Origin of the sequence: Mycobacterium sp. URHB0044, assembly GCF_000620625.1 — a bacterium.
Taxonomy (GTDB): domain Bacteria; phylum Actinomycetota; class Actinomycetes; order Mycobacteriales; family Mycobacteriaceae; genus Mycobacterium.
This window is the reverse complement of sequence record NZ_JIAW01000031.1, coordinates 1-56,112: the sequence shown is the minus strand read 5'-3', so window position 1 is coordinate 56,112 and position 56,112 is coordinate 1. Positions and strand designations below refer to the sequence as shown.

General features: G+C 67.2%; 59 protein-coding genes, 1 tRNA gene and 1 pseudogene (1 of these 61 only partly in view). 38 read left to right on the top strand and 23 right to left on the bottom strand.

Going from position 1 to position 56,112, the window contains the following annotated elements; genetic code table 11:
- Positions 1–840 carry the 3' portion of a NarK/NasA family nitrate transporter gene (locus tag N536_RS0134890; protein WP_029117851.1) on the top strand. The gene continues 579 nt to the left of window position 1, outside the view, so 840 of the gene's 1,419 nt are visible here — the last part of the coding sequence; its start codon lies beyond the left edge, outside the window; it ends in the stop codon at positions 838–840.
- Between the two features lie 40 nt (positions 841–880).
- Entirely contained in the window at positions 881–4,855 is a 3,975-nt protein-coding gene (locus N536_RS0134885; RefSeq protein WP_036438711.1) for a bifunctional nitrate reductase/sulfite reductase flavoprotein subunit alpha, read from the top strand.
- Positions 4,856–4,868: 13 nt separating this feature from the next.
- Here the strand turns inward: N536_RS0134885 and N536_RS0134880 are convergent, their stop codons facing one another.
- The 3 genes from N536_RS0134880 to N536_RS0134870 all read right to left on the bottom strand — a co-directional run bounded on the left by N536_RS0134880 (position 4,869) and on the right by N536_RS0134870 (position 5,623).
- Positions 4,869–5,249: a type II toxin-antitoxin system VapC family toxin gene (locus N536_RS0134880; protein ID WP_029117849.1), complete on the bottom strand. Its 381-nt coding sequence runs from the start codon at positions 5,247–5,249 to the stop codon at positions 4,869–4,871.
- Complete coding sequence (locus N536_RS0134875; RefSeq protein ID WP_029117848.1) at positions 5,246–5,488, bottom strand: AbrB/MazE/SpoVT family DNA-binding domain-containing protein; 243 nt, start codon at positions 5,486–5,488, stop codon at positions 5,246–5,248. The genes N536_RS0134880 and N536_RS0134875 overlap by 4 nt, the downstream gene beginning before the upstream one ends.
- A 49-nt stretch (positions 5,489–5,537) precedes the next feature.
- Positions 5,538–5,623: transfer RNA gene (locus tag N536_RS0134870), tRNA-Leu, on the bottom strand.
- Between the two features lie 75 nt (positions 5,624–5,698).
- Between N536_RS0134870 and N536_RS0134865 the strand changes: the two genes are divergently transcribed.
- Both N536_RS0134865 and N536_RS0134860 read left to right on the top strand, forming a co-directional pair.
- Positions 5,699–7,030 (top strand): M20/M25/M40 family metallo-hydrolase, encoded by a 1,332-nt coding sequence (locus N536_RS0134865; protein WP_197040304.1) that lies wholly within the window; start codon positions 5,699–5,701, stop codon positions 7,028–7,030.
- Between the two features lie 20 nt (positions 7,031–7,050).
- Positions 7,051–7,587 carry a YbhB/YbcL family Raf kinase inhibitor-like protein gene (locus N536_RS0134860; RefSeq protein WP_029117846.1) on the top strand — a complete coding sequence of 179 codons (537 nt, stop codon included), beginning with the start codon at positions 7,051–7,053 and terminating at the stop codon, positions 7,585–7,587.
- On the opposite strand, the gene N536_RS40370 is transcribed toward N536_RS0134860, so the two are convergent.
- Positions 7,559–8,341: a GntR family transcriptional regulator gene (locus N536_RS40370; RefSeq protein ID WP_051574988.1), complete on the bottom strand. Its 783-nt coding sequence runs from the start codon at positions 8,339–8,341 to the stop codon at positions 7,559–7,561. The genes N536_RS0134860 and N536_RS40370 overlap by 29 nt on opposite strands.
- Before the next feature lie 145 nt (positions 8,342–8,486).
- Between N536_RS40370 and N536_RS0134850 the strand changes: the two genes are divergently transcribed.
- The 7 genes from N536_RS0134850 to N536_RS0134820 are packed head-to-tail and all read left to right on the top strand — an operon-like array spanning position 8,487 to position 15,633.
- Positions 8,487–9,281, top strand: a complete 795-nt coding sequence (locus tag N536_RS0134850) for an inositol monophosphatase family protein (protein WP_197040303.1) — start codon at positions 8,487–8,489, stop codon at positions 9,279–9,281.
- On the top strand, positions 9,278–9,556 hold the full coding sequence (locus N536_RS40365) for a hypothetical protein (protein WP_051574986.1): 279 nt from the start codon (positions 9,278–9,280) through the stop codon (positions 9,554–9,556). The genes N536_RS0134850 and N536_RS40365 overlap by 4 nt, the downstream gene beginning before the upstream one ends.
- Position 9,557: 1 nt before the next feature.
- Positions 9,558–11,084, top strand: a complete 1,527-nt coding sequence (locus N536_RS40360; protein WP_036438708.1) for a sodium:solute symporter — start codon at positions 9,558–9,560, stop codon at positions 11,082–11,084.
- Positions 11,044–12,321: a M20 family metallo-hydrolase gene (locus N536_RS0134835; RefSeq protein WP_369798501.1), complete on the top strand. Its 1,278-nt coding sequence runs from the start codon at positions 11,044–11,046 to the stop codon at positions 12,319–12,321. Before N536_RS40360 ends, N536_RS0134835 begins: the two co-directional genes overlap by 41 nt.
- Entirely contained in the window at positions 12,318–13,733 is a 1,416-nt protein-coding gene (locus N536_RS0134830; RefSeq protein ID WP_051574985.1) for an amidase, read from the top strand. The genes N536_RS0134835 and N536_RS0134830 overlap by 4 nt, the downstream gene beginning before the upstream one ends.
- A complete protein-coding gene (locus tag N536_RS40355) occupies positions 13,730–14,677 on the top strand; it encodes a phosphotransferase (protein WP_051574984.1) in 948 nt (315 codons plus the stop codon). The genes N536_RS0134830 and N536_RS40355 overlap by 4 nt, the downstream gene beginning before the upstream one ends.
- 2 nt (positions 14,678–14,679) lie before the next feature.
- Entirely contained in the window at positions 14,680–15,633 is a 954-nt protein-coding gene (locus N536_RS0134820) for a choline/ethanolamine kinase family protein (protein ID WP_029117841.1), read from the top strand.
- A 2-nt stretch (positions 15,634–15,635) separates the two neighbouring features.
- Here the strand turns inward: N536_RS0134820 and N536_RS40350 are convergent, their stop codons facing one another.
- From N536_RS40350 to N536_RS0134805, 3 genes are read right to left on the bottom strand one after another with little or no spacing between them, the layout of a single operon-like run.
- A complete protein-coding gene (locus N536_RS40350) occupies positions 15,636–16,733 on the bottom strand; it encodes a quinone-dependent dihydroorotate dehydrogenase (protein ID WP_197040306.1) in 1,098 nt (365 codons plus the stop codon).
- A 16-nt stretch (positions 16,734–16,749) separates the two neighbouring features.
- Entirely contained in the window at positions 16,750–17,004 is a 255-nt protein-coding gene (locus tag N536_RS0134810) for a DUF5703 family protein (RefSeq protein WP_029117840.1), read from the bottom strand.
- Between the two features lie 28 nt (positions 17,005–17,032).
- On the bottom strand, positions 17,033–17,989 hold the full coding sequence (locus tag N536_RS0134805) for a YncE family protein (protein WP_197040305.1): 957 nt from the start codon (positions 17,987–17,989) through the stop codon (positions 17,033–17,035).
- A 177-nt stretch (positions 17,990–18,166) separates the two neighbouring features.
- On the opposite strand from N536_RS0134805, the gene N536_RS0134800 reads away from it, so the two are divergent.
- The 10 genes from N536_RS0134800 to N536_RS0134755 all read left to right on the top strand — a co-directional run bounded on the left by N536_RS0134800 (position 18,167) and on the right by N536_RS0134755 (position 26,873).
- On the top strand, positions 18,167–18,478 hold the full coding sequence (locus N536_RS0134800; protein WP_029117838.1) for a hypothetical protein: 312 nt from the start codon (positions 18,167–18,169) through the stop codon (positions 18,476–18,478).
- Positions 18,479–18,522: 44 nt separating this feature from the next.
- Positions 18,523–19,353, top strand: a complete 831-nt coding sequence (locus tag N536_RS0134795; protein ID WP_029117837.1) for an undecaprenyl-diphosphate phosphatase — start codon at positions 18,523–18,525, stop codon at positions 19,351–19,353.
- A 54-nt stretch (positions 19,354–19,407) separates the two neighbouring features.
- A complete protein-coding gene (locus N536_RS0134790) occupies positions 19,408–20,085 on the top strand; it encodes a histidine phosphatase family protein (RefSeq protein WP_029117836.1) in 678 nt (225 codons plus the stop codon).
- A gap of 57 nt (positions 20,086–20,142) precedes the next feature.
- Complete coding sequence (locus N536_RS0134785) at positions 20,143–20,730, top strand: DUF3090 domain-containing protein (protein WP_029117835.1); 588 nt, start codon at positions 20,143–20,145, stop codon at positions 20,728–20,730.
- Positions 20,714–21,544, top strand: coding sequence for an SCO1664 family protein (locus tag N536_RS0134780; RefSeq protein ID WP_029117834.1), 831 nt, complete (start codon positions 20,714–20,716; stop codon positions 21,542–21,544). Before N536_RS0134785 ends, N536_RS0134780 begins: the two co-directional genes overlap by 17 nt.
- A 61-nt stretch (positions 21,545–21,605) precedes the next feature.
- Positions 21,606–22,271 carry a GNAT family N-acetyltransferase gene (locus N536_RS0134775; protein ID WP_029117833.1) on the top strand — a complete coding sequence of 222 codons (666 nt, stop codon included), beginning with the start codon at positions 21,606–21,608 and terminating at the stop codon, positions 22,269–22,271.
- Positions 22,272–22,283: 12 nt separating this feature from the next.
- Entirely contained in the window at positions 22,284–23,039 is a 756-nt protein-coding gene (locus tag N536_RS0134770) for a 3'(2'),5'-bisphosphate nucleotidase CysQ (protein WP_029117832.1), read from the top strand.
- 94 nt (positions 23,040–23,133) lie between these two features.
- Positions 23,134–24,372 (top strand): cysteine--1-D-myo-inosityl 2-amino-2-deoxy-alpha-D-glucopyranoside ligase, encoded by a 1,239-nt coding sequence (gene mshC, locus N536_RS0134765; RefSeq protein WP_029117831.1) that lies wholly within the window; start codon positions 23,134–23,136, stop codon positions 24,370–24,372.
- Between the two features lie 34 nt (positions 24,373–24,406).
- The gene (locus N536_RS0134760; RefSeq protein WP_029117830.1) at positions 24,407–25,840 is read left to right on the top strand and encodes a DUF1254 domain-containing protein; all 1,434 of its coding nucleotides are present in this window, start codon (positions 24,407–24,409) and stop codon (positions 25,838–25,840) included.
- A gap of 52 nt (positions 25,841–25,892) precedes the next feature.
- Positions 25,893–26,873 carry an acyl-ACP desaturase gene (locus tag N536_RS0134755; RefSeq protein WP_029117829.1) on the top strand — a complete coding sequence of 327 codons (981 nt, stop codon included), beginning with the start codon at positions 25,893–25,895 and terminating at the stop codon, positions 26,871–26,873.
- Here the strand turns inward: N536_RS0134755 and N536_RS0134750 are convergent.
- Positions 26,863–27,726, bottom strand: a complete 864-nt coding sequence (locus N536_RS0134750; RefSeq protein ID WP_036438716.1) for a PAC2 family protein — start codon at positions 27,724–27,726, stop codon at positions 26,863–26,865. The two genes, N536_RS0134755 and N536_RS0134750, sit on opposite strands and share 11 nt — an antisense overlap.
- A gap of 291 nt (positions 27,727–28,017) precedes the next feature.
- Between N536_RS0134750 and metH the strand changes: the two genes are divergently transcribed.
- On the top strand, positions 28,018–31,767 hold the full coding sequence (gene metH / locus N536_RS0134745; RefSeq protein ID WP_029117827.1) for a methionine synthase: 3,750 nt from the start codon (positions 28,018–28,020) through the stop codon (positions 31,765–31,767).
- 50 nt (positions 31,768–31,817) lie between these two features.
- Here the strand turns inward: metH and N536_RS0134740 are convergent, their stop codons facing one another.
- On the bottom strand, positions 31,818–32,621 hold the full coding sequence (locus N536_RS0134740; RefSeq protein ID WP_029117826.1) for an NAD(P)H-binding protein: 804 nt from the start codon (positions 32,619–32,621) through the stop codon (positions 31,818–31,820).
- 74 nt (positions 32,622–32,695) lie between these two features.
- Between N536_RS0134740 and N536_RS0134735 the strand changes: the two genes are divergently transcribed.
- From N536_RS0134735 to N536_RS0134710, 6 genes are all read left to right on the top strand, one after another.
- Positions 32,696–33,379, top strand: a complete 684-nt coding sequence (locus tag N536_RS0134735) for an HAD family phosphatase (protein ID WP_029117825.1) — start codon at positions 32,696–32,698, stop codon at positions 33,377–33,379.
- Positions 33,380–33,479: 100 nt separating this feature from the next.
- Positions 33,480–34,979, top strand: a complete 1,500-nt coding sequence (locus N536_RS0134730) for a sugar porter family MFS transporter (protein ID WP_029117824.1) — start codon at positions 33,480–33,482, stop codon at positions 34,977–34,979.
- A gap of 43 nt (positions 34,980–35,022) precedes the next feature.
- On the top strand, positions 35,023–35,304 hold the full coding sequence (locus N536_RS0134725) for a phosphoribosyl-ATP diphosphatase (RefSeq protein WP_029117823.1): 282 nt from the start codon (positions 35,023–35,025) through the stop codon (positions 35,302–35,304).
- 11 nt (positions 35,305–35,315) lie between these two features.
- The gene (gene hisG / locus N536_RS0134720) at positions 35,316–36,167 is read left to right on the top strand and encodes an ATP phosphoribosyltransferase (RefSeq protein ID WP_029117822.1); all 852 of its coding nucleotides are present in this window, start codon (positions 35,316–35,318) and stop codon (positions 36,165–36,167) included.
- Positions 36,168–36,192: 25 nt separating this feature from the next.
- Positions 36,193–36,672: a DUF4126 family protein gene (locus N536_RS0134715; protein WP_029117821.1), complete on the top strand. Its 480-nt coding sequence runs from the start codon at positions 36,193–36,195 to the stop codon at positions 36,670–36,672.
- A gap of 10 nt (positions 36,673–36,682) precedes the next feature.
- Positions 36,683–38,065, top strand: coding sequence for an FAD-containing oxidoreductase (locus N536_RS0134710; RefSeq protein ID WP_029117820.1), 1,383 nt, complete (start codon positions 36,683–36,685; stop codon positions 38,063–38,065).
- On the opposite strand, the gene N536_RS0134705 is transcribed toward N536_RS0134710, so the two are convergent.
- The 6 genes from N536_RS0134705 to N536_RS0134680 are packed head-to-tail and all read right to left on the bottom strand — an operon-like array spanning position 38,016 to position 41,639.
- Positions 38,016–38,645, bottom strand: coding sequence for a flavodoxin family protein (locus N536_RS0134705; protein WP_029117819.1), 630 nt, complete (start codon positions 38,643–38,645; stop codon positions 38,016–38,018). The two genes, N536_RS0134710 and N536_RS0134705, sit on opposite strands and share 50 nt — an antisense overlap.
- Positions 38,642–39,145, bottom strand: coding sequence for an SRPBCC family protein (locus N536_RS0134700; RefSeq protein WP_029117818.1), 504 nt, complete (start codon positions 39,143–39,145; stop codon positions 38,642–38,644). The genes N536_RS0134705 and N536_RS0134700 overlap by 4 nt, the downstream gene beginning before the upstream one ends.
- Complete coding sequence (locus N536_RS0134695) at positions 39,142–39,459, bottom strand: helix-turn-helix transcriptional regulator (RefSeq protein ID WP_029117817.1); 318 nt, start codon at positions 39,457–39,459, stop codon at positions 39,142–39,144. The genes N536_RS0134700 and N536_RS0134695 overlap by 4 nt, the downstream gene beginning before the upstream one ends.
- Positions 39,460–39,496: 37 nt before the next feature.
- The gene (locus N536_RS0134690) at positions 39,497–40,018 is read right to left on the bottom strand and encodes a DinB family protein (protein ID WP_029117816.1); all 522 of its coding nucleotides are present in this window, start codon (positions 40,016–40,018) and stop codon (positions 39,497–39,499) included.
- Positions 40,015–40,812 (bottom strand): thioesterase family protein, encoded by a 798-nt coding sequence (locus N536_RS0134685; protein ID WP_029117815.1) that lies wholly within the window; start codon positions 40,810–40,812, stop codon positions 40,015–40,017. The genes N536_RS0134690 and N536_RS0134685 overlap by 4 nt, the downstream gene beginning before the upstream one ends.
- On the bottom strand, positions 40,809–41,639 hold the full coding sequence (locus N536_RS0134680) for a RecB family exonuclease (RefSeq protein ID WP_155948870.1): 831 nt from the start codon (positions 41,637–41,639) through the stop codon (positions 40,809–40,811). Before N536_RS0134680 ends, N536_RS0134685 begins: the two co-directional genes overlap by 4 nt.
- A 95-nt stretch (positions 41,640–41,734) precedes the next feature.
- Here N536_RS0134680 and N536_RS0134675 point away from each other — a divergent pair, with 95 nt between their 5' ends.
- Positions 41,735–42,562, top strand: a complete 828-nt coding sequence (locus tag N536_RS0134675) for a tRNA (adenine-N1)-methyltransferase (protein ID WP_029117813.1) — start codon at positions 41,735–41,737, stop codon at positions 42,560–42,562.
- Between the two features lie 2 nt (positions 42,563–42,564).
- On the opposite strand, the gene N536_RS0134670 is transcribed toward N536_RS0134675, so the two are convergent.
- The 3 genes from N536_RS0134670 to N536_RS0134660 are packed head-to-tail and all read right to left on the bottom strand — an operon-like array spanning position 42,565 to position 43,876.
- Positions 42,565–42,861 carry a DUF503 domain-containing protein gene (locus N536_RS0134670; protein ID WP_029117812.1) on the bottom strand — a complete coding sequence of 99 codons (297 nt, stop codon included), beginning with the start codon at positions 42,859–42,861 and terminating at the stop codon, positions 42,565–42,567.
- Positions 42,862–42,867: 6 nt separating this feature from the next.
- Entirely contained in the window at positions 42,868–43,335 is a 468-nt protein-coding gene (locus tag N536_RS0134665) for a hypothetical protein (RefSeq protein ID WP_051574982.1), read from the bottom strand.
- 49 nt (positions 43,336–43,384) lie between these two features.
- Entirely contained in the window at positions 43,385–43,876 is a 492-nt protein-coding gene (locus tag N536_RS0134660) for a hypothetical protein (RefSeq protein WP_029117810.1), read from the bottom strand.
- 143 nt (positions 43,877–44,019) lie between these two features.
- Here N536_RS0134660 and arc point away from each other — a divergent pair, with 143 nt between their 5' ends.
- A complete protein-coding gene (gene arc / locus N536_RS0134655; protein WP_029117809.1) occupies positions 44,020–45,843 on the top strand; it encodes a proteasome ATPase in 1,824 nt (607 codons plus the stop codon).
- On the opposite strand, the gene N536_RS0134650 is transcribed toward arc, so the two are convergent.
- The gene (locus N536_RS0134650; protein ID WP_029117808.1) at positions 45,840–46,469 is read right to left on the bottom strand and encodes a hypothetical protein; all 630 of its coding nucleotides are present in this window, start codon (positions 46,467–46,469) and stop codon (positions 45,840–45,842) included. The two genes, arc and N536_RS0134650, sit on opposite strands and share 4 nt — an antisense overlap.
- A 24-nt stretch (positions 46,470–46,493) precedes the next feature.
- Positions 46,494–47,660 (bottom strand): hypothetical protein, encoded by a 1,167-nt coding sequence (locus N536_RS0134645; protein WP_029117807.1) that lies wholly within the window; start codon positions 47,658–47,660, stop codon positions 46,494–46,496.
- A 20-nt stretch (positions 47,661–47,680) separates the two neighbouring features.
- Here N536_RS0134645 and N536_RS0134640 point away from each other — a divergent pair, with 20 nt between their 5' ends.
- A complete protein-coding gene (locus N536_RS0134640) occupies positions 47,681–49,063 on the top strand; it encodes a cell wall metabolism sensor histidine kinase WalK (RefSeq protein WP_029117806.1) in 1,383 nt (460 codons plus the stop codon).
- Here the strand turns inward: N536_RS0134640 and N536_RS0134635 are convergent.
- Positions 49,024–49,713, bottom strand: a complete 690-nt coding sequence (locus tag N536_RS0134635) for a response regulator transcription factor (protein ID WP_029117805.1) — start codon at positions 49,711–49,713, stop codon at positions 49,024–49,026. The genes N536_RS0134640 and N536_RS0134635 overlap by 40 nt on opposite strands.
- A gap of 43 nt (positions 49,714–49,756) precedes the next feature.
- Positions 49,757–50,392 (bottom strand): MspA family porin, encoded by a 636-nt coding sequence (locus N536_RS0134630; protein WP_029117804.1) that lies wholly within the window; start codon positions 50,390–50,392, stop codon positions 49,757–49,759.
- 173 nt (positions 50,393–50,565) lie between these two features.
- Here N536_RS0134630 and dop point away from each other — a divergent pair, with 173 nt between their 5' ends.
- From dop to N536_RS0134595, 7 genes are all read left to right on the top strand, one after another.
- Complete coding sequence (dop, locus tag N536_RS0134625; RefSeq protein WP_029117803.1) at positions 50,566–52,062, top strand: depupylase/deamidase Dop; 1,497 nt, start codon at positions 50,566–50,568, stop codon at positions 52,060–52,062.
- A 94-nt stretch (positions 52,063–52,156) separates the two neighbouring features.
- Positions 52,157–52,351, top strand: coding sequence for a ubiquitin-like protein Pup (locus tag N536_RS0134620; RefSeq protein WP_029117802.1), 195 nt, complete (start codon positions 52,157–52,159; stop codon positions 52,349–52,351).
- Positions 52,348–53,235 carry a proteasome subunit beta gene (gene prcB, locus N536_RS0134615; protein WP_029117801.1) on the top strand — a complete coding sequence of 296 codons (888 nt, stop codon included), beginning with the start codon at positions 52,348–52,350 and terminating at the stop codon, positions 53,233–53,235. The genes N536_RS0134620 and prcB overlap by 4 nt, the downstream gene beginning before the upstream one ends.
- Positions 53,232–53,960: a proteasome subunit alpha gene (prcA, locus tag N536_RS0134610; protein WP_029117800.1), complete on the top strand. Its 729-nt coding sequence runs from the start codon at positions 53,232–53,234 to the stop codon at positions 53,958–53,960. Before prcB ends, prcA begins: the two co-directional genes overlap by 4 nt.
- Positions 53,961–54,040: 80 nt before the next feature.
- A complete protein-coding gene (locus N536_RS0134605; RefSeq protein ID WP_029117799.1) occupies positions 54,041–54,622 on the top strand; it encodes a TetR/AcrR family transcriptional regulator in 582 nt (193 codons plus the stop codon).
- A 49-nt stretch (positions 54,623–54,671) separates the two neighbouring features.
- A complete protein-coding gene (locus N536_RS0134600) occupies positions 54,672–55,250 on the top strand; it encodes a DUF308 domain-containing protein (protein WP_051574981.1) in 579 nt (192 codons plus the stop codon).
- Between the two features lie 8 nt (positions 55,251–55,258).
- On the top strand, positions 55,259–55,669 hold the full coding sequence (locus N536_RS0134595) for a nitroreductase family deazaflavin-dependent oxidoreductase (protein WP_051574991.1): 411 nt from the start codon (positions 55,259–55,261) through the stop codon (positions 55,667–55,669).
- Between the two features lie 53 nt (positions 55,670–55,722).
- Here the strand turns inward: N536_RS0134595 and N536_RS42725 are convergent.
- A pseudogene (locus tag N536_RS42725) lies at positions 55,723–56,112 on the bottom strand (HNH endonuclease); the annotation flags it as partial.

The window sequence follows — 56,112 nt, the reverse complement described above, 5'->3', positions numbered from 1 at the left end:
GTGTGCGCCATCTACTTGGTGATGGTCGCGCTGGCCGCGGTGGGTGCCGCGCTGTTCATGGACAATCTCAACAACCAGAAGTCCAACCTCGGCGCGCTCGCGGAAGCGTTGCGCTACAAGCACTCCTGGGTGATGAGCTTCCTCTACATCGGTACCTTCGGATCGTTCATCGGGTTCTCGTTCGCCTTCGGTCAGGTACTGCAGATCAACTACCTTGCAGGCGGTGACAACGCCGCGCAGGCCGCCCTGCACGCCGCCCAGATCAGCTTCCTGGGACCGCTTCTCGGCTCCATCTCGCGGCCGTTCGGCGGCAAGCTCGCCGACCGCATCGGTGGCGGCAAGATCACGCTCTACACGTTCGTGGCGATGATCTTCGCCGCGGGAGTTCTGGTCGCCGCGGGCATCATGGACGACGGCATGGCGGGCGCCCCCACCGGCACCCAGATGATCGCCTACGTGGCCGGATTCATCGTGCTGTTCGTCCTCTCGGGCATCGGCAACGGCTCGACGTACAAGATGATTCCGTCGATCTTCGAAGCCAAGGCGCAGAATCACGACGACTGGACCCCCGACGAGAAGGCAGCCTGGTCGCGCCGCATGTCCGGAGCGCTGATCGGGTTCGCCGGTGCCGTCGGCGCGCTGGGAGGCGTGTTCATCAACGTGGCACTGCGGATTTCGTACACCGGCGCGGCGAAGTCGGCGACCAACGCCTTCTGGGTGTTCCTGGCCTTCTACGTGGTGTGCGCCATCGTCACCTGGTTCGTCTTCCTGCGGATGCAGTCGGCCGGAACGGTGAAGGACGAGCACATGGGCGCGGCGGAGCCCGTCGCAGCAGGCTGACAGAGGTTGATTGAAGAGGGGGATTGAGGAAGCGATTCAGGTGACCCAGACGACGACGCGGACAGCGTGCTCGTACTGCGGGGTCGGCTGCGGGATCTCGGTGGAGACCCGCGCCGACCCCGACACCGGTCTGCCCGTCATCGCTCGGGTGTCGGGAGACCGGCTGCACCCCACCAACTTCGGCCGACTATGCACCAAGGGAGCCACCCACGCCGAGCTGATGCGCGCCGACGACGGGCGCCTGTCCACCGCGCTGGTGCGGCCGTCGCGTGACGGTGAGCTGGCGCCGGTGGACGTCGACGATGCCGTCGCCGAGGCGGGCCGTCGGCTGCGGGGCATCCTCGACGAGCACGGCCCCGACGCCATCGCGCTCTACGTATCGGGTCAGATGTCGATCGAGGCGCAATATCTGGCCACCAAGCTGGCCAAGGGCTTCGTCCGCACCATGCACATCGAATCCAATTCACGGCTGTGCATGGCCAGTGCCGGGACGGGTTTCAAACAGTCCCTCGGCGCGGACGGTCCACCCGGCTCCTACACCGACTTCGACGCCACAGACCTGTTCTTCGTCATCGGCTCGAACATGGCCGATTGTCACCCGATCCTGTTCCTGCGCATGGCGGACCGGCTCAAGGCGGGCGCCAAGCTGATCGTGGTCGACCCGCGCCGCACCACGACCGCGGAGAGGGCCGACCTGTACCTACCCATCAAGCCGGGCACGGATCTGGCGCTGCTCAACGGGATACTGCACCTGTTGGTCGAGAGCGGCGCCATCGACGAGGACTTCATCGCCGAGTACACCGAGGGCTGGGACGCGATGCCCGCGTTCCTGGCCGACTATCCGCCCGACGTCGTCGCGGCGATCACCGGCCTGGACGAGGCCGACATCCGCACCGCCGCGGCGATGATCGCCGAGGCGGGCGAGTGGATGTCGTGCTGGACCATGGGGCTCAACCAGAGCACGCACGGCACGTGGAACACCAACGCGATCTGCAACCTGCACCTCGCCACCGGCGCGATCTGCAGGCCGGGCAGCGGGCCGATGTCGCTCACCGGGCAGCCCAACGCCATGGGCGGGCGCGAGATGGGGTACATGGGCCCGGGTCTGCCCGGCCAGCGCGCCGTCACGTCCGCCGAGGATCGGACGTTCGTCGAAACCCAGTGGGGCCTGCCGGACGGGACCATCCGCACCGACGTCGGACCAGGGACCATCGAGATGTTCACCCAGCTCGGTACGGGTGACATCAAGGCGTGCTGGATAATCTGCACCAATCCCGTTGCCACGGTGGCCAATCGGAGCGCGGTGATCACCGGACTCGAGAAGGCCGAGCTGGTCATAACCCAGGACGCGTACCGCGACACCGCGACCAACCGATATGCCGACATCGTGCTGCCAGCCGCCATGTGGGCGGAGTCGGACGCCGTGATGGTGAACTCCGAACGCAACCTGACGTTGATGCCGCAGGCGATACCGCCCGTCGGTCAGGCCAGACCGGACTGGGAACTCATTTGCCAGGTCGCCCAGCACATGGGTTTCGGAGCCGACTTCGACTACAAGTCGAGCGAGGACATCTTCGACGAGATCCGCCAGTTCTCCAACCTCCGAACGGGTTACGACCTGCGCGGTGCCAGTTACGACCGATTGCGGGAGACGCCGCTGCAATGGCCGGTGGCCCCGGTCGGTGCGCCGGACCGCAACCCGATCCGCTATCTCAACGACGGCGTCAGCCAAGACGTCTACGTCGACGCGGATGGTAGGCAACCACGACTGGCGTTCCCCACACCGTCGCGGCGGGCGGTCTTCCACCCCCGCCCGCACATGGATGCCCACGAGCTTCCCGACGACGAGTACCCGGTGGTGCTGAACACCGGGCGGCTGCAGCACCAATGGCACACCATGACCAAGACCGGCCGGGTCGACAAGCTGAACAAGCTGAACAGCGGTCCGTTCGTCGAGATACATCCCGATGACGCAGTGACGTTCGGCGTCGTCGACGGCAGCCGGGTCGAACTCGCCTCGCGCCGCGGCACGGCGGTGCTGCCCGCCGTCGTCACCGACCGGGTCCTGCCCGGCACCTGTTTCGTGCCGTTCCACTGGAACGACGAACACGGTCCGGACCTCGCCATCAACGCGCTCACCAGTGACGCCGTCGACCCGTTCTCGCTGCAGCCGGAGTTCAAGGCGTGCGCCGTCCGGCTGCAACGCGTCCCGTCCGACTCGGTGCCGGGGTTGCCCGATTCGGCTCCGGCGCTCGAAGACGACGAAAAGCTCTATCTGCTCGGCTTCTTCACCGGGCTCGAGGACGGTGGCCCCGGTGTCCCGGTGCTGCCGCCGTCGGCTCCCGTGCGGCCCGCCGTGCGACTGTGGCTGGACGGCTTTCTCGCCGGGCGGTACTCACGTGCCGCGGTGGCCGACGCCGAGAGCGTCGACGGCGGCCCGCTGGTGCTGTGGGCCTCGCAGACCGGCAATGCCGAGGGATTCGCATCCCAGGTCGCCGATCGCCTCGGTGGGTCACGGCTGCTCGCCATGAACGATGCCACGCCCGGCGATCTCACCGATGCGCGCGACGTCGTCATCGTCACCAGCACCTTCGGTGACGGCGGCCCACCCGACAACGGTGCGGACTTCTGGGAGCGCCTCGACGCGATGGACGCTCCCGCACTGGACGGGGTGCGCTACGCGGTGCTCGGCATCGGCGATCGGTCCTACGACGACTTCTGCGGCCACGCGAAGTCACTGGACCGCAAGCTGGCCGATCTCGGTGCGGCCAAGCTGGTCGACCGCGCAGAATGCGAGGCCTACGACGACGAGCCGATGGCGCAGTGGGCCGACCGGATCGTCGAGCTGATCGGAACCACCGACGGTCGCAGCGCACCGAGCGCTTCCTCCACCACGGTGGTCGAGCCGTTCACGCGGGCCAGCCCGCTGCTCGCGCCGTTGTCCCGCAACGTCCTGCTGACACCGCGCACAGCGGCAAAGGAGGTGCGGCAGTTCGGGTTCGACATCTCCGAACACGACGTCTCCTACTCCGTTGGCGACTCGCTCGGTGTGTACGTCACGAACGCACCTGCCGTCGTTGACGCGTGGCTGGCGGCCACCGGTCTGTCGGGCGCCGAACCGGTGCACGTCGACGGCGCCGACGTGGCGCTGCGCAACGCGCTGACGTCGTCGTACGACATCTGCCGGATCACCCCGAACCTGTTGACCTTCATCGCGGAGCGCAGCGGTGACAAGTCCGTCGCGCGAATGCTCAAGGCGCCGAAGGCCAATCGCGAGGCCTGGCTGCGCGGGCGCAACGGAGTCGACGTCGTCGAGGAGTTCGCCGTGCGGGCGGATCCCGAGGAATGGCAGGAGGCGCTGGTGCGTCTGGTGCCGCGGTCCTACTCGATCTCGTCCAGTCCTCTGGTGAGCCCGCATGAGGTGCAGCTGACGGTGTCGGTGGTGCGCTACCGAAGCGTCCGCGGCGGTGAGCGGGGCGGTGTGTCGTCGACCTTCCTCGCCGACCGGGCGTCGCACGCCGAGGTGTTCGTGCAGCCTTCGCCGCACTTCCGGCCGCCGGACGACGGCGAGACACCGATGATCATGGTGGGCCCCGGCACCGGCATCGCACCGTTCCGCGGCTTCCTGCAAGAGCGACGGGCGCTGGGCCACACCGGCCGCAACTGGCTGTTGTTCGGCGACCAGCATCGCGCCGAGAACTTCTACTATCAGGACGATCTGGAGGACATGGTCCGTGACGGGTTGCTGAACCGGCTGGATCTGGCGTTCTCCAGGGACCAGGCCGACCGTGTGTACGTGCAACACAAGATGAGCGACTACGGCGCCGACGTGTGGCGCTGGCTCGAGGACGGCGCGCACTTCTACGTCTGCGGCGACGCCACCCGGATGGCCAAGGACGTCGACAACACGTTGACCGCGATCATCCGCAAGCACGGCAAGCTGACGGAGGCCGCCGCGCACGACTACAAGCGTGAGCTCGTCGCGACGAAGCGCTACGTGCGCGACGTGTACTGAGCCCGACCGCTACTCAGCGGATCAGCTGAACTTCGATGGGTAGATCGAGCTTCGTCCAGGCTCGGTCGGCGGTGAGGACGACGGCAGGCGTGCTGCGGGCGGTCAACGCGAGACAGCACCGATCGCCAAGGGACAGCGAGCGACCGCCCTTGATCGAACGCAGGGCGCCGGCCAATTCGGCGTCCTGCTCGGTGAGCGGCTCGATGGTCACTCCGGCTGCGGCGAGCAGTCCACGGAGACGTGACGCATCAACTCGGGCGTCGACGAGCTTGCCGACGACCTCCGCGAGGTTCGGCGTGCCGATGGTTGCGTTGTTGATCACCGCAGCGACGGAGTCCGCGCCAGGTTCGTCCTGGATGAGTGCGAGCACCGCGGACGCATCAAGCACCGTCATTCCGCTTCCGCCGCGGCACGCCGTTCCGCGAGCAACTCGTCGACGAGCGAGCGGTTCTTGCTCACTCCAGCGCCGAGACGACGAAGCTCGGAAACGGCGTCCTGCGGCCGCTCCATCACCAATCGTTGCCCATCGAGGTAGAGGTGGACACGGTCGCCGGGGCTCAAGCCAAGCTGCGCCCTGATCTCGGCGGGGATCACCAGCCGACCTTGTCGGCCAAGAGTGATGGTGGCATCCATGTAGCCAGTGTGCCACGTACCGCCAATGCGTGGCACGTGACAAATTGTGTGTCCGAGGGGGGACTTGAACCCCCACGCCCGTTAATAGGGCACTAGCACCTCAAGCTAGCGCGTCTGCCATTCCGCCACTCGGACCAGTTCGAAGGCAGCTTAGGCTATCGGATTGCACCGCCCGGACCCAAACCCGGACTCCGGAACAATGGTAGAAGGGTGACTGTGACATCCCCCGTGGACGAGGTAGTCGGCTTCGTCAGTGAGTTGATCCGCTTCGATACCTCCAACACCGGCGAGCTCGAGACCACCAAGGGTGAGGCCGAATGTGCGCGCTGGGTGGCGCAGCGGCTCGAAGAGGTCGGCTATCAGACCGAGTACGTCGAATCGGGCGCCCCCGGCCGCGGAAACGTCTTCGCCCGGCTGTCCGGCGCCGACTCCAGCCGCGGTGCGCTGCTCATCCACGGACACCTCGACGTCGTGCCCGCTGAGGCCGCCGATTGGAGCGTGCACCCCTTCTCGGGCGCAATCGAGGACGGCTACGTATGGGGCCGCGGCGCCATCGACATGAAGAACATGGTCGGCATGATGATCGCGGTCGCGCGCCACTTCAAGGGGGCAGGCATCGTGCCCCCGCGCGACCTGGTGTTCGCCTTCGTCGCCGACGAGGAAGCCGGCGGCAAGTACGGCTGCCAGTGGCTGGTCGAGAACCGGCAGGACCTGTTCGAGGGCGTCACCGAGGCCATCGGCGAGGTCGGCGGCTTCTCGCTGACCGTGCCGCGAAAGGACGGCGGAGAGCGCCGGCTCTACCTCATCGAGACGGCCGAAAAGGGCATGCTGTGGATGCGCCTCACGGCCCGCGGCCGCGCCGGGCACGGTTCCTTCGTGCACGACGAGAACGCCGTCACGACGCTCGCACAGGCCGTCGCCCGGCTGGGCAGCCACCAGTTCCCACTGGTCCTGACCGACCCCGTCGCACAGTTCCTCACCGCGCTCGGCGAGGAGACCGGCTACGCGTTCGACCCGGAGTCACCCGACCTGGACGGCACGATCGCCAAGCTCGGGCCCATCGGTCGCATCGTTGGCGCGACGATGCGCGATTCCGCCAACCCGACGATGCTCAAGGCGGGCTACAAGGCCAACGTCATCCCGGCCACCGCGGAGGCCGTGGTGGACTGCCGGGTGCTCCCTGGGCGTCAGGCCGAGTTCGAGGCCACTGTCGACGAACTGATCGGTCCGAACGTCACGCGGGAGTGGATCACCGAGCTGCCGTCCTACGAGACCACGTTCGACGGGGATCTGGTGGACGCGATGAACGCCGCGGTGCTGTCCGCCGACCCCGATGCGCGCATCGTGCCCTACATGCTGTCGGGCGGCACGGACGCGAAACACTTCGCGCGCTTGGGCGTTCGCTGTTTCGGGTTCGCACCGTTGCGGCTACCGCCCGACCTGGATTTCGCGGCACTGTTCCACGGTGTCGACGAGCGGGTACCCGTCGAGGCGCTCGAATTCGGTGCCCGGGTACTCGAGCACTTCCTCCTGCACTGCTGACGACCGACCGAAAGGAAACCATGCCCTTCCCGTACAACCCCTACGAGTTCCTGCCCGAGCTGCCCACCTTCACGCTGACCTCCGAGTCGGTCACCGACGGCCAACCGCTCGGAAACGATCAGGTGAGCGGCATCATGGGCGCAGGCGGCTCCGATGTCTCCCCGCAGCTGAGCTGGTCGGGGTTCCCCGAGACCACCCGCAGCTTCGCGGTGACGATGTACGACCCGGACGCGCCAACGGCCTCGGGGTTCTGGCACTGGGCCGTGGCCAACCTGCCGGCGACGGTCACCGATCTGCCCGCCGGTGCCGGCGACGGCAGCAGCAGCGGCTTTCCCGGCGACGCGCTGACGCTGGCCAACGATGCGGGTTTGAAGCGGTTCATCGGCGCCGCACCGCCGCCCGGTCACGGCCCGCACCGCTACTTCATCGTGGTGCACGCCGTCGACGTCGAGAAGCTGGACCTGCCGGAGTCGGCCACGCCGGCCTATCTGGGCTTCAACCTGTTCAGCCACGCCATCGCCCGCGCGATCATCCACGGGACGTACGAACAGGGCTGATCGACGACTGCGACCGGACGTGTAGGCGGGTGCGGTCGGCACGGAACAGGTCGACGGAGTATTCGACCGGGCGCCCGTGCTGGTCGTATCCGGTGCGAGCCACTTTGAGCACGGGCGTTCCCGCCGGCCTGCCGAGCACGACGCCTTCTGCCGCCGAGATCGACGCGATCTCGATGGATTCGTCGGCCACCCGGATCTGGACACCGAACTGCGCCGCCAGCGTGCGGTAGATCGACGTCATCTCGGTGCGCAGGACACCTGCCAGTTCGGCACGCAGGAACATCTGCTCCAGCGACAACGTCTCGCCGTCGGCATGGCGCACCCGCAGCAGTGAGACCGCAGGCTCCGCATCGCCGAGGTCGAGGGCGGCGCGGACTTGCGGGTTCGGCCGAACCAGGCTGGCACGGATCACCGAGGTGCCGTCGTGGAAACCCTGCTCGTGCAGGATCTCCGGGATGCCCTTCACGGTGTTCAGACTGCGCAGCACACTGCGACTGCGGCAGTGCGAATGTGCGGCCTGCGGCGACGCATCCGGCGTCGGTACGCCGGTGAGGTAGGCGCCGCCGGCGCGTCCCTTGACCCGCCGGATCGTGCGGTTCGCCTCCAGCAGGTCGAGCGCCTTGCGCACGGTGGTACGCGACGTCCCCAGCCGCTCGGCCAAGGCCCGTTCGGTGGGCAGCCTCGCTTCGCCCCGGTCGGCCAGTTCCTCGGCGAGCCGTTGCAGCGCGCCGTGCGCATGCTCGAGCGCCAGCATGGTGCTGCTCCTTCAGATCTTTGAGCCCACCGTAATCCGGTACCGGGCCCGCTGCATGTCCGGTGCGCATCCCGAAAACCGCTGTAACACGCGCGTAACGAGCGGTCGCAAGAACCAGAAATGGTCTAGCGGAATCGTCGTCGTCGTGACAGACACCCGCACGCCGCGGACCCGGCTGGCCATGACGATGGCCGTGGAAGCCGGGCGCATGGCGCGCGAGGCCTTCGATCCGGGCCAGCTGTTGGTGCAGCTCAAGGATGACGGATCCCCGGTCACCGAGGCGGATCGCCAGATCGAGCTCTACATGCGCGAGGCGGTCGCCTCGGCGTTCGTCGACGACGGCTTCGTCGGCGAGGAGTACCCCGACACCGAGGGCGACAGTGGATACCGCTGGATCGTCGACCCCATCGACGGGACCAAGTCGTTCATCCGCGGAGTTCCGCTGTATGCCAACCTCATCGCGCTGCAGGAAGGCGACGAGGTGGTCTTCGGCGTGATCAACCTGCCCAGCGCGGACATCATCGTGCACGCCGAACGCGGAAAGGGATGCTGGCGCAACGGTATTCGGGTCGAAGTCTCCGACCGCACCGACCTCGACGGCGCCTATCTGATGGCCACCTGGCTGGAGGACTGGGACCCCACGGTGATCGCCGACCTGCACCGCCACGGTGTGGTGGTGCGCACGTGGGGCGACGCGTTCGGTTACGCGATGGTGGCCTGCGGCCACGCGGACGCCGTCGTCGACTACACCGCGCGGCCCTTCGACCTCGCCCCGATGTCCGTGATCATCGAGGAGGCCGGTGGCCGGTTCACCAGCCTCGATGGCCGCCCGGTGTTCGACGCCGGAAACGGGATCGCCACCAACGGGCGAATCCATGACTCACTGCTGTCCACCGTCGGGCCGGCAATTCGCAAACGAGAGCAGGGAATTGGAGTATGAAGGGTTTCATCAAGGCGCTCGACCGCCGAACCATCGTCATGTTCTTCGGCGCGTTGTACGCCGCGGCGTTGGTGTTCGCGTTGTTCCCGCCGCTGTACCTGTGGGCCAGTGGCACGAGGGTGGAGATCCTCGGCATCCCGTTCGCGATCATGTACTGGATCATCAACGCCGTCGTCCTCGGCCTCACGCTGACCGCCTTCTACGCCGTCGAGAGCATCCGGGGCGAACTCGACGACGACACGACCGAACCCCTCACCGAAACCCTCGGAGGCTGATATGTGGATCATGCTCGGCATGCTGGCCGTCTTCTACGCGATCGTCGTCGCGATTCTGTATGTGACGCAACAGAAGACGATGCCCACGTTCGACGAGTACGCCGTCGGCGGCCGCCGCTACGGCCCCTGGTACGTCGCGATGAGCTACGTGAACTCCTGGTGGCCCGGCTCGACGTTCATCGCCTTCTTCGGGCTCGCGACCGGCGCGGGGGTGTTCGGCCTCTACGGCCTGGCCTATTCCACCCTGGGGGTGGCGATGATGTACTTCATGGCCACCCGCGCATGGCGCTGGGGGAAGAAGTACGACCTGCGTTCGCAACCCGACCTGCTCGGCAAGCGGTTCGACTCCCGGGCAGTGAAGGTGATCGCGAGCCTGATCGGCATCGTTTCGCTCTTTCCGTGGGTGGTCCTCGGAATGCAGGCGCTGGGAACGGTTTTCGAGCTGGCCAGCGACGGAGCCTGGTCGGTCACGACGTGCCTGCTCATCGGCCTGGCGGTCATCGTCATCAGGCAGTACTGGACCGTGCGGATGGGCATGCGGGGCCTGATCATGACCGATGCCTTCCAGGGCACCGTTGCCTACGTGTTCGCCGCGGTGATCTGCCTGATCCTGCTGTCGGGCGTGGCAGGCGGCCCGATCAGCTTCGCTGCGCTGAATGACGTCTCCGAGAAGTATCTGACGCTGCCGGGTGACGGCGACAAGTACGGTCCGCTGTACATCTTCGCGCTGATCTTCACCGGTGTGGTCGGATCGCTGTGCTGGCCAACGAGTTTCCAGCGCATCTACACCGCATCCAGCGTGCGCTCGGTGAAGTCGGGCACGTTGTGCACGGTGCTGATCTCCGGGGTGTTCTACACGCTGTTGATGCTGCTCGGCATCGCCGCCACCGCGATCCCCGGCGTGGTCGACGCCCCGCAAGCCGGCTGGTTCACGATCATGAGCGACTACGGCGGAACCTGGCTGTTGGGTCTTGGCCTCACGATCGTGTTCGCCGCGTCCATGGGCCACATCGACGGCAGCGTTCAGGTGTGCGGTCTGCAGATCGCCAACGACCTGGTCAACAGCGAAAAGCGACCGCTGTCCGACAAGAAGCTCACCTACGTCGCGAAGACGTCGATGATGGCGTTCATGGTGCTGGCGGGGATCGTCGCATACGCCACGTTCAACATGACCCGGCTGCAGCTGCTGGCGCAGATCTCGTACCAGGGCGTGGTGCAACTCGCGGTCCCGTTGTTCCTCGGCATCTTTTGGCGCGGCGGCAACAAGCAGGGCGCCGTCGCAGGCATGGCGTCCGGCTTCGTCGTCGCAATGATCCTGACGTGGATCTACCCCGACGACATCCGCGCGCTCGGCAGCCTCACCGGCGGTATCGTCGGGATCGCGGTGAACCTGGCGGTCTATCTGGGAGCTGCGCTGTTCATCGACAACGACGATGCCGAAAAGGCAAGGGTGGACGAGATGTTCGAAGCTGCCAAGACCAAGGTGCGTGCCGTCCCGGCTGTCGCTGTGCCTGCGCTCGATGGGTGAGCTGACCGAGGCGGCGTTCCTCTCCGACTTCGCGGAACTGTCGGCAATCGGTGCGACCGATCGGGGCGGGGTGCACAGGGAGGCGGCCACCGCCGCCGATGGGTTGGCGCGGGAATGGCTGCGTCAGTGGTTCGCCGAACACGGGCTGCAATGCCGCATCGACGAGGTCGGAAACATGTACGGCTGCGCCGAACCGGTGCCCGGCGCACCGTATGTGTTGGTCGGCTCCCACCTGGACAGCCAACCCACATCGGGGCGCTTCGACGGCGCCTACGGCGTGCTCGCCGCGGCATACGCGGCGGCGTCGGTCTCAGCAGCGCCACCCGAAGCGGCGCGGTGCAACGTCGCCGCGGTGAACTGGTTCAACGAGGAGGGATCTCGATTCTCGCCGAGCCTGATGGGCAGCTCGGTCTTCGTTGGCAAGCGCGACGCGGCCGACGTGCTCGACACCGTGGGAGTCGACGGGGTCACTGTGCGGGAGGCGTTGCGCGCCATCGGCTTCGACGGCTCCGACAGCGCCCCGCGGCCGGGCTCGTTCGTCGAGATCCACATCGAGCAGGGCCGCACGCTCGTCGATGAAGGACTCGACATCGGCGTGGTGACCAGCAACTGGGCTGCCTACAAGTACACGGTCACGGTGCAAGGTGAGCAGTCGCATACCGGGGCCACCCACATGCGCTACCGGCGCGACGCGCTGGTGGGCGCCAGCCAGGTGGTCCTTGCGGTTCGAGGCGCATCGGACGAATCCGGGGGCGAGGTGCTGGGATCGGTGGGACAGCTGACAGTGGAACCCAATTCGCCTGTTGTGGTGCCCTCGCGGGTGCGGTTGGCCGCGGACCTGCGGTCGCTGGACGTCGAGCTGCTGATGCGTGCGCACCAGTCCCTGTTGGCACGCATCGCCGAGATCAACGAGACTGGCGAGGTGGTCGTCAGCGTGCACTCGGCGGCGCTGCGGCCTGCCGTCCCGTATCACGATGCCGGTGTCGCGCTCGCGGGATCTGTCGCCGACGACCTCGGTCTGCGCTGGCGGACGCTGCCCACCATGGCCGGGCACGACTCCGTGAACCTCCGCGAGCTGGTGCCGACGGTGATGCTGTTCGTGCCGAGCGTGGACGGCATCTCGCACAACGAAGCCGAGTACACCACCGACGATCAGATGGTCGTCGGGCTGCGGATGTTGACGGCCACCACCCGCCGGATGGTCGCCGGCGCGCTGGATGCGGCCCCCGTCCCGTGATCGACGACTTCCTAGACGGTAGCGCCGACGCGTTGCGTGCGGCGTACCGCGACGGTGCCTGCACGCCGGTCGACGTTCTGGACCGAACGCTGGAACGCATCGCCGAGCGCAACCCGGTGATCAACGCCTTTGCCTACGTCGATTCAGGCGCGGCTCGTGACGCGGCCCACCAGTCGACGTTGCGGTGGGCGGCGGGCGCCCCGCGGGGGCCGCTGGACGGCGTGCCGGTCACAATCAAGGACAGCGTGCACGCCACCGGGATGCCGTGGCGCCACGGCTGCGCGGCCAATCGGGACCTGCCCGATTCGACCTTCGACGCGCCGCCGGCCGCACGGCTGAAGGAGGCGGGGGCGGTGATCGTCGGGAAGACCACGATGCCCGACTTCGGCATGATGGCCGCAGGTGTGAGCTCGATGTACGGCATCACGCGCAATCCGTGGGACCCGTCGCGCAACACCGGCGGATCCAGTTCGGGCGCAGGCGCCAGCCTCGCTGCCGGCATCGGGTTCGGCGCGGTCGGGTCGGACATCGCGGGTTCGGTGCGGTTGCCCGCAGGACATTGCGGGTTGGTGGCGCTCAAGCCGACGCAGGGTCGTATTCCGCACCTCGCGCCGTCAACCATGCGGTCGGCCGGACCGATGGGCCGCACCGTCGAGGACGTGATCACCCTGTTCGACGTGCTGAGCCGCCCCGACCCGCGCGACCCGTGGAGCCTGCCGCCCGACGATGCTCCGGACACCTCGGACCCGTTGTCTCCCAAGGGACTCCGGATCGGCGTTCTGACCGACCTTGGCTACGGAGCTGAGGCTGATCACGCGGTGTTGACGGTCGTCGCCGACGCCGCGGCCACTCTGCGCGACGGAGGTGCCACGGTGACGTCGATGCCGCCGGTGTTCGACGCCGACCCATATCCGCCGCTGGACCGGATGTTCCAGGTCCGCGCCGAAACGGAACTGCAGTCCCTGGGCGGCGCCTCGCATGACCTGGTGCACCCCGTCATCCGGCTGTGGTGCGCGCCCGCGCGTGAGTACAGCGCCGCCGATGCGACGCGCGACGGCGCCGAGGTGGCGGAAGCGGCCGAACGGATGCGGGCAGCCTGCGCCGCCTACGACTTCGTCGTCGCCCCTGTCATCCCGATGGTCGGTTTCGCCGCCGACGCGTGTGCACCCGACCCCTCGCGGCCGCTGGCACACTGCGGCTTCACCGCCTGGTTCAACCAGACGGCCCAGCCCGCCTCAGTGCTGTGCTTCGGACGCAGCGCGGACATGCCCGTCGGAGTGCAGCTGATCGGTCCCCGCTTCGGCGATCGGCGGGTGCTGCGGCTGACCAAGTGGCTCGAGGGCCGACGGCCGTTCACCCTCGCGTGGCCCGAGGTCGAGTCGGCACTCGGAACGATGGGAGGCCAAGGATGACGTCCAGCACACCGGTTGCCGATCGGCTGCGTACCCTCGGGTTGTTCGGCGACCTTCCGATCACGGCCGACGCCACGCCGGTGATGGCGAGCCCCAGCTGGTGGGGCGCAGACTCCGAAGGCTTCGATGTACGTGCCGGCGGTGAATCGACAAGGACTCAAACGGCTTTCGTCAAAGTCATGGCCGGGCACGCCAGCGCCTACGTGGACCTCGTGCAGGCGTTCGGCGCCGCGACCGAGGCCGGCGAGCTGGGTGTCGGCCCCCCGGTGTACGCCGCCAGTGCCGCCACCGGCGTGCTCGTCATGCAGAACCTCGTCGGCGCGGCGACGACCGCAACGCTGAACGTGTTCGACGACGATGCGGCGCTGGAGAAGCTGGTCGCCTTGCGCAAGCGGGTGCACGGGTTCACCTCGATCACCCGCACGGCGACGGTATTCGACGACATCCGTACGCTGTCGGCCCTGGCGGTCTCCCGCCGCGGCGTCGCGCTGCCTGCCGACTTCGACTGGATGTTGCGCATGCTCAACATGGCCGAAAGACGGATAGTCGCAACAGGGTTCGATACCGTTCCGTGCCACGGTGACGGCAACGTCTCCAACGTGCTGCTGCCCGATGAGGGTGGGATGCTTCTGGTGGACTGGGACGTCGCCGCCGTGATGGATCCGCTGCAGGATCTCGGCGCCTTGCTGACCGAGGTGCGCCCGTTCGACTCCGCTGCACGCGACGCGTTCGAGATGGCTTGGGGCAGCTTCGATCAGGCGTTGTTCGACCGGGCCCGGGTGTACGGACTGGCCGACTGCGTGCGATGGGGACTGATCGGCGCCTACGCCGACGCGGCCCGACCGGGCACCTTGGAGTATTCGAAGTTCTCCGACTGGCAGTTCCTGCGTGCCCGGGCGGGCTTGTCCGAGGCGGTATTTCACGATCGATTGAGGAACATATGACCGTGACCGATACAGCAGATCGTGCGGTGGGCACGGCCCGCACAGCCGCCGAACGGCAGGTCGAGGCGGTCCTGGGCCTGATCACCCCTTGGCAGGGCCGCACTCTCGAATACGCACCGGTGTTCGGTGGGCTGCAGAACAGCAACTGGCGCATCACCGTCGAGGGCGCCGACAAGCGCTACTTCTTGAAGATTCCCGGTGCCGGCAGTGACGCGTTCATCGACCGCAACCTGGCCAACGAGGCCGCCCGCCGCGCCGGAGAGCGGGGGATAGGCGCGGAGCTGGTGTACTTCGACCCGGAATCCGGCGTGGAGGTCATCGAGTTCCTGGAGGGCTACCGCGCCTGCACCAACGGCGACTTCAAGAGTCCCGACACACCGCGCCGAATCGTCGACATCTACCGCGTGTTGCACCGCGGCGACCTGCTGAGCGGCACGAAGACGATGTTCGACATGATCGATGAGCACCTCGCACAGGCCGGCGAGATCGGGGTCCGTCTGCCCGCCGACGCCGAGCTGATCCTCGGCGAGTATCAGGTGGCGAAGTCCGCATTGCTGGCCTCGGGATTGGATTTGGTTGCCTGCCACAATGATCCGATGCCGGGCAACTTCCTGATCGGTGACGGCCTTCCGATGAAGTTGGTCGACTACGAGTTCGCGTCGAACAACGAACGCGCCTACGAACTAGCGTTGCTCACCACCGAGATGTTCTACGGCGAAGAGCAATTGCTAAACCTGGTGGAGGACTTCTACGGCCGCACGGATTTCGCGGTTCTCGCACGGGTTCAGGTGTGCGGCGCCTTGGCGGACGTCAAGTGGGGCTTGTGGGCGTGCGTCAATCAGCAGCTCAACTCGACGTGGGACTTCGACTACCACAAGTACGGCTACTGGAAGTTGATGCGCGCCAGGCTGAAGATGGCCGATCCGCGGTGGCCGTTCTGGCTGAAGGCGCTGTAGGTCTACTTCTGGTCTGGGTCCGATGTCGCCGCCGGGGCGGCTCCGGCCGCCGACCCAACGGCGTCGGCGAGCGAGGCGAACCCGCCCTCGTGCAGGCGCTGAGCCAACCCGTCGTGAATGTGCTTGGCCCACAGCCCGCCGCCGTAGATGAACCCGGTGTAGCCCTGCACCAGTGAGGCACCCGAGGTGATGCGATCCCACGCGTCGTCCGCGGTCTCGATGCCACCGGCACTGATCAGCACCAGCCGGTCACCGACGCGCCGGTAGAGCCGGCGCAACACTTCGGCGGAGCGCTGCGCTACGGGTGCGCCCGACACGCCGCCCGCGCCGAGCGCCTCCGCGCCGGGGGTGGCAAGCCCGGTGCGGGACAACGTGGTGTTGGTGGCCACGATGCCGGCCAGGCCCACTTCGACGGCCAGGTCGGCCACTTCGTCGACGTCGTGGTCGGAAAGGTCGGGCGCGATCTTCACCAGCACCGGGGTGTCCGTCTGGGCCTTCACGGCGGCAAGGATGGGCCGCAGGGCCGCGACCGCCTGCAGGTCGCGTAGGCCTGGGGTGTTCGGTGAGCTGACGTTGACCACCAGGAACGCCGCGAGCGGGCCGACCAGCCTGGCGCTCTCGGCGTAATCGGCAACGGCGTCCTCCGCCGGTGTCACCTTGGTCTTGCCGATGTTGACGCCGATCGGCACGGCGGGGGTGTGCCGGGTGAGCCGAAGGGCGAGTTCGCCTGCGCCGTGGTTGTTGAATCCCATCCGGTTGAGCAGCGCACGGTCGTCGGCCAGGCGGAACATCCGCGGTCGTGGATTGCCGGGTTGTGCTTGCGCGGTGACTGTGCCGACTTCGGCGTAGCCGAAGCCCAACGCGCCCCACGTGTTCAGGCCGGTGCCGTCCTTGTCGAAACCGGCGGCCAGTCCCATCGGGCCGGGAAAGCGCACCCCGAACACGGTGCTGGCCAACACTGGATCGTGCGGCGCCAGCCACCGGGCCAGCAGCCGGCGCAGCGGTGGCGGCGCGGTCACCGCCCGCAGCAGAGCGAAGACCCAGGTGTGGATGCGTTCCGGCGGGACGAGGAACAGCATTCGCCGCACCATGCGGTAGATCACGAGGTGGCCGTCACTACGCTCCCGGCTGGTCCGCCGCCAGCCGGTCGGCCGCGGTCTTCTTGCGCCGCAACAGAACCCGACGACTGCCGTCGGTGTATAGGCGCACCCTGGTCAGCTCCCACCCGCGGTACTCGGCCTCGATCGAAAGCCGTGTGGAGGCCGACAACCGCGTCACGTCCGGCGGCAGCCGCAGCGGCACCCACTCGTAGTCATCGGACAGGTCGGTTTCCCACGCCGCGGGCATCCGCCCGCGCTGGACGGCCGTCACGATGGCCCTCTGCTCTTCGCGCAAGCGCTCATCTCGACGCCCCGGGGATCACTTGAACGCCCGCTCCTGAGCCCGACACCACGTACAGGGTGTCGGCGGCATCGTCGAAGGCCAGGGAGTTCGGTTGTTGCACGCTTCGGTAACGCACCTTCTCTACGGGTATTCCGGTGGCCAGATCGTAACCAACGACGCTGTTCGTCGCCGTCTCCGACACCCACGCCAGCTTGGCCGACCCGGTCAGCCCGTACGGGGCGCCGGGCACCGGGTAGCGCTGCCGGAGCATCAGTGGGTCCGAGCCGAACACCAGCAGTTCGTCGCCGCGGGTATCCGCGACGAGCACTCGGCCCGCGGGATCGGCCGCGATCGTCGTGGCGCCGTCGCCGGCCCGCAGCGCATGCTCGGCGCGGGTGCCCGACGCGTCGACCGTGGTGACGGAGGTCTGTCCCCGGTCCAGCACCACGACCCTGTCGCCCTGTGCGACAAGGGCATCCACTCGGGCGAAGATCTGCAGCCGGGCCGCGACCGTGGTGTCCGAACCCAACGTGTACACCGTCCCGTCGGCGCTGCCGAGCGTCAGCTTCCCGTCGCCGCGCCGTGTGATGGCGGTGAAGTCGGTGTCGCGTGCACCTTCGACGTCGACCCGGGTCACCGCGCCGGTGTCGACGCCGATCCGGAAGTAGCCGCCCCGGGTGGAGAGGTACGCCGTGCCGCGGTCGTCACCGGTCAGCGCCGTCGCCGGCGCGGGGAGTGGCAGCGTGCGCGGCTCACCCCGCTGGGGGAACGTCGTGACCGTCGAACCGCCAAGCACCACCAGGGTGTGTGTCGCCCGGTCGAACGTGCCCGCCTGTCCCGGACCGTTCAACGGGCGTACCTCGCCGGCAGGCGGCGCCGTCACCGACGGGGAATCCGCCGCCCTGGCGGGCGAGATGGTCGGGGGCGGCGCGTCCGTGACCTTCGACGAGCAGCCCACGCCGGCAACCACCATCACCGCCGCCAGCGCACTGTGAGCTAGGCAACTTTTGGGGTTTCGTTTGAGTGGCAAAGGGTAGCTCTCGTGTGTGCGAAGTAAATGTCGGACGAAGTGCAAGTGTAGGCAAGCATGCATTCACGAATTGGCCACGTGGGACGCCATCGAGGAGCAGACCAGCGGTATGGTTCGGACATGACCTTGGCGGCGGACGAAGACGTAGCCGACGACGCATTCGCCATCGAAGACATCTCAACGGGCATGTACGCAAGCGGTTTTGGCCGCGTGGGCGACGGTCGCAGCTTCTCCTTTCACCTGGAGCGGCAGACACTCGAGGTCGAAATCTATCGGCCACGCCTTGCGGCCCCCGTTCCGCAGGCCGAAGACGTCGTAGCCGTGGGTAGTCACAGCGTCGTCCACGTCGACGTCAACGACGAGCGCAGTCTGGCCGCCGCGGTGCGTGACGCCGTCGCCGACGCACAACCGGTGCCGCGTTCCGGGCGTTAACGACTTCCCACGGTACGGTCGTCGGCGTGATCGACGTGGCGGCGATGTCGTGGTTGCAGGTGGTCGTTTTGGCGATCGTCCAGGGTCTCACCGAATTCCTCCCGGTCAGCTCGTCCGGTCACCTGGCGATCGTGTCGCAACTGTTCTTCCGCGACGACGCGGGCGCCTCGTTCACAGCGGTCACCCAGCTCGGCACCGAGCTGGCCGTCCTGATCTACTTCGCCCGCGACATCGGCCGCATCCTGGCGGCGTGGTTCGGCGGCCTCCGCGACGCCGCGCGCCGCACCGCCGACTACTGGCTCGGCTGGTGGGTCATCATCGGCACCCTCCCGATCTGTGTGCTCGGGCTGCTGTTCAAGGATCAGATCCGGTCGGGTGTGCGCAACCTGTGGATCGTCGCGATCGCGTTGATCGCGTTCTCCGCGGTGATCGCCGCCGCCGAGTACTTCGGCAGGCAGACCCGCCACGTCGAGGAACTGACCTGGAAGGACGCCGTCATCGTCGGCTTCGCGCAGTGTCTGGCCCTGGTGCCGGGGGTGTCGCGGTCGGGCGCCACCATCAGCGCCGGGCTGTTCCTCGGCCAGGATCGCGAGCTCGCGGCCCGGTTCGGGTTCCTGCTGGCGATCCCCGCCGTGCTGGCCTCCGGCATCTTCTCGCTGCCCGACGCCTTCCACCCCGTCACCGAAGGGATGAGCGCCACGGGTCCGCAGTTACTCGTGGCCGCAGCCATCGCCTTCGTGGTCGGCTTCGCCGCCGTGTCGTGGTTCCTCAAGTTCCTCGTGCGCCACGGCATGTACTGGTTCGTCGGCTACCGCGTGATCCTCGGCATCGTCGTACTGATCCTGCTCGGCACCGGCGTGATGGCCGCGCAGTGACATTCCCACCCAAGGGGCCCACCCGATGACATTCCCACCCCGAAGGCCCGCCCGATGACCGTCATCCTCCTGCGCCACGGCCGCTCCACGTCCAACACCGCCCACACGCTGGCCGGCCGATCCGAGGGCGTCGACCTCGACGACAAGGGCGTCGAGCAGGCCAAGGGACTCGTCGAGCGCATCGGCTCGCTTCCGGTCAGGGCGATCGTGCGGTCACCGATGCTGCGCTGCGAGCGCACCGTCGAGCCGCTGGCCTTGGCGCTGGGCATCGAGCCGGTGATCGAGGAGCGGCTGTCGGAGGTCGACTACGGCCAGTGGACCGGGCGCAAGATCGGTGAACTGGTCAAGGAGCCGCTATGGGCGGTGGTGCAGCAGCAGCCAAGCGCCGCAGTGTTCCCGGACGGCGAGGGACTGGCCCACGTCCAGGCCCGCGCGGTCGAAGCGGTGCGCGAACACGATCGACGCCTGGCCGCAGAACACGACGCCGACGTCCTGTGGGTGGCCTGCACGCACGGTGATGTGATCAAGGCCATCGTGGCCGACGCCCTCGGCACCCACCTCGACACCTTTCAGCGGATCACCGCCGATCCCGCGTCGATGAGCGTCATCCGCTACACCGCAGTCCGACCCTTCGTCATGCACGTCAACCACACCGGCGCCGCACTGACGGCTGCCCTGCTCGCCAAACCGGAGCCGAGCGGGGACGCCACGGTGGGCGGTTCCACCGACTGAGCAAGGCCCCGCGCTGATTACGCCAGCTGGGCTGATGCCGGTATTTTGAAAGGTGCCATGGCACGCTCGATTCACGTCTTCCGCTCACCCGACCGTTTCGTGGCCGGGACAGTCGGGCAGCCGGGCAACCGGACGTTCTATCTCCAAGCCGTCCACGACAAGCGCGTGGTCTCCGTGATGCTGGAGAAACAGCAGGTCGCCGTCCTCGCCGAGCGCATCGCCGCGCTGTTGCTGGAGATCAACCGCCGCTTCGGCACCCCGATCCCGCCCGAGACGGACGACGTCGGCGACTTGAGCCCGCTCGTCACGCCCGTCGACGCCGAATTCCGGGTGGGCACCATGGGGCTGGGCTGGGATTCGGAGGCGCAGACCGTCGTGGTCGAACTGCTTGCGGTGTCCGAGACCGAATTCGACGCGTCCGTCGTGCTCGACGACGCCGAGGACGGGCCGGACGCGGTGCGGGTCTTCCTGTCGCCGGAGTCGGCCCGCGAGTTCGCGACGCGTTCCACCCGGGTGATCTCCGCCGGACGTCCACCGTGCCCGCTGTGTGACGAGCCGCTCGATCCGGAGGGACACATCTGCGTGCGCACCAACGGCTACCGGCGCGGCGCCCTAGGTGGGGCCGACGATGACGACGAAACCTGACGGCGGGGACGTCGAGGGGGAGGTGTTCCGGAGCGGCGAGCTCACCGTTCTGGGCCGCATCCGCTCCGCGAGCAACGCCACCTTCCTGTGCGAGGCGCGACTGGGCGAGGTCGAAGCCCACTGCGTGTACAAGCCGATCGCGGGCGAGGCGCCGCTGTGGGACTTTCCCGACGGCACGCTGGCAGGCCGGGAAGTGAGCGCCTATCTGGTGTCGGCGGCACTCGGCTGGAACATCGTGCCCTACACCATCATTCGCGATGGTCCAGCCGGGCCGGGCATGGTGCAGCGGTGGGTCGATCAGCCCGGTGACGCCATGGACGACGACGAACCCGGGGCCGGACCAGACCTCGTCGACCTGCTGCCCGCGGGGCACGTCCCGCCCGGGTACCTGCCGATCCTGCAGGCCTACGACTATGCAGGCGACGAGGTCACGCTGGTACACGCCGACGATGCCAGATTGCGCCGGATGGCTGTCTTGGACGTTCTGATCAACAACGCCGACCGCAAGGGCGGTCACATCCTGCACGGCGTCGACGGCGGCGTCTACGGCGTGGACCACGGCGTCAGCCTGCACACCGAGGACAAACTGCGCACGGTGCTGTGGGGCTGGGCAGGCAAGCCCGTCGACGACGAGGCACTGCAGCAGGTCGCCTGCCTGCGTGATGCGCTGCTCGACGACCTCGCCGACGTGCTGAGTGCACACATCACCGATCGAGAGGTCGACGCGCTGTACGCGAGAGCCGTTGGGCTGCTGGACAATCCGGTGATGCCGACCCCGGACCGGCGCCGTCCGATCCCGTGGCCCGCATTCTGAATCGACCGACGACGGCTCGGGACCCGCTCGGCTGCAACCGGCGTGTTCTACGCTCGTCGTCATGACCGACCACGATCGGGCCACCGCCCGCCGCGAGATCACCGATGCCCTGCAGAAGGCGCTCGACCGCAGGCACGAGGTGCTCGACGTGATCGTCGAGGCCGACGACAGGGCCGCAGCGGTCAAGGCCATCTCGACCCTGCTCGACACGTCGCACCTGGGCGGCGAGGCCGTCATGGCCATGTCGTTCGCCCAGCTCACGCGTGATGCCCGACGCAGGATCGCCGACGAGCTCGAGGACCTCAACAAGCAACTCAGCTTCACGCTCGGGGAGCGCCCGGCCAGCTTGGGCGACAGCCTGAGCCTGCGGATCTTCTCCCAAGACGCCGACCGGGACATCTTCGCCGCCCGCACCAGCGACGTCGGCGCAAAGGGTGACGGCTCCGGAGCGCCTGCGGGCGCCCTCGAGGACGAGATCGACGCCGCGGTCGGGCGGGTATCGGCCGAAGAGGCGGTGTGGTTCGTCGCCGAGGAGGGTTCGCAGAAGGTCGGCATGGTGTTCGGCGAACTCGTCGGCGGCGAGGTCAACGTCCGGATCTGGATCCACCCCGAACACCGCCACCGCGGCTTCGGCACGGCCGCCCTGCGCCGGGCCCGATCGGAGATGGCGGCCTACTTCCCGGCCGTGCCGATGGTCGTCCGTGCACCCGGTGCCACGCCCGAATAGTGACGTCGAGAATTGAATGACGCGGCGCTGGCCGCGCAGCTGGCTCGCGAAGCGGGTGAGTTGCTGCTGGCGGTGCGCGAGGAGGTCGGTTACTCCGACCCCTACGACCTCGGGGACGCCGGCGACAGGCGGGCCAACACGCTGATCCTGGACCGGCTGAAGGAAGAGCGCCCGGACGACGCGGTGTTGTCCGAGGAGGCCGCCGACGACCTGTCCCGGGTGCGTGCCGACCGGGTGTGGATCGTCGATCCGGTGGACGGCACCCGGGAGTTCTCGTTGCGCGGCCACGACGACTGGGCCGTGCACATCGCCCTGTGGCAGCGCAGCGGCGGCGTCCACGGCGGGATCACCGACGCCGCCGTCGGGCTACCCGCCGTCGACGAGGTGTACCGCACCGACACGGTCACGCCACCGCCGCCGCGCACGCCGGGACCCATCCGCATCGCGGCCAGTGCCAACCGGCCGCCGAACGTGGTGTGGTGGCTTCGCGACGTGCTCGACGTCGAGCTGGTCGGTATCGGCTCGGCGGGCGCCAAGGCGATGGCCGTGGTGCGGGGCGACGTCGACGCCTATGTCCATGCCGGCGGGCAGTGGGAATGGGATTCGGCGGCGCCATCCGCCGTCGTACAGGCGGCCGGGCTGCACGCCTCGCGCCTGGACGGATCGCCGTTGATCTACAACCGGCCCGACCCGTACCTCCCCGACTTCGTGATGTGCCGGCAGGAACTGTCCGACACGCTGCTCGGCGCCATCCGCTCGCTGTACTGAAGGGGCGGGAATGTAATCGCGCTCGCCGTTGTCCCATGACTGGATGACGCACCATCAGGAGGACGTTCTGAGCGCACACCCTAGAGTCGAGGCCATGCAATCGTGGCCGGCGCCGTCAGTCCCCGAGCTCTCCGGGCGCGGTCCACAGTTGCGGCTCTACGACAGCGCCGACCAGCAGATCCGGCCCGTGTCGGCGGGCGAGACCGCCACCATGTACGTCTGTGGCATCACGCCGTATGACGCCACGCATCTCGGGCACGCCGCGACCTACCTGACGTTCGACCTGATCCACCGCCTGTGGCTGGACTCCGGGCACACCGTGCACTACGTGCAGAACATCACCGACGTCGACGACCCGCTGTTCGAGCGCGCCAATCGCGACGGGCTGGGCTGGCGCGAGCTCGGCGACCGCGAGACGCAACTCTTCCGTGAGGACATGACCGCGCTGCGGGTGCTGCCTCCGCACGACTACGTCGCGGCCACCGAGGCCATCGCCGAGGTGGTGGAACTCGTCGAGAAGCTGTTGGCGTCGGGCGCGGCCTACGTCATCGACGACGCCGAGTATCCGGACGTCTACTTCCGCGCAGACGCCACACCGCAGTTCGGCTATGAGTCGGGCTACGACCGCGAGACCATGCTGCGGTTGTTCGGCGAGCGCGGCGGCGACCCGCAGCGTGCCGGCAAGGGCGACGAACTCGACGCGCTGCTGTGGCTTGCGCAGCGGCCCGGCGAGCCCAGCTGGCCGTCCCCGTTCGGTCCCGGCCGGCCCGGCTGGCACGTGGAGTGTGCGGCGATCGCGCTGACGCGAATCGGCACCGGCCTGGACATCCAGGGCGGTGGCAGCGACCTGATCTTCCCGCATCACGAATTCTCCGCCGCGCACGCCGAATCCGTCACGGGGGAGCGCCGATTCGCCAGGCACTACGTGCACGCAGGCATGATCGGCTGGGACGGCCACAAGATGAGCAAGAGCCGTGGCAACCTCGTCCTGGTATCCCGGCTACGCGCCGACGGCGTCGATCCGTCCGCGATCCGGCTGGGCCTGCTCGCCGGGCACTACCGATCCGACCGGTCGTGGAGTGACGAGGTGCTGACCGATGCACTGACTCGTCTCGAGCGGTGGCGCACCGCGACGGCGCTGCCCGCGGGCCCCGCCGCCGACGACGTGATTGCGCGGGTGCGGCAGTACCTTGCCGACGATCTCGATACCCCGAAAGCCCTTGCCGCACTGGATGGTTGGACCACCGATGCGTTGGAGTACGGCGGCCATGACGCCGACGCCCCACTCGCCGTTGCGGCGGCCGTCGACGCGCTGCTCGGAGTAGCGCTGTAGAACTAGGGCCATGGGTTCTGGGAATGGGAACGTCATGGTCCGTCGGCTCGGAGTCCTGGTGGTGCTCGCGGCGATGCTGGCCGCGTGCTCCAAGGCCGGAGAGCCCGAGGTGGTGAGCTCCGCGCCGCCGCCGAGCCCAGTGGCGGTGACACCCGAGCAGGCCAGGGCCATCGCCAAGGAGGCCTACGTCTACGGCTTCCCGATCGTCGACAACTACCGCGTGCAGTATGCGTACTTCGTCAACAAGGAGAACCCGGAGTACAAGGGTGGTTGGAACCAGATCCACAACACGTCAAGGGTTTACACGCCCGAAGACACCGCGATCCAGACGCCCAACTCCGACACTCCCTATTCGGCCGTTGGCGCAGACCTGCGCGCCGAGCCACTGGTGCTCACCGTCCCGCCGATCGAACAGGACCGCTACTACTCGCTGCAGTTCGTCGACGGCTACACCTACAACGTGGACTACGTCGGCAGCCGGACCACCGGCAACGGCGGAGGCAAGTACCTGCTGGCAGGACCGAACTGGAAGGGAGCGCAGCCCGAGGGCGTCGACAAGGTCATCCGTAGCGACACCGATCTCGCCATGGTGCTGTACCGCACCCAGCTGTTCGGGCCCTCCGACATCGACAACGTCAAGAAGATCCAGGCCGGGTATCAGGTCACCCCGCTGTCGGTGTTCCTGAACCAGCCGGCGCCCACCGCGGCCCCGCCCATCGACTTCGTGCCGCCGCTGACACCCGACCAGCAGAAGACCTCGCCGCAGTTCTTCGAGATACTGAACTTCGCGCTGCGGTTCGCGCCGGTCCTGCCGCAGGAGAAGGCCATGCGGGACCGGTTCGCCACCATCGGGATCGGGCCGGACGGCTCATTCGACGCCGACAGGCTCAGCCCCGAGATGCGCACCGCGGTCGAAGGGGGCATGGCCGACGCCTGGGCGGAGTTCGACGCCTTCAAGAAGGACAAGGTCGACACCGGGCAGGTGGGCGCCGCCGACTTCTTCGGTGACGCCCGCTATCTGAACGGCAACTACCTCTACCGGATGGCCGGTGCCGTCTTGGGCATCTACGGCAACAGCAAGGACGAGGCCATCTACCCCAGTACCTCGTTCGACTCCACGGGCCAGCCGCTGACCGGAGCCAACACCTACACCTACCGCTTCGCGTCGGGTCAGCTGCCGCCGGTCAACGCGTTCTGGTCGCTGACGATGTACGAGCTGCCGCAGAGCCTGCTGGTCAAGAACCCCATGAACCGCTACCTGATCAACTCGCCAATGCTGTCCAGCCTGATCAAGGATCCCGACGGCGGCATCACCCTCTACGTGCAGAAGGAGTCGCCCGGCGCAGACCGGGAGGCCAACTGGCTGCCTGCTCCCGAGGGGCCCTTCCAGCTGGTGCTGAGGCTGTACTGGCCGAAGCCCGATGCGCTCAACGGCGACTGGAAGGCACCGAAGCCGGTGAAGGCGTAGCCAGCCCTGCCTCCCTGGTTCCGGCCTCGACCTGCTGTAGCGTGCGCCCTCAATGGCGAAACCACTGACTGACCTGCAGCTCCTTCGCGAGCTCGAACCCGTCGCCGAGGCGGGGATGAATCAGCATCTGGTCTCGACGAAGAACTGGAATCCGCACGACTACGTGCCATGGTCCGAAGGCCGCAGCTACGGCGCCGGTGACGGCGGCTGGACGCCGGACCAGTCCCGGCTCTCCGAGTTGGCCAGGATCGCGATGATCACCAACCTGCTCACCGAGGACAACCTGCCGTCGTATCACCGGGCGATCGCCGAGCACTTCAGCCTCGACGACGCCTGGGGCGCGTGGGTCGATCGGTGGACCGTCGAGGAGAACCGGCACGGCATCGCGCTGCGCGACTACCTGGTGGTCACCCGCGCCGTCGACCCGTACGCCTTGGAGCAGGCCAGGCTCGAGCAGGTGACCGCCGGCTTCAGCCCCGGCCAGCGGGGGCAGGGTTCGGTCCGGCCCGAGTCGATGCTCGACGCCCTGGTGTACGTCACGTTCCAGGAACTGGCCACCCGGGTGTCGCACCGCAACACCGGAAGGGCCTGCGACGAGCACATCGCCGACCAGCTGTTGCGGCGCGTCGCGGCCGACGAGAACCTGCACATGATCTTCTACCGCGGGGTGGCCGCCGCCGCCCTGGACATCGCGCCCGATCAAGCCATGCACTCGATCTGCCGGATCCTGGTGAACTTCCAGATGCCGGGCTTCTCGATCCCGAACTTCCGCCGCAACGCCGTCAAGATCGCCGTCGGCGGCATCTACGACCTGCGCCAGCATCTGGACGACGTCGTGCTCCCGGTGCTGCGCAAGTGGCGGATCTTCGAACGCGACGACTTCACCGGCGACGGGCTGCGAGCGCGCGACGAACTTCTGGCGTTCATCGAACGCATGGAAGTCGAAGCGGCGAAGTTCGAGGAATCGAAGGCCCGCTACCTCGAACGCGGTGCCGCACGAGCGGAACGCGCCGCGGCCCGCTTCAGCCCCTGAACCCGGGACCCCTGCGGCGTAGGTAGCGTTCGAACTCCGCGGCCAAGGCGTCGCCGTCGATCTTGCCGATCGCTTCGCTCATGTCGACCTCGGCATCGCCGCGTTCCTCGAGGGATTGCACGTACTCGGCGATCTCGTCGTCCTCGCCCGTCATCTCGGTGACCGCCTGCTCCCACTCCTCGGCCTGGGTCGGCAGATCGGCGAGCGGCACCTCGATGTCGAGCACGTCCTCGACGCGGCGCAGCAACGCGACGGTGGCCTTCGGGTTCGGCGGCTGCGACACGTAGTGCGGGACCGCGGCCCAGAACGTCACCGCCGGGATGCCCGCGGCAACGCAGGCGTCCTGGAACACCCCTGCGATGCCCGTCGGCCCCTCGTAGCGGGTCTGCTCCAGCCCGAAGAACTTGGCCGACTCGGGGGAGTACGCGGCCCCGGAGACCGGAACGGGCCGGGTGTGCGGCGTGTCGGCCAGCAGCGCCCCGAGAATCACCACGGTGTCCACGCTGAGCTTGTCGGCGATCGCCAGCAGCTCCGCGCAGAACGTCCGCCAGCGCATGTTGGGCTCCACGCCGTGCATCAGCACGATGTCGCGGTCGCTGCCGGGCGGACGGCAGTGCGATATCCGCATCGAAGGCCACACCAGCTCACGGGTGACGCCGTCGATCTGACGGATCACCGGGCGGTTCACCTGGTAGTCGTAATAGGACTCGTCGTCGATCTCGACGATGGTTTCGGCCTCCCAGATGGCGTCGAGGTGCTCGAGCGCGTCACTAGCGGCGTCACCAGCGTCGTTCCAGCCCTCGAAGGCCGCCACGACGATCGTGTCGTGCAGTTTGGGCAGGTCTGTCACCAGGCCAGCGTAAGCCCTGCGTGGTACCCGCGAGTGGCATCGCCACACGGGTCCCCGTTCCTGGGATTGTTGCGCTCGAAATACGTTCGACGGCAATCTCGTTAACGTTGTTAAATACATTGGCGACGCGATCCGCGGGCTGTCGTTCGAGGGCCGGGGACCGCCACGCGGGTCGGCCGCAGGCTGGCGTCCAGACGTCCATCGGGTGACGACGTAGACTTTTCTGGTCGAGAGGCGTTGCAACGGTTACTTGGGTAGCCGCCACGCTCGGCGGAGTTAAGGACGCCTTCCGCCATGGAAGGAGTGCACGTGAGCTCGTTTGAGCCGAACATCCGCCCCGACTGCACCGACGAACTGACGGCTGCCCTGCGCGAGCGGATCCTGGTGATCGACGGCGCGATGGGCACGGCGATCCAGCGGGACCGGCCGGACGAGGCCGGTTATCGCGGCGACCGGTTCAGGGAGTGGCCGACCGCTCTGCAGGGCAACAACGACCTGCTCACCCTGACGCAACCGCAGATCATCTCCGGCATTCACCGCGAGTACCTCGAGGCGGGCGCCGACATCCTGGAGACCAACACGTTCAACGCGAACGCGGTTTCGCTGTCGGACTACGGCATGCACGAGCTGGCCTACGAACTGAACTACGCAGGCGCGGCCCTGGCCCGCAAGGTCGCGGACGAGTTCAGCACGCCGGAGAAGCCCCGCTACGTGGCCGGTGCGCTGGGGCCGACGACGCGGACCGCCTCGATCTCGCCGGACGTCAACGACCCGGGAGCCCGCAACGTCTCCTACGACCAGCTGGTCAGCGCCTACCTGGATGCCGCCAACGGCCTCGTCGACGGCGGCGCCGACCTCCTCATCGTCGAGACGATCTTCGATTCGCTGAACGCCAAGGCGGCGGTGTTCGCCATCGAGACGTTGTTCGAGGAGCGCGGCCGCCGCTGGCCGCTGATCATCTCGGGCACCATCACCGATGCGTCAGGTCGGACGTTGTCAGGTCAGGTCACCGAAGCGTTCTGGAACGCGATCCGGCACGCGAAGCCGCTCGCGGTCGGCCTCAACTGCGCGCTCGGCGCGCCGGAGATGAGGCCCTACATCGCCGAGGTGGCGCGCATCGCGGACACCTTCGTCTCCTGCTACCCGAACGCCGGCCTGCCCAACGCCTTCGGCGAGTACGACGAGTCCCCGGAGGCGCAGGCGGGCTACCTCGCCGAGTTCGCCGAGGCCGGCTTGGTCAACCTGGTCGGCGGGTGCTGCGGAACGGCGCCGCCGCACATCGCCGAGATCGCGAAGGTCGTCGAGGGCAAGCCGCCGCGCGAGCTGCCGGAAATCCCGGTGGCGACCCGGCTTTCGGGCCTGGAGCCGCTCAACATCACCAACGACTCCCTCTTCGTGAACATCGGTGAGCGCACCAACATCACCGGCTCCGCCCGGTTCCGCAACCTGATCAAGGCCGAGGACTACGACACCGCGCTGTCGGTCGCCCTGCAGCAGGTCGAGGTCGGTGCGCAGGTCATCGACATCAACATGGACGAGGGCATGATCGACGGCGTCGCCGCGATGGACCGGTTCACCAAGCTGATCGCGGCCGAGCCGGACATCAGCCGCGTCCCGGTGATGATCGACTCCTCCAAGTGGGAGGTCATCGAGGCGGGCCTGAAGAACGTGCAGGGCAAGCCGATCGTCAACTCGATCTCCATGAAGGAGGGCGAGGAGAAGTTCATCCGCGAGGCACGGCTGTGCCGCAAGTACGGCGCCGCCGTCGTCGTGATGGCCTTTGACGAGCAAGGCCAGGCGGACAACCTGGAGCGCCGCAAGGAGATCTGCGGTCGCGCCTACCGGATCCTGACCGAAGAGGTCGGCTTCCCGCCCGAGGACATCATCTTCGACCCGAACTGCTTTGCGCTGGCGACGGGTATCGAGGAGCACGCCACCTACGGCATCGACTTCATCGAGGCCTGCGCCTGGATCAAGGAGAACCTGCCAGGGGTGCACATCTCCGGCGGCATCTCGAACGTGTCGTTCTCGTTCCGGGGCAACAACCCGGTCCGCGAGGCGATCCACTCGGTGTTCCTGTTCCACGCCATCAAGGCGGGGCTGGACATGGGCATCGTCAACGCGGGTGCACTGGTGCCCTACGACTCGATCGACCCCGAACTGCGGGACCGCATCGAGGACGTCGTCCTGAACCGCCGCGAGGACGCGGCCGAACGGCTGCTGGAGATCGCCGAACGGTTCAACAGCTCCGAGAAACCCGATGACCCGCAGGCGGCCGAGTGGCGCAGCCTGCCGATCCGCGAGCGGATCACCCACGCCCTGGTCAAGGGCATCGACGCCCACGTCGACGCCGACACCGAGGAACTGCGGGCCGAGATCGAGGCTGCAGGCGGTCGCCCGATCGAGGTCATCGAGGGACCGCTGATGGACGGCATGAACGTCGTCGGTGACCTCTTCGGCGCGGGCAAGATGTTCCTGCCGCAGGTCGTGAAGTCGGCGCGGGTGATGAAGAAGGCCGTGGCGTATCTGCTGCCGTACATCGAGGCGGAGAAGGCGGAGTTGGGCACCACCGGCTCGAAGGACACCAACGGCACGATCATCATGGCGACCGTCAAGGGCGACGTCCACGACATCGGCAAGAACATCGTCGGGGTCGTCCTGCAGTGCAACAACTTCGAGGTCATCGACCTCGGTGTGATGGTGCCCGCTCAGAAGATCCTGGATGCGGCCAAGGAGCACGAGGCCGACATCATCGGGCTGTCCGGCCTGATCACCCCGTCGCTGGACGAGATGGTCAACTTTGCGGTCGAGATGGAGCGGCAGGGGCTGCAGATTCCGCTGTTGATCGGCGGCGCGACCACCTCGCGTGCGCACACGGCCGTCAAGGTGGCGCCGCGTCGCAGCGGTCCGGTGGTCTGGGTCAAGGACGCGTCCCGCTCGGTGCCGGTCGCGGCCGCGCTGCTCGACGACAAGCAGCGGCCGGCCCTGCTGGAGGCCACCGAGAAGGACTACGCATCGCTGCGCGAACGGCACGCCCAGAAGAACGAGCGGCCGATGCTGACGCTCGAGAAGGCCCGCGCCAACCGGACGCCGATCGAGTGGGACGGCTACGCGCCGCCGGTGCCAGCACAGGGTCTGGGCGTGCGGGAGTTCGAGGACTACGACATCGCCGAGCTGCGCGAGTACATCGACTGGCAGCCGTTCTTCAACGCCTGGGAGATGAAGGGACGCTTCCCCGACATCCTCAACAACCCGGTGTCGGGTGAGACCGCCCGCAAGTTGTACGAGGACGCCCAGGAGATGCTCGACACCCTGATCAAAGAGAAGTGGCTGACCGCCAACGGCGTGATCGGATTCTTCCCGGCGAACGCGGTCGGTGACGACATCGAGGTCTACACCGACGAGACCCGTACCGAGGTGCTGACCACGTTGCGCAACCTGCGCCAGCAGGGCGAGCACCGCGACGGCATCCCGAACCGGTCACTGGGTGACTTCGTCGCCCCAAAGGAAACGGGCCTGGAGGACTACGTCGGCGCGTTTGCCGTCACGGCCGGGCTCGGCAGCCAGGACAAGATCGTCGAGTTCAAGGCGGCCCACGACGACTACAACGCAATCCTGCTGGAGTCGCTCGCCGACCGGTTGGCGGAGGCGTTCGCCGAACGGATGCACCAGCGAGTCCGCAAGGAATTCTGGGGATATCAGCCCGACGAGCAACTGGACAACGAGGCGCTCATCGGTGAGAAGTACCGCGGCATCCGGCCCGCTCCTGGCTACCCCGCTTGCCCGGAGCACACCGAGAAGGCGACGCTTTGGGAGCTGATGGACGTCAAGGAGCGCACCGGCATCGAGCTGACCGAGTCGATGGCGATGTGGCCCGGCGCTGCCGTCAGCGGCTGGTACTTCTCGCATCCGCAGTCGCAGTACTTCGTGGTCGGCCGGATAGCCCAGGACCAGGTTGCCGATTACGCGAAGCGCAAGGGCTGGACCCTGGCCGAAGCCGAGCGCTGGCTGGCGCCCAACCTCGGCTACAACCCGGAGGACTGAGCACTACGGGGGAGCGCCCGAATATCAACGGCCCCAAGCCATTCCGCGAGTCAGCGGAACGCCTCGGCATTCGCAGCGGCCCACTCGGCGATCGACTGGGCCGGCGTACCGGTCAGCTCGGCGACCAGGTGGTTGGCCTGCTGCGGGGCGTCGACGCCCGCCTGCACCTGGTCGAGATACCAACTCGCGTAGTCACCCATGGCGGGCTGCAACAGCGCTTCGGCCTCGGCGCGGGTGCACTGCTCGAACGTCACGTCCACCCCGATGCCGACGCCGATCCGTTCGGCGATCGCGACCCGGCTCAGCGCCTCGGGGCCGGTGATCGAATACATCCGGCCGTGGTGCGACGAGTCGGGCTTGGCCAACAGCGTCGCGGCCACTCGTGCGATGTCGTCCATCGAGATCGGTGCCTCGAGCACCGTCGGATACGGATCGCGGACGGTGCGGGTGGCCTTGATCTGCTCGGCCCAGATGGTGAAGTTGTCGGCGAACTCGCCCGGCCCGAGTTGGGTATTGACCAGGCCCGACGCCGTGATGGCGTCAGCATGCTCCTGCCAGTGCGCTCCACCCGACAACGCGACGACGTACTGCACGTTCGCTTCCTTGGCGAGTTCCAGGGTGACGCTCAGCGTCGCAGGAAGCGGTGCCAGGTACATCGCCTCCACGCCGTCCAGCGCCGCAGGCAGTGACTCCGGGTTGCCGAGGTAACCGGTGACGACATTCACACCGTCGGGCAGGTTCGCCTTGGCGGGATTCGCCGTCAGGGCACGGATGTCGTTGGCTCCCAGGTGGATCAGGTGATCGACGATGCGGCGTCCGATGTTTCCAGTGGCGCCGGTCACGAGAATGGTCATGTCGCCAACCTAGCCGCGCGCACCGACGCCACGCCTATGTGACTGCGGCCCCCCGACCGTGCCAGAATCAACGCATGCGAGCGGTGCTGTGGGACATGGACGGCACCCTGGTCGACTCCGAAAAGCTCTGGGACGTCTCGATGCACGCCCTGTACGGGCGCCTCGGCGGCGTGCTCTCCCAAGAGGTGCGGGAGTCGACGGTCGGCGGTTCGTCGGACAGCGTGATGCAGATCGTCTACTCCGATCTGGGGCTGGAGCAGGACCCCGAGGCAATGGCCGAATCGGCGGACTGGCTGCACGCTCACACCGGTGACCTGTTCGAGGCCGGACTGCCTTGGCAGCCGGGTGCCCGCGAGCTGCTGGAGCGGCTCACCGCGGCAGGCGTTCCGCTGGCGCTGGTGACCAACACCCGGCGGGAGCTCGCCGAGCGCGCACTGAAGAGCATTGGCCACCATTACTTCTCGGTGACAGTGTGCGGGGACGAGGTGGTGCACCCGAAACCCGCACCCGACCCGTACGCGCGTGCCGCGGAGTTGCTGGGATTCGATCCGTCGCAATGTCTTGCGATCGAGGACTCCGTCACCGGCACGGCGTCGGCCGAGGCGGCCGGCTGTCCCGTTCTGGTGATACCGAATGACGTTGTGGTGCCCGACGGCCCGCGCCGCAGGCACGCGAATTCGCTGAGCGAACTCGACGTCGACGATCTTCGGGCGATCTTCGCCGCCATGGCCGACGAACGCGGCGAACAGACAGCCTGACAGCGGGTTTCCGGCGCTCCGGATACGGCTATATCTCCTCGGCGATTGTGCAATTGTGGTGTGACGGACATCACTCATCGCTTTTCGGGAAGGAACAGCCATGGCTGGTCAGGGCGGGCCCTCGGCAGGCGGCGAATTGCCGATCGCGGACGAGGAATTCTCGTCGGGGCGTACTGCCATTCGGATCGCCTCCGTCGCGGCTCTCGGTGGCCTCCTGTTCGGCTACGACAGTGCCGTCATCAACGGTGCTGTGGATTCGATTCAGCAGGACTTCGGCATCGGCGACGCAGAGCTCGGCTTCGCGGTGGCCTCGGCGCTCCTGGGTGCCGCGGCGGGCGCCATGAGCGCAGGCCGCATCGCCGACAAGATCGGTCGTATCTCCGTGATGAAGATCGCGGCGGCGTTCTTTCTGGTCAGCGCGTTCGGTACGGCCCTGGCCCCCAACGTCGCAACGGTGGTCGTCTTCCGCATCGTCGGCGGCATCGGCGTCGGCGTCGCATCGGTGATCGCGCCTGCCTACATCGCAGAAACGTCGCCGCCAGGAATCCGCGGCCGACTGGGCTCGCTGCAGCAGCTCGCGATCGTGTCCGGCATCTTCCTCTCCTTCGCCGTGAACTGGCTGCTGCAGTGGGCAGCCGGAGGCCCCAACGAACAACTGTGGCTCGGCTTGGACGCCTGGCGCTGGATGTTCCTCGTGATGGCGCTGCCTGCGCTGCTCTACGGCGGATTGGCCTTCACGATTCCCGAGTCACCGCGGTATCTCGTTGCCAGCCACAAGATTCCCGAGGCCCGGCGAGTGCTCAGCATGCTGCTCGGTGCCAAGAACCTGGAAATCACCATCACCCGCATTCGGGAGACGCTCGAGCGCGAGGACAAGCCGTCGTGGCGGGATCTGCGCAAACCCACCGGAGGCCTCTACGGCATCGTGTGGGTCGGCCTCGGACTGTCGATCTTCCAGCAATTCGTCGGCATCAACGTCATCTTCTACTACTCGAACGTGCTGTGGCAGGCAGTCGGATTCAGCGAGAACGAGTCGGCCGTCTACACCGTGATCACGTCGGTCATCAACGTCCTGACCACCCTGATCGCCATCGCGTTGATCGACAAGATCGGCCGCAAGCCGCTGCTGCTCATCGGATCGTCGGGGATGGCCGTGACGCTGCTCACGATGGCGGTCATCTTCGCCAACTCGGAACTGGCGCCCAACGCGGCGGGCGAGTTGGTGCCTACCCTGCCAGGAGCCTCCGGTGTGATCGCGTTGATCGCGGCGAATCTCTTCGTCGTGGCGTTCGGCATGTCCTGGGGTCCGGTGGTCTGGGTGCTGCTGGGCGAGATGTTCCCCAACCGCATCCGGGCGGCCGCGCTGGGCATCGCCGCTGCCGGGCAGTGGGCGGCCAACTGGCTGATCACCGTCACGTTCCCCGGCCTGCGTGAACACCTGGGCCTGGCATACGGGTTCTACGGTGTGTGCGCGGTGCTGTCGGGCCTGTTCGTCTGGAAGTGGGTCATGGAGACCAAGGGCGTGTCGCTGGAGGACATGCACGCCGAGGTGCTGCACGTCGACAAACCCGCCACGGCGAGTGGTGCTGCGGGGGGATAGGCCGGCGTGGCGACGAAACCGCCGTGACTTTGCCGTAGTGCGCGTGGAACAATCGCGTGCCGTGAAGACCTTCGATGCCTTGTTCGCCGAACTCAGCGAGCGTGCACGCACCCGGCCTGCCGGCAGCGGCACGGTCGCGGCGCTCGACCGAGGCGTACACGGACTGGGCAAGAAGATCCTCGAGGAGGCAGGCGAGGTGTGGCTGGCCGCCGAACACGAAGGCGATGACGCCCTCGCCGGCGAGATCAGCCAACTGCTGTACTGGACGCAAGTGCTGATGATCTCGCGCGGGCTGTCCCTCGACGACGTCTACGCGAAGCTATGAACGGGAACGGGATGCTGCGGGTCGCCGTCCCCAACAAGGGAACCTTGAGCGAGCCGGCCGCGGAAATCCTGTCGGAGGCCGGCTACCGGCGCCGCAGCGACCAGAAGGACCTGACGGTCATCGACCGGATCAACAACGTCGAGTTCTTCTTCCTCCGCCCCAAGGACATCGCCATCTACGTGGGTTCTGGTCAGCTCGACTTGGGCATCACCGGCCGGGACCTGGCAGCCGAGTCCGATGCCCCCATTCGGGAGCGTTTGGCCCTGGGCTTCGGTGGCTCCACCTTCCGCTACGCCGCACCGTCGGACCGGCCGTGGACGGTCGACGATCTCGCGGGCAAGCGCATCGCCACTGCGTTTCCGAATCTGGTCCGAAAGGATTTGGCGGGCCGGGGAATCGACGCGACGGTGATCCGGCTTGACGGAGCCGTGGAGATCTCGGTGCAACTCGGTGTCGCGGACGCGATCGCCGACGTCGTGGGTTCGGGTCGCACGCTGGGCCTGCACGATCTGGCGGCATTCGGTGAGCCGCTTTGTGATTCGGAGGCGGTACTGATCGAGCGCACCGACGCAGCGCCGGAGAGTGCCGCAGCTCGCGACCAGCTCACCGCGAGGGTGCAGGGCGTCGTGTTCGGCCAGCAGTACCTGATGCTCGACTACGACTGTCCGCGTTCAGTACTCGACCGGGCCACCGAGGTCACGCCCGGCCTGGAGTCGCCGACGATCGCGCCGCTGGCCGACCCCGAGTGGGTTGCCGTGCGGGCACTGGTGCCCCGCCGGGACGTCAACGCGCTCATGGACGAGCTGGCCGCCATTGGCGCCAAGGCAATCCTGGCGTCCGACATCAGGTTCTGCCGCTTCTGACCCGGTTCGGTGCTAACTTCCTGCCATGACGCAAGTGCTCGTAATCCTCCTTGCCCTACTCATCGGTGTCGTGGCGGGATTGCGCGCCCTCACGCCGCCGGCGGTCGTCGCGTGGGGCGCTGCGCTGAATTGGCTTCCCGTCGACGGCACGTGGGCACAGTGGGTCGGTCACCCGATCACGGTCACCATCCTGACCATCCTGCTGGTGGTGGAGTTGGTCACCGACCAGTTGCCGTCGACTCCCAGCCGCACTGTTCCGCCGCAGTTCATCTCGCGGCTCGTCACCGGTGCGTTCGCCGGTGCCGTGATCGGCGCGGGTTGGCACCACACGTTCAGCTCGCTTGGTGCCGGCATCGTCGGTGCGGTGCTCGGCACCATGGGCGGGTTTCAGGCCCGCAGCCGTCTGGTCGCCAAGACCGGTCACGACCTGCCGATCGCGCTGACCGAGGACGCCATCGCAGTGCTGGGCGGCTTCGCCGTCGTCGCGCTGGCCACCGTCATCTGAGCCATCCACGGTGACAAGACATTTCGACGCCATCATCGTCGGCGCCGGCCAGGCAGGCCCACCGCTGGCCGGACGGCTCACGGCCGCAGGCCAGACCGTAGCGGTCATCGAACGCAAGCTGGTCGGCGGAACGTGCGTCAACTCCGGCTGCATTCCGACCAAGACGTTGGTGGCCAGTGCCTACGCCGCGCACGTGGCCCGGCGCGGAGCCGAGTATGGCTTCAGTGTGGGCGATGGCGTCGCCGACGTCACGGTCGACATCGCAAAGGTCAAGGCGCGCAAGGACAAGATAAGTTCCGACGACCGGCACGGTCTGGAGTCGTGGCTCGAGGGGATGGAGGGAGCCACTCTCATCCGCGGCCATGCCCGCTTCGTCGACGCGCACACGATCCGCGTCGGCGACGAGGACCTGGTGGCCGATAGGATCTTCCTCAATGTCGGCGGGCGCGCCGTCGTGCCGGACATTCCCGGCCTTTCCGACGTCGACTTCCTGACCAACGTTGGCATCCTTGATCTCGACGTTCTGCCCGAGCACCTGGTGATCGTCGGCGGCAGCTACATCGGGCTCGAGTTCGCGCAGATGTACCGCCGCTTCGGCGCGCACGTCAGTGTCGTGGAGAAGGGGCCGCGGCTGACCGCCCGGGAGGACGAGGACGTGTCCGACGCCATCAAGGAGATCCTCGAGGACGAGGGCATCGACATCCACCTGGACGCCACGGCGATGCGGATCGTCAAGCAAGACAACGGTTTCGAGCTGTATCCCCGCGATGGCGCCGAACCGTTGTCCGGCACGCACCTACTCGTCGCGACGGGACGCCAACCCAACACCGACGACCTCGGTCTGGAGGCCGCGGGCGTCGCAACCGACGCGCGCGGCTACGTCGAGGTCGACGACCAGTTGCGGACCAACGTCGAACACATCTGGGCGATGGGGGACTGCAACGGCAAGGGCGCCTTCACGCACACCTCCTACAACGACTTCGAGATCGTGGCAGCGAACCTGCTCGACGACGACCCGCGCCGGGTCAGCGACCGCGTGACCACCTACGCGTTGTACATCGATCCACCGTTGGGCCGCGCGGGCATGACCGTCGACCAGGTGCGCAAGTCCGGCCGAAGGGCCTTGGTGGGCAAGCGACCGATGACCCGCGTTGGTCGGGCCATGGAGAAGGGTGAGAGCCAGGGGTTCATGAAGGTGGTCGTCGACGCCGACACCGAGGAGATCCTCGGCGCCGCCATCCTCGGCGTCGGTGGCGACGAGGTGGTACACGCCATCCTCGACATCATGACGGCCAAGAAGCCCTACACGGCCATCTCGCGCACCATGCACATCCACCCCACGGTCAGTGAGTTGGTCCCGACGATGTTGCAAGAGATGAAGCCGCTGAATTAGCTTGCACCGCAGCACGTCCGGCGACCATCTGGTGGGTGACCACCGCCACCCGGTGACCGAGGTGCTCGCAGGTTCGGACGTCCGCGGGGTGCACCTCGTCTGGGTTGACGTCCACGTCCGTCGCCGTGCCCGCGCCCAACCAGAACCCGAGCCGGTTCAGGTCGTGCTCGCTGCCCTCCGCACTGTTCCATCCCGCGCCGAGGCCGAGGTTGACCCAGTGCATGTGGTGTTGGGCGGCGAACACCGCAAGCGACATCAGCGACGCGAACTTGTCGCCGCTCTTGGCCCCGGAGTTGGTGAAGCCGGCGGCCACCTTGTCCCGCCAAGACCCGTTGAGGCAACGTCGCCCCGTCTTCTCGGCGAAGGCCTGAAAGCCCGCGGACACGTTGCCCATGTACGTGGCACTGCCGAAGATGATGCCGTCGGCCGCGTCGAGTACGTCCCAGTCCGCCTCCGTCATCGCGTCCACGGCGATCAAGCTGACCCGTACCCCACCCTTTCGTGCTCCGGCTGCCACCGCGCGTGCGAGCGTGGACGTGTGGCCGAAGCCGGAGTGGTAGGCGATCGCGACGGCGGTCATCGGTCGACCGGTGATACGCCGGAGATCTCGCGGTAGCGCTCGACCCAGTTGGGTAGTGCGTCGCCGGCGAGATGGGCTTCGAGGCGGTCGAGGAAGGCCTGTGTGCCCGGGCGGAATCCGGTGGCGTTGGGGACGCCGAGCCCGCGGTGCGTGAAGCGCAGCAGCGTGCCCGAGTCGCCGTCGGGTTGCAGTTCGTAGCGGACCACGCCGGGTTCGACGATCGGTTGATGCCATTCGTGTTCGAGCACGTGCGGTGGGTCCCAGACCAGGATCCGGCCCGTCATCCGCTTTTGATCCGGTGGCAACGGTGGGCCCCACGCCACCGTCTCGATGGCGCCACCCTCGCGGGGTTCGACCGACGACTTGCCCATCCACAGGTCACGCTGGGCGGGTTCGGTGATCGCCGCCCATACCGCCTCGACCGGATGGGGAAGGCGCCGTTCGAAGCGCAGCACCGCGCGATCGCCCTCGATGGTGAGTTGCCCTTCGCGGCCGGTCATTTCGTCTCCTCACGTGTTGAGTTCAGATGTCGTTCGAGTGCGTCGAGATGGCCGGTCCAGTAGCGGCGGTATCGGGAGATCCATTCGTCCATCTCGGCAAGACCGTCGGCGCGCAGTGCGTAGATGCGGCGCTGCGCGTCGGGCCGGACCTCCACCAGGCCGACTTCGCGAAGCACCCGCAGATGCCGCGACACGGTCGGCTGGGTCAGGCCAGGCAGCGTGGCGACCAGTTCACCCGCCGTGCGCTCGCCTTCGGTGAGTGCGTCCAGCAGTGCGCGCCTACTCGCTTCAGCCACTGCCTCGAACACGTCCACGACACCAATATCGCATATCGTCTATATAGACGCAAGGCTATAGAGGTGACGCTGCCCGAATCAAACGCAGCTGGCCGATCTCCGAAACGTTCTTGGTCAGTTCGACGTTCACCCACAGTGCGGTGTCCTCGACCGTGCGGCCCGCATCTGGCGGCCACGGGAACGATGACGGTCGCTGCAGGTCGTCCGCGATGAGCCCGGTGAGCGCTCGTCGCCACTGCGCCGCCAGTTCGTGAAGCCGTGCCACTGCCTGCTCGCCAGTGCCGGGCCACACGACGTCCTCGCGGGCGCGGGGCGGCCGCCCGTCCAGATGATCCAGGGCCGTCGACCACCACCAGTCGATGTGCCAGCTGAGCCATCCGATGGTCGGTACGGGAATGGGATCAGGCTCGGCATCCGACCAGTCCGGTCGCCACACGCCCATGGCGTCCGGGCGCACCGACCAGCTGACTTCCGCTGGCTCCCAAAGGAAGTCGTCCTCAGTCAGCGCAGTCAGGTGCAAGTCCGCCAGCGCCCAGATCAGATCGAACTGATCGACCACCGCGTCAGCCGAGCTCACCGCCTTTGGACCAGCAGCGTCTGCGCCGACGTACCGATGTAGCCGTCGCGGTCGAAGATGTCCGCAGTGGTGACGCCGATGCCGTCCGGCCCGATCGACGCACGGGCGCGCAACGCGAAGTCGTTGCCCGACGGCGCCCGATGCAGGTGCACCGAGGTGTCCGTGTTCATGAACACGAAGTCAGCCGGATCCAGTGCCGCGCCCACGCCGTTCGCGCAGTCGACCACCATGGCCAACCGCTGCAGGTCGGTGAGAGGCTCGTCGTCGACCAGATGGACGAGAGGGCTGAGCCAGACCACGGCAGGCTCGCCCGGCGGGGTCGCCTGCTTGCGCCAGCTGACGGTATCCAGGTAGCCCGGCGCGTCCATCCAGCTGTGGGCCTTCGGCACGGTGTCGCCTTCGACGAGTGGGGCGTGGCGGTCGGTCACGGCATCGGAGGTGTCGCTGGTGGCCAGCAGCCAAGCGCTGACGCGTGCCACCGCGCGGTCGGTGCCGTCCGGACGAGTCGCGAGCATCTCGGCCATCATGAGCGAGATCCGGGCACCGGGCCGCTCGACCCATGACCTAACCTTCACCGGCGCAACCGGAATGGCGCCCAGGATGTCCAATATCAGCCGGCCGACGCGCATGTTGGGCTGATCGGCCGCCAGCTCCTCGATGGCCTTGGTCATCAGCGCCAACGGCGGTGAACCGTGCTGGATCTCGGAGTCCCAATTGCTGGCGGTGCCCTTGGTGGAGTCGAACACCTGAACCGGCCCATCGGCGGGCAAACGGCGGTAGTGGCAGTCGGTCACGCGGCCGGCTCCGTGGCCTGCGGCCATCCCGGGTACGGCGGCGGCGTGCCACCGAAGACGGGGCAGTGTTCGTGATGGGCGCACCAGTCGCACAAGCGGGACGGCTTCGGACGAAAGTCGCCGGTCGCTCCTGCCGCCTGAATGGCCCGCCACATCGCCATCAGCGTCTTCTCGAAGCGCAGCAGCTCATCGAGGTCGGGTGTGTAGTCGAGCACCTGACCGTCGGCCAGGTACAACAGCCGCAGCCGGGCAGGCAACACCTCGCGGGACCGCAGGAGCGCCACGGCGTAGAACTTCATCTGGAACATGGCCTTCGCCTCTGCCAGTTCACGTGCTACCGGTGGCGCCTTGCCCGTCTTGTAGTCCACGACCCGGAGTTCGCCCGTTGGTGCCACGTCGATCCGGTCGACGAAGCCGCGCAACAGCGTGCCGTCGGACAGCTCGACCTCGACACGCTGCTCGCAGCTCTGCGGGTCGAACCGCCTCGGGTCCTCCAGTCGGTAGTAACCCGTCAGCAGCTTCCTGGCCTCGTCGAGCAGTTCGGCCTGCAGCTCCGGCTCGAATTCACTGGCGAGACCGGGTTTCTCGTTGACCACCCGTTCCCACGCCGGCCCCACCAGCGTCATCGCGGTCTCCGGGCTGCGGCTGGCGGCGGGCAGCGCGTACAACTGCTCGAGTGCCGCGTGGACGACGGAACCACGCACCTGCGCCGTCGACGCCGGCTCGGGCAGCCGGTCGATGGCCCGGAACCGGTAGAGCAGCGGGCACTGCTTGAAGTCGCTGGCGCGCGATGGTGACAACGCCGGACGCCGGACCGGTGCCTCCAGATCAGCCGCGTCATCGCTCACGGGGTAAGCCTATGACCACCGTCTGACAGCCCCCGACCATCGGCCCCGGCGCGTCGGCTGGCAGGCTGACGTCCGTGCCAGTAACCGGTCCGTTCGTCGTCGGAGACCGCGTTCAGTTGACCGATGCCAAGGGTCGGCACTACACCATGGTGCTCGCGCCGGGTGCGGAGTTCCACACCCACCGCGGCGCAATCGCCCACGACACGGTGATCGGGCTGCCCGAGGGCAGCGTGGTGAAGTCCACCAACGGTGATCCGTTCCTGGTGCTGCGCCCACTCCTCATGGACTACGTGCTGTCCATGCCGCGCGGCGCTCAGGTGATCTACCCCAAGGACGCGGCCCAGATCGTCCACGAGGGCGACATGTTCCCGGGAGCGCGGGTGCTGGAGGCGGGCGCGGGATCCGGCGCACTGACCTGCTCCCTGCTGCGTGCGGTCGGCGCAGAGGGCACCGTCACGTCCTACGAAGTGCGCGACGACCACGCCCAACACGCCGTCCGCAACGTCACCACCTTCTTCGGCGAGCACCCGGCCAACTGGGAACTGTGCATCGCCGACGTCGCCGATTACGCCGGCCCCCAGGTGGATCGGGCCGTACTGGACATGCTCGCGCCGTGGGAAGTGCTCGAGGCCGTCGGACGCGCGCTGGTCCCCGGCGGTGTGTTGATCATCTACGTCGCGACGGTGACGCAGTTGTCCCGGACCGTCGAGGCCCTGCGCGAGCAGCAGTGCTGGACCGAGCCACGGTCCTGGGAGAGCCTGCAGCGCGGCTGGGACGTCGTCGGTCTCGCGGTGCGTCCCCAGCACTCCATGCGGGGGCACACCGCGTTCCTGATCAGCGCGCGCAAGCTGGCCCCCGGCGCGGTGACGCCAACGCCGCTGCGCCGCAAGCGGCAGATCTAGACCTAGTCGTCGGTGCTGCGGCGCAGGTTGCGCCGCGCCGAGAGCAACTCCAGCTCGGGTCGCGCGGCCACCAGTCGTTCGGCGGCATCGAGTATCTCGACCACGTGCTGGCGGTCGGCGGCAACGAGCGCGACACCGATTCCGGCCCTGCGGTGCAGATCCTGGGCGCCCGTCTCCGCCGCGGACACCTCGAACCTGCGCCGCAGTTCGGCGATCACGGGTCGGATGACGGACCGCTTCTGCTTGAGCGAGTGCACGTCACCGAGCAACAGGTCGAACTCGAGCCAGCCGATCCACATGCCGAATCAGTTCGACGGAGTCGGTCTGGCGGTACCCACCAGCGGCAGCAGTTGATCGGCGCTGCGGCGGGTCAGCTGCCAGGAATCGCGAAGGGGAGTGAACTCCATCGGGAAGCCGAACGGTTGGACGGCGGGATTCGGGGTGCTGATCGTGACGTTCGCCAGCACGTTGCCGGGTTGTCCGGCCCACGCGAGGTCGGCGGCCGCGACGTTCAGCGGCGCGAAACCGTTCGCCTTGAGCGCTTCACCGAAATTGGCGAGTACGGGTTCGTCGTCGACGGTGCCGTACTGCACCAGGCCGACTTTTGCCTCAGCGGGAACCGAAGTGTCGGCGAGGCGGTACAGGACGTCCGCCAAGGCCTCTGGCGCGGGCAGCGGAGCGGCCGCCGGTGACGCCGCAACGTTGGTCGTGCGGGACGCTGACGGCGCGGGCGGCGGGGTTTGGGAACACCCCGCAACCCCGAGCGCCGCCACGATCGTGACGGCGCTCAGGACTACGGAAGTGCTATGCAATGCGTTGCGGTCAGCCCACCGAGGACAACAGCGACAGGGCCGAGTCCTTCGAGATCTGCCAGCCGGTGGGGCTCGGTCCGGCGACGAACGCGATGTTCTGGGTGGCCGTGCCACCCGTGGCGGCGGTCGCGGTGACGTCGGCCGTCGCCACGCCGCCGTTCTGGTCGATGTTGACGATGGTGAAGTTCAGCGGGAACTTGCCCTCTGCGGCCGCATTCCGGTACGCCCGGTCGGCGGCAATGCTCTCGATCCGGCCGATCCCGCCCTGGATGTAGGGCGCCTTGCCGCTGAAGGAGCCACCGCCCGCGAGTACCTGGAGCGTCTGAAGCAGGGGTGACTGCAGCTCGGGTGCCGGAGTTTGCGGGAGCGGGATGTCCCACACGACCGGCTGGATCGCCGGTGTGGCCGACGAGCCGCTCGCTGCAATGGACGTCACACCACCCGCTGCTGCGGCTACCACAGCTGCCGCTGCTACGCCGGTAACGAGGGATTTCAGGATCACGGCTGTCCTTTCAACGGGGCCAACTCTTCGAAGAGGTTAACAGTGGTGCTGGTGTGTCGAATTCCTACACCGCACACAAAGACTGAATCGCCGGTAGCGTTGAAGTTGTTACTGCATCAAATTTGGTGCGAGGAGGGCGCAAAATGAGTGAGTCAGAGCGTTCTGAGGACTTCGGAACTCCCATGTCCAGCGATGATGCTGCCGAATTGGAACAACTTCGCCGCGAAGCCGCAGCACTTCGCGAGCAGTTGGAGCAGGCAGTAGGTGCCAACAGCGGGTTGCGGAGTGCCCGCGACGTGCATCAGCTAGAGGCACGGATCGATTCGCTCGCGGCGCGCAACGCGAAGCTGATGGACACCCTCAAGGAGGCCAGGCAGCAATTGCTGGCGCTCCGCGAGGAGGTCGACCGGCTCGGTCAGCCGCCGAGCGGTTACGGCGTGCTGCTGGCCACGCACGAGGACGACACGGTCGACGTGTTCACCTCCGGCCGCAAGATGCGCTTGACCTGCTCGCCGAACATCGAGGTCGGTGAACTCAAGCAGGGCCAGACCGTGCGCCTGAACGAGGCCCTCACCGTGGTCGAGGCCGGCACGTACGAATCGGTCGGCGAGATCAGCACCCTGCGCGAGATCCTGTCCGACGGTCATCGCGCGCTCGTGGTCGGACACGCCGACGAGGAACGCATCGTCTGGCTTGCCGAGCCGCTCGTCTTCCCCGACAACTTTCCCGAACCTGCCGACGACGAGGAGTACGACGACGATCTGCGGCCGCGCAAGCTGCGGCCCGGTGACTCGCTGCTCGTCGACACGAAGGCGGGTTACGCGTTCGAGCGCATTCCGAAGGCAGAGGTCGAGGACCTCGTGCTGGAGGAGGTGCCCGACGTGGCCTACAGCGACATCGGCGGCCTCACCCGTCAGATCGAGCAGATCCGCGACGCCGTCGAGCTGCCGTTCCTGCACAAGGAGCTCTACCGGGAGTACTCGCTGCGGCCGCCCAAGGGCGTGCTGCTCTACGGTCCCCCCGGGTGTGGCAAGACGCTGATCGCCAAGGCCGTCGCGAACTCGTTGGCCAAGAAGATGGCCGAGGTTCGTGGCGAGGATGCCCGCGAGGCGAAGTCGTACTTCCTCAACATCAAGGGCCCCGAGCTGCTGAACAAGTTCGTCGGCGAGACCGAGCGGCACATCCGCTTGATCTTCCAGCGGGCCCGTGAGAAGGCGTCAGAGGGCACCCCGGTGATCGTGTTCTTCGACGAGATGGACTCGATCTTCCGCACCCGTGGCACTGGTGTCAGCTCGGATGTCGAGACCACCGTCGTGCCGCAGTTGCTTTCGGAGATCGACGGCGTGGAGGGCCTGGAGAACGTCATCGTCATCGGCGCCTCCAACCGTGAGGACATGATCGATCCGGCGATCCTGCGGCCCGGCCGCCTGGACGTCAAGATCAAGATCGAGCGGCCGGATGCCGAAGCGGCGCAGGACATCTTCTCGAAGTACCTGACCGAGAACCTCCCGGTCAACGAGGATGACCTCGCGGAGTTCGGTGGCGACCGCGCGCTCACCATCAAGACGATGATCGAGAAGGTCGTCGACCGGATGTACGCCGAGATCGACGACAACCGGTTCCTGGAGGTCACCTACGCCAACGGTGACAAGGAAGTCATGTACTTCAAGGACTTCAATTCCGGCGCGATGATCCAGAACGTCGTCGACCGCGCGAAGAAGTACGCGATCAAGTCGGTGCTGGAGACCGGTTCACGGGGTCTGCGCATCCAGCACCTGCTCGACTCGATCGTCGACGAGTTCGCCGAGAACGAGGACCTGCCCAACACCACCAATCCGGATGACTGGGCACGGATCTCGGGCAAGAAGGGCGAGCGGATCGTCTACATCCGCACGCTCGTCACCGGCAAGAGTTCGTCGGCCAGCCGGGCTATCGACACCGAGTCGAACCTGGGGCAGTACCTCTAAGGCGTCAGCGAGTAGCTGTTGCCGAGCTCGTCCTGCATGACCTTGGCGCTGTGGGTCGTCGTGTCCACGCGCAGTGGGGATTCCAGCGCGCGGGTCTGGTAGTGCCAACCGTCGGGCAACGCCAGCCGGTCGGCCAGGCCGGCCAAGCCGGCCATCGACAGTGCGGAATCCACTGTCTGGCTGAACGTCTGCATCACCCACTGGCGCCCGTCCGCGTCGACGATCTCGAACACCGGGCGACCCGCGTCGAAGACGAACACGGTGTGCCTGCTGACCTCGTTGACGGTGTATGGCGCGGGCGTCATCGAGCTGAGCAGCACCGTCGCCTGCAGCAACATGTCGATGCCGCCGAAGCTCTTGCGTTCCGGCGGCCCTTGCGGAGTCTTCTCGATCCGGCTCATCAGCCAGTAGCGCGGCCCGTTGAGCAACGCGGCCACCGCGTCGTTCTCCCGGGCAAGCTCCTCGGCGTCGAGCTTGGACCACAGCTCATCCGGGCAGTCGTTGAGCGGGAAGGTGTTGTAGACGCTCGCTTCCGGGCCCGAGGGGCCGACGTGCACCAGCAGCACCTCGCCGTAGCGCAGCCCGAACACGTCGCCCGGGGTAGCGGGCAGCTCAGCGGTGGACACGACGTGAACTTAACACCGCGCGTGTCAATTACGGCCGGCGTTCTCCATCTCCAGGTAGGCGTCGCGGCCGGCCAGGCTCACCGCCACGTCGGCGATCAGCGGTTCGAAGAAGCGCTGCCGGTACAGCGGGTCCACGCTCGTGCTCACGGTGAAGTACAGGCCCGAGAGCACGGCCACGAACAGCGATGTCTGCACGGTGGTCTGCGGCACCGGAACATGAATGCCGAACCACGTTCCGGCACAAGGTGGTTGGCCGACGGAGCAGGTCGTTTCAGCCGACCACAGCACCGCAACGTCATCGGGAATCGCGATGACGCCCAAGGCGAGGAAGAACGCGAACAGGCCCGCGGTGAAGAGCACCACCTGGATTGCCTGCGACACCACCATCACCGCGACGACGTTGAACTGTTCACCCCGGGACAGGGGAGTGCGGGCAGGGGCGTGGTCGAGTCGGCCGGCCAACGGCGTCCCGGCCAGAAGTTCGGTCGGGTCGGTCTGCTCGGCCCGATCGTCGCGCAGCGCCCGGACCTCGTCGCGAATGGTGGTGACCACGAACAGCACGGCGACCAGAGCGAGGAAACCGATGACCTGCCACAGCCGCTGACGGGTCATCCTGGCCGCCAACTGCCAAAGCTCGCCGCTGAAGAACACCAACAACGTCAACATCAACAGCGGAAGCGCGCGTCCCATCAGACTTCCGAGGGCCCCGAATTGCACCCACGCAAACCGGAACGCCCACAACGCGATCGAACCGAAGCCGATGTAGGTCAACCAGATCGCCAACAGGGTGAAGAGGACGAACGCGGGCGCTTCCGCGGCCGCCGCGGCGGACCAACCGTCGACCGTCACCGGCATCACCACGACGAAGGTCGCCATCACCAAGAGGGCGGCGCTGCGGCGTCCCGCATCGCCCAAGCGCGTTCCGCTGCGGTGCAGCAGATACAGCGCGAAGGGCGCGGCGAGCAGGACCACCGCAATGACACCCAGGCGCACCGCATAGCCGTAATCCGGGTCCGCGCCGGTGACTTCCGCGAGCAGCATCGTGACCGCGGTGATGGCTCCGACGCTGCTGACCATCGGCGCGGACCGGTCGACGAGCTCGCGGGAGCGGACCCGTCGGGTCAGGACCAGCGGCAGCCCACGACGCAGGAACCACTCGTGGACCTGCTGCATGTCGGACATCGCTGACATTGTGATGGACTTGTGCCGCTATGGCGAGAGGACTCACGTCGAGATGGGGCATATCGGCCCGCTCGGCGTTCGTGGCGGCCAGCGTCGTGTTCGTCGTACTCGTCATCGCGGGCGGCGGCCTCGCGGCCGTGCTCTACCGCACGATGTTGTCCGGGGTGGACAGCGCCGCGGCGGGCCGGGTGAGTGAAATCGCCGACGACGTCCAGAGCGCCGGACCGGAAGGCGTCGAGCCGGGACTGCTGCAGACCGATCAGCGCATCGTCGCCGTACAGATCATCGCCACGGACGGCAGCGTGTTGCGCCGGTCCGCTTCTGCGCCGGACGTCCCGCTGATCCCGCTCGCCGAGCTCGGTGGCGGGTTGCACATCGGAATCCCCGAGCAGACTTCGCCATTCGGTCGGATCAGGTTCAGTGCGGTGACCCTCGACGGGCCGGACGGCCGATACACCATCCTGGTCGGCGAGGGCAGCGCGACGATCGCGTCGACGGTGCGGACCGTGGTCGTCGCACTGGCTCTCGCCGCACCGTTCGTCATCGCGGTCTCGGCGTCTGCCACCTACCTGCTGGTACGCCGTTCGATGCGGTCGGTGGACGAAATCCGTTCCCGCGTCGCGGACATCAGCGCCTCGGACCTCACCGAGCGGGTCCCGGTGCCGGACAGGCGTGACGAGATCGCGGCTCTCGCCGTGACCATGAATCAGATGCTGGCCCGTATCGAGGCCGGCCACGCCGCCCAACAGCGCTTCGTCGGCGATGCATCCCACGAACTGCGCAGCCCGTTGACCACGATCATCTCTGCCCTCGAGGTGGCGGTCGCACACCCGGAACTCTTCGACGGCGACCTCGCCTCCGGGACGTTGATCCCTGAGGCGCAGCGGATGAAGGCGCTGATCGACGATCTGCTGTTGCTGGCCCGCGCCGACGAGCGTGGTCTGACCGTGGGCAGTGACGACGTCGACCTCGACGACCTGGCGTCCGCCGAGGTGGACCGACTGCGCCGCACCACGTCGTTGGACGTGCGCGCCGACATCACGCCTGCCCGGCTCACCGGCGACGCCGACGCGCTGTCCCGGGTGCTGCGCAACCTGCTCGACAACGCCGCCCGGCACGCCCGCTCCCGCGTCGAGGTGGCGCTGCGCCCCGGGGACGGCTCCGTTCAAGTGGACGTCGCGGACGACGGACCCGGCGTTCCGGCGGCCGATCGCGCGCGGGTCTTCGACCGCTTCGTCAGGCTGGACCCCGACCGATCGCGCAGCGCGGGCGGCACCGGGCTTGGACTGGCGATCGTGCGGGAGATCGTGCTGGCGCATGGCGGCACGGTGTCCATCGGTGACCGTGATGGGGGCGGGACGGTGGTCAGCGTTCAGTTGCCGTTGGCGAAGCTGCCAGACTCGAGTCGGTAGCCGACGCCGCGCACGGTCTCAATGGTGTTGGTACCGAACGGAATATCGATCTTGCGGCGTACGTAACCGACGTACACCTCGACCACGTTGTCGGCGCCCTCGTAGTGCGCGTCCCACACGTTGTGCAGGATCTCGGACTTGGTGACGACGGTGTCCTTGTTGCGCATCAGGTACTCGAGGAGGCCGTACTCGCGCGGCGTCAGCGAGATCGGCAATGAATCCCGCTCGACGATGCGCCTGGCCGGATCCAGCGACAACGACCCGGCGGTGAGGACCGGCGGTCGTTGTGGCGCGGATCGGCGCACTAGAGCGCGGAGCCGGGCGACCAGCACGATGAACGAGAACGGCTTGGTCATGTAGTCGTCGGCGCCGAGATCGAACGCGTCGGTCTGGTCGTACTCGCCGTCCTTGGCGGTGAGCATGAGGACCGGCGTCCACACGTCCCGCGCGCGCATCCGGCGCAGGACTTCATAGCCGTTGAGCCCCGGCAGCATGATGTCGAGCACGATCGCGTCGAATTCGTTCTCGACCGCCTGCCACAGCCCGTCGACACCGTTGGCCGATTCGACCACCACGCAGCCCTCGGCGCGCAGACCGATGGCCAGTGTCGACGCCAGGAGGGGCTCATCCTCGACGATAAGGACCTTCATCTCGGAACCGATTCTTCCATCGGCGCGCGAGGAACATGAATCGTCAGTTCATGTTCCACGGTTCGCCGTAGGTGGTGACGCTGTCGCCGGAGCTGGCGATGAGCCGGGCGAACGGACGGAGCAGCACCCCGCCGGCTGCACCGGTCACCGTGCCGTGGGCGTTGGACACCGCAACACCGCCTGCCGCACCCGCGACGTCGACCGAGAAGGTCGCGACTTCCTGAATGCCAGGCCCGTTGCCGAGGTCGGCGCTGATCGACACGCCCGGGAACAGGTTCGGGGTGATGACCGAGTTCAGGCCGAACGGCGGCGCGGTGATGTTGCCATCGTCGATCAGGATGTTGGGGGTGGTGTAGCTGAAGTTGATGCCCACTCCGAGCGACCACGGGAAGCCGATCTGGTAACCCAGCTCCAGGGTGCCCTCGAACTCATCGGCGCCGGGGCCGGCGACGACGTACTTGGCCCGACCGGAGTGGAACCACTCCCGGGTCAGACGGTTGCGGTCAAGGGGGAACACGCCGTTGAGGAACGTGTCCCACTGCTGAACGGTCAGTGTCCGATCCTGACCGTCGACCACACTCAGCTCGTTGTCCAGACCCGCGTGCGAGGTGCCCGTGCTCGCGAACAGTGCCGCGACGGCCGTCGTCAATGCGACCAGCACTCGACTCGTTGCCTTCATCTTCTCCCTAGCGTCGGTTGCACTGCGGACCCGTCGGTGGGCGGCAGCGGGACGAGATTGTCAAAGATCCGCTGTGAAGACGCTGAGGAATCGTTAACGGATCGGTGCGCCAGGGTGTCCATCGCATGCACCGGCACTCACGGTGGACATCTGCGTCACCTAGGCTTGAGGTCATGCAAAGGATCATCGGAACCGAGGTCGAGTACGGCATCTCCTCGCCGTCCGACCCGACCGCGAATCCGATCCTCACGTCGACACAAGCCGTGCTGGCCTATGCGGCCGCCGCGGGGATCCAGCGCGCCAAGCGGACCCGGTGGGATTACGAGGTGGAGTCGCCGCTGCGCGACGCCCGCGGATTCGACCTGAGCCGCACCACCGGCCCGCCTCCTGTCGTGGACGCCGACGAGGTCGGTGCGGCCAACATGATCCTCACCAACGGCGCGCGCCTATACGTCGACCATGCCCACCCGGAGTACTCCGCGCCCGAGGTCACCGACCCGATGGACGCCGTGATCTGGGACAAGGCCGGGGAACGGGTGATGGAGGCCGCCGCCCGCCACGTGGCCAGCGTCCCCGGAGCCGCCAAGCTGCAGTTGTACAAGAACAACGTCGACGGCAAGGGTGCCTCGTACGGGTCGCACGAGAACTACCTGATGTCGCGGCAGACCCCGTTCTCCTCGATCATCGCCGGTCTGACGCCGTTCCTGGTGTCGCGCCAGGTGGTCACGGGCTCCGGGCGGGTCGGCATCGGTCCCTCGGGCGACGAGCCGGGTTTCCAGTTGACGCAGCGCGCGGACTACATCGAGGTCGAGGTGGGCCTGGAGACCACGCTGAAGCGCGGCATCATCAACACCCGCGACGAGCCGCACGCCGACGCCGACAAGTACCGCCGACTGCACGTCATCATCGGTGACGCCAACCTCGCGGAGACGTCGACATACCTCAAGGTCGGCACCACCGCACTGGTGCTCGACCTGATCGAGGAGGGCTTCGACCTCAGCGACCTGGCGCTGGCCCGTCCGGTGCACGCGGTCCACGTGGTCAGCAGGGATACCTCCTTGCGTGCCACCGTGGCCCTCGCGGACGGTCGCGAGCTGACCGCCCTTGCGCTGCAACGCATCTACCTGGACCGAGTGGCGAAGCTCGTCGATTCCCGTGATCCGGATCCACGCGCGTCCCACGTCGTCGAGACGTGGGCGGAAGTGCTCGACCTGCTCGAGCGCGACCCGATGGAATGCGCCGAGATCCTCGACTGGCCTGCCAAGCTGCGGCTGCTCGAGGGGTTCCGGCGCAGGGAGAACCTGGGCTGGTCGGCTCCCCGCCTGCACCTGGTCGACCTGCAGTACTCCGACGTCCGGCTGGACAAGGGGCTGTACAACCGGCTGGTGGCGCGCGGGTCGATGAAGCGCCTCGTCACCGAGCAGCAGGTGCTCGACGCGGTCGACAGCCCGCCGACCGACACGCGCGCGTACTTCCGCGGCGAATGCCTGCGCCGGTTCGGCGCGGACATCGCCGCGGCGAGCTGGGACTCGGTCATCTTCGATCTGGGCGGCGACTCGCTGGTGCGGATTCCCACGTTGGAGCCCCTGCGGGGAAGTAAGGCTCACGTCGGGGCGTTGCTCGATTCGGTCGACAGCGCCGCAGAACTCGTGCAACAGCTGACGAACTGACGACTAAGGCGTTCCCGGGCAATTCGGAGCCCGACCGGTAGTGTGGATGTGACCAGCGGGCTGTGAGTCCGCTGATGACGAGCAGGAGGCAGCGATGGCTCAGGAGCAGACCAAGCGTGGCGGTGGTGGCGGAGACGACGACGATCCCACCGGCTCCACCGGCGCTGGTCAGGAGCGTCGTGAGAAGCTCGCCGAGGAGACCGACGATCTGCTCGACGAGATCGACGACGTACTCGAGGAGAACGCCGAGGACTTCGTGCGCGCATACGTCCAAAAGGGCGGACAGTGACCTGGCCGGATAGCGAACAGCTGGCCATCAACAATCCGATCTACCGAGCATCTGCCATGGACACCTCGTCCTTTACGGAGATGCTGCGCCGACAGGCGCCACACCTGCTCCCAGCGGGTGGTGCGGTGGGTCCCGATGGTGTGACGAGCCCGTCGAACGCGCTGCCGCACGGCACCACGATCGTCGCGCTGAAGTTCCCCGGCGGCGTGCTCATCGCCGGCGACAGGCGCTCGACGCAGGGCAACATGATCGCGGGCCGCGACGTGCAGAAGGTGTACGTCACGGACGACTACACGGCCACCGGCATCGCCGGGACCGCTGCGATCGCCGTCGAGTTCGCGCGTCTCTACGCGGTCGAACTCGAGCACTACGAGAAGCTCGAGGGCGTCGCGCTGACGTTCGCAGGCAAGGTGAACCGGCTGGCCATCATGGTGCGCGGCAACCTCGGTGCGGCGCTGCAGGGTTTCATCGCCTTGCCGCTGCTGGTCGGTTACGACCTCGACGACCCCGACTCGGAAGGTGCGGGCCGGATCGTGTCGTTCGACGCCGCCGGCGGTTGGAACGTCGAGCAGGAGGGCTACCAGTCGGTGGGCTCTGGATCCATCTTCGCCAAGTCGTCGATCAAGAAGCTGTACGCCGGCGTGACGGATGCCGAGTCCGCACTGCGCGTCGCCATCGAGGCGCTTTACGATGCCGCGGACGACGACTCCGCCACCGGCGGACCCGACCTGGTCCGCGGGATCTACCCGACGGCCGTGGTCATCGGCGCTGAGGGCGCCGAGGAGATCGCCGAGCAGCGGATCGCCGAACTGGCCCGCAGCGTGATCGAAAGCCGTTCCCGCGCCGATACGTTCGGCCCCGACGACGGTAAGGCCGACCTGTGAGCTTCCCGTACTTCATTTCGCCCGAGCAGGCGATGCGCGAGCGTTCCGAGCTTGCGCGCAAGGGCATCTCCCGGGGGCGCAGCGTGGTCGCGCTGGCGTACTCCGGTGGCGTGTTGTTCGTCGCCGAGAACCCGTCGCGGTCGCTGCAGAAGGTCAGTGAGCTGTATGACCGGGTTGGTTTCGCTGCGGTCGGGCGGTTCAACGAGTTCGACAATCTGCGCCGTGGTGGCATCCAGCTCGCCGACACTCAGGGCTACGCCTACTCGCGGCGGGACGTGACTGGCCGTCAACTCGCGAATCGGTACGCACAGGCCCTCGGCACCATCTTCACCGAGCAGGCCAAGCCGTACGAGGTGGAACTCTGCGTGGCCGAGGTCGCGCACTATGGCGAGACCAAGCCACCCGAGATGTACCGCATCACCTATGACGGGTCGATCGCCGACGAGCCGCACTTCGTCGTGATGGGCGGCACCACCGAGCCAATCATCGCCGCACTCAACGACTCCTTCACGGAGAACGCGAGCCTGAGCGAGGCCGCAAGGATCGCGGTGGATGCGCTGTCGGCGGGTGCCGGAAACGGTGGTGAGGCACGGGTTCTCGGGCCGTCCACGCTCGAGATCGCGATCCTGGACGCCAACCGGCCCCGGCGCGCGTTCCGGCGGATCACCGGTTCGGCGTTGGAAGCTCTTCTGCCGGAACAGGATTCGAAGGCCGACGCCGAGTAATACGGCTCAAATCTCACGGATTCGCCCGATTGTCTTAGGCAGTGTTTGACCGCCTACCTACTAGTAGGTAGGGATCGAGTATGGCTTCCACCGCGACGTCGGACGAGATCATCCGTTGCGCCCGTTCATTGATCATCGCCGGTGGGTACAACGGCTTTAGTTATGCCGACATCGCCGACGACGTCGGAATCCGCAAGGCAAGCATTCACCACCATTTCCCCACCAAGGTCGATTTGGTCCGAACGCTTCTTGAGCGGTATCGCGAAGAATTCGACGCGGGGATCGCGGAAATGGAAAGGGCCTTTCCCGACCCGATCGCTCGGCTTCATGCCTACATCGGCTTCTGGGAGAGCTGCATCGGCGATCCGACCACCGCATTCTGCGTATGCGCTCTGCTCGCGAACGAGCTTCCGCTGCTTCCGCAGGAACTTGCGCGGCAGGTGAAGGGCTACTTCCAGGCGCTGTCGGCGTGGCTGGCCGCCGTGTTCGAACAGGGCGTGACCCAAGGCAGCCTCATTCTGAATGGGACGTCGCATTCCGAGGCCGAGATGTTCATGGCCACCGTGCACGGCGCGATGCTGTCGGCTCGGGCCTATGGCGATACGAAGGTCTTCACCACCATCACGCAGACATTGATGGAAAGGCTTGTGGCGCCCCAATAGTCACCTGGATCGCTCGCGCCTGTATCCCGTTCGTGGAAGAGGAGAAGAAATGACAGAGAAGACGCTCGTGGAGGCGGAATCGTCCACGGGAAACGATTGGTTGAAATCGTATTACTTCGCCCGCGCCGGATTCTCCGTCGTATGGGTAGCGGCGGCATTCGCGCTGGCCGACGGCGCGCCCGCCGTCGTCGCTGCATTGCTCCTGATCTACCCAGCCTGGGACGCAGTTGCCAACGTCGTGGATGCGCAGCGCAACGGTGGACTGAATTGCAACCCCAGCCAAGCCCTCAACGCCGTGGCCAGCGGGGTGACGACCGCAGCCGTCGCGGTCGCCCTATCCACGAGCATGTGGGCGGTGCTTGGCGTGTTCGGAGTCTGGGCGAGTCTGTCGGGCCTGCTGCAGCTCGCGACCGGCATCAGGCGCCGGAAAGGCGTTGGTGCACAATGGCCGATGATTCTGAGCGGCGCACAGTCGGCGTTGGTGGGCGCCATGTTCCTCAAGCAGGCGGCCAGTCCCGAGGTGCCCACCGTTGCCGCCATCGCGCCCTACGCCGCATTCGGCGCGTTCTACTTCCTCGTATCAGCGGTGTGGCTGGTGGCGGCGGACGTCCGACGCCGCAGGGGTTAGTGGTTGTGATGGCACTAGCACCGGGAACGTGGCCCCGTCCGCTGCTGCGCGCGATTCGTGTCTGGAACAAGTACCTGCTCAACCCGATCATGGGCACGTTTGCCGGGCGAAAGAACTCGTACGCCGGCGCGATCCGCCATGTGGGCAGGAAGTCGGGCAAGCAGTACTCGACGCCCGTCGGGGTAGTTCGTGCGCAGGACGAGTTTGTCATTCCCTTGGCTTACGGCACCCGAGTGGACTGGTTGCAGAACGTGATTGCGGCTGGGCGGGCGACGGTGACGGCCGAGGGTGAAACCCGCGACGTGACCGAACCCGAGGTGATCGACGCGGCGACGGCCTTGCCAATGCTGCCGGCGAGGCAACGACAGACCTACGAGCGCATCGGCATTGCGCAGTATCTGAAAGTGAAGCTCGCCTAAGCGCGACGCCGAGTCGAGCGTCATGAATTACGCGCCAGTTGCGCGCCGTCGTATCAGAAGGGTGGTGGTTCGTAGGTGGCGGCGCGCCAGGCTCGTTGTTGGCGTCTTTGTTCGGCGTTGAGTTCGTGGCGTTGGTTTCGTTCGGCGGTGATGCGGTCGCGGCGGTCCTGATCGCGGGTTTGCTTGCGGCGCGGCATCATCACCGACCGATCCGTCTGCGGCGTCTCCAGCTGCGGCGTGATGTCCAACTCGCCCGTGGGCTGCCCCAGCGCCGGGAACATCGCCGCCCCGTGGGGTTCGGTGCGGTAGACGTGCCCGGTCGGGGCGGTCAACACGATGGTGCCGTCGGGTAACTGCTGATCCGACCAGCCGCCCGGACCACCCCCGAACGTCTTGATCAAATGATGGGTACGGCAGTACGCCTTCGTATTCGAGGGATGCGT

Bases quoted from the DNA above. Each gene is read 5' to 3' on its own strand.
- N536_RS0134775 (WP_029117833.1), top strand. From the start codon at position 21,606: ATGACCGACCACGATCGGGCCACCGCCCGCCGCGAGATCACCGATGCC.
- N536_RS0134605 (WP_029117799.1), top strand. From the start codon at position 54,041: ATGGCTTCCACCGCGACGTCGGACGAGATCATCCGTTGCGCCCGTTCA.
- N536_RS0134635 (WP_029117805.1), bottom strand. From the start codon at position 49,713: ATGAAGGTCCTTATCGTCGAGGATGAGCCCCTCCTGGCGTCGACACTG.
- N536_RS0134795 (WP_029117837.1), top strand. From the start codon at position 18,523: ATGTCGTGGTTGCAGGTGGTCGTTTTGGCGATCGTCCAGGGTCTCACC.
- N536_RS0134880 (WP_029117849.1), bottom strand. From the start codon at position 5,249: ATGACGGTGCTTGATGCGTCCGCGGTGCTCGCACTCATCCAGGACGAA.
- N536_RS0134785 (WP_029117835.1), top strand. From the start codon at position 20,143: ATGGCACGCTCGATTCACGTCTTCCGCTCACCCGACCGTTTCGTGGCC.
- N536_RS0134595 (WP_051574991.1), top strand. From the start codon at position 55,259: ATGGCACTAGCACCGGGAACGTGGCCCCGTCCGCTGCTGCGCGCGATT.
- N536_RS0134760 (WP_029117830.1), top strand. From the start codon at position 24,407: ATGGTCCGTCGGCTCGGAGTCCTGGTGGTGCTCGCGGCGATGCTGGCC.
- N536_RS0134645 (WP_029117807.1), bottom strand. From the start codon at position 47,660: ATGTCAGCGATGTCCGACATGCAGCAGGTCCACGAGTGGTTCCTGCGT.
- N536_RS0134790 (WP_029117836.1), top strand. From the start codon at position 19,408: ATGACCGTCATCCTCCTGCGCCACGGCCGCTCCACGTCCAACACCGCC.
- N536_RS0134780 (WP_029117834.1), top strand. From the start codon at position 20,714: ATGACGACGAAACCTGACGGCGGGGACGTCGAGGGGGAGGTGTTCCGG.
- N536_RS0134735 (WP_029117825.1), top strand. From the start codon at position 32,696: ATGCGAGCGGTGCTGTGGGACATGGACGGCACCCTGGTCGACTCCGAA.
- N536_RS0134705 (WP_029117819.1), bottom strand. From the start codon at position 38,645: ATGACCGCCGTCGCGATCGCCTACCACTCCGGCTTCGGCCACACGTCC.
- arc (WP_029117809.1), top strand. From the start codon at position 44,020: ATGAGTGAGTCAGAGCGTTCTGAGGACTTCGGAACTCCCATGTCCAGC.
- dop (WP_029117803.1), top strand. From the start codon at position 50,566: ATGCAAAGGATCATCGGAACCGAGGTCGAGTACGGCATCTCCTCGCCG.
- hisG (WP_029117822.1), top strand. From the start codon at position 35,316: ATGCTGCGGGTCGCCGTCCCCAACAAGGGAACCTTGAGCGAGCCGGCC.
- N536_RS0134620 (WP_029117802.1), top strand. From the start codon at position 52,157: ATGGCTCAGGAGCAGACCAAGCGTGGCGGTGGTGGCGGAGACGACGAC.
- N536_RS40365 (WP_051574986.1), top strand. From the start codon at position 9,278: ATGAAGGGTTTCATCAAGGCGCTCGACCGCCGAACCATCGTCATGTTC.
- N536_RS0134805 (WP_197040305.1), bottom strand. From the start codon at position 17,989: ATGGTGGTTGCCGGCGTGGGCTGCTCGTCGAAGGTCACGGACGCGCCG.
- N536_RS0134800 (WP_029117838.1), top strand. From the start codon at position 18,167: ATGACCTTGGCGGCGGACGAAGACGTAGCCGACGACGCATTCGCCATC.
- N536_RS40360 (WP_036438708.1), top strand. From the start codon at position 9,558: ATGTGGATCATGCTCGGCATGCTGGCCGTCTTCTACGCGATCGTCGTC.
- N536_RS0134875 (WP_029117848.1), bottom strand. From the start codon at position 5,488: ATGGATGCCACCATCACTCTTGGCCGACAAGGTCGGCTGGTGATCCCC.
- N536_RS0134700 (WP_029117818.1), bottom strand. From the start codon at position 39,145: ATGACCGGCCGCGAAGGGCAACTCACCATCGAGGGCGATCGCGCGGTG.
- N536_RS0134740 (WP_029117826.1), bottom strand. From the start codon at position 32,621: ATGACCATTCTCGTGACCGGCGCCACTGGAAACATCGGACGCCGCATC.
- N536_RS0134640 (WP_029117806.1), top strand. From the start codon at position 47,681: ATGGCGAGAGGACTCACGTCGAGATGGGGCATATCGGCCCGCTCGGCG.
- N536_RS40355 (WP_051574984.1), top strand. From the start codon at position 13,730: ATGACGTCCAGCACACCGGTTGCCGATCGGCTGCGTACCCTCGGGTTG.
- mshC (WP_029117831.1), top strand. From the start codon at position 23,134: ATGCAATCGTGGCCGGCGCCGTCAGTCCCCGAGCTCTCCGGGCGCGGT.
- N536_RS0134600 (WP_051574981.1), top strand. From the start codon at position 54,672: ATGACAGAGAAGACGCTCGTGGAGGCGGAATCGTCCACGGGAAACGAT.
- N536_RS0134715 (WP_029117821.1), top strand. From the start codon at position 36,193: ATGACGCAAGTGCTCGTAATCCTCCTTGCCCTACTCATCGGTGTCGTG.
- metH (WP_029117827.1), top strand. From the start codon at position 28,018: ATGGAAGGAGTGCACGTGAGCTCGTTTGAGCCGAACATCCGCCCCGAC.
- N536_RS0134630 (WP_029117804.1), bottom strand. From the start codon at position 50,392: ATGAAGGCAACGAGTCGAGTGCTGGTCGCATTGACGACGGCCGTCGCG.
- N536_RS0134670 (WP_029117812.1), bottom strand. From the start codon at position 42,861: ATGTGGATCGGCTGGCTCGAGTTCGACCTGTTGCTCGGTGACGTGCAC.
- N536_RS0134755 (WP_029117829.1), top strand. From the start codon at position 25,893: ATGGCGAAACCACTGACTGACCTGCAGCTCCTTCGCGAGCTCGAACCC.
- N536_RS0134860 (WP_029117846.1), top strand. From the start codon at position 7,051: ATGCCCTTCCCGTACAACCCCTACGAGTTCCTGCCCGAGCTGCCCACC.
- N536_RS40370 (WP_051574988.1), bottom strand. From the start codon at position 8,341: ATGCTGGCGCTCGAGCATGCGCACGGCGCGCTGCAACGGCTCGCCGAG.
- N536_RS0134730 (WP_029117824.1), top strand. From the start codon at position 33,480: ATGGCTGGTCAGGGCGGGCCCTCGGCAGGCGGCGAATTGCCGATCGCG.